Below are 47,714 nucleotides of genomic sequence, written 5' to 3' on the forward strand. Positions count from 1 at the left end.
GGTGCATGGGGCGTTCTCAGGGGCAGACCGGTCCTCTTCGCGGCGGCGGTCGCCGTAGCGATGCTTCCTCTGGTGTGGCTCATATACGCCCACAAGCTCTAAGGAAAGCCGCCCCCGTTTCTCAGGCCCAGCGCGCAGCCAAACAGGAATTGCGCACCACCCCGTTTTTGCCTCGCTTGTAAATCGCTGACGGCCGACACGAAAATCGACAAGTTTGCGCGTTGCCGTCAGCTTAACCACACCCGCCGAACTGCGTTCGGTCGATGAAACCGAATGCAGTTTGCCGCAGCACGCCGAGCGGCGGCGAGGCGCCGGCCCGATCGGCGACTTGCTGCCGGCAGTCCTCACCCGCTTGAACGTGAAGGACACCGTCGTCTCGACGACATCGTCGGAGGTCATCCCGCTGCCACGAGGCCGACCCGAAGAAGCCCGCTGTATGATCTCGCCGTCCAAAACGCTATACTAGGAGGCGCCGTCCCTGCATCCATCCTGCCGAGGAGTCGTCGCAATGACCTACACCGCAAACCGACGTCAGTGCCTTCAGACATCCGCCGCGGCCATCGTGGTATTGGCGCTAGCGGGAACGATGCAACTGGCTTCGCGCGCCGACGAAAAGGATCAGGGGCCGGTGCAGAAGAAGGTGGCAACGGAAGCGTCGACGAAGGATTCGGGGGAGCTGCGGAAGATGGCGATTAGCGTGCGGGATGAGCAGGGCCGGCCGCTGTCCGGGGTAAACGTGCATGCCAGCGTGTGGGAAATCGAACGGGGTAAGAATCGATTTCCCAACCGAGATTACACGACGAATGAAATGGGTGTGGCCGAGATCGAGATACCGCGCCGCTTATTGATTTTGCGAATTTGGCCTTCTAGAGACGGCTATGTTCCCCAGGTTATCGGCTTCGAACAGGGAACGCACGACGAAGGTCGACTGATTCCCGATGCGTACGATTTCACGCTCCAGGCAGGCCACCGCCTGAGCGGATTCGTGGTTGACCTGGACGGCAAGCCGATTGCCAACGCCCGAGTCCAAGTCGAAGTTGAAGTCGACGAGCGCTCTGGGGGTGCCAATCCCAAACCGATCATCAGCGGTTGGCTGGAGGACGCAGCCATCACTGGGGAGGATGGCCGCTGGGAAATCACGAACGCGCCGGCGCAAAGAGAGGGCACGGACTACGAATTTCGCCTGCAAGTGACCCATCCTGAATTCGCTGGCGATACGCGTTGGGGAGAGCTGCAAGAGGCACAGGGAATCACGACCGAGCAGCTTCGCGCCGGCACCGCGAAACTGATACTCGATCGCGGCGTGTCGTTTTCGGGAACGATCACGGGCCCCGACGGCAAGCCGGTGACGAAGGGGCTGGTAATTTGGAACGACCGCCCCTACTGGGCGCAGGGAGTGAATGAGACGCAAATCGACGAAGCGGGCCACTACGAGACCAAGCGGCTCGCGCCTGGTAAGTATCCCCTCACCGTATTGGCTCCTGGTTTCGCTCCAGAACGACGGATGATTCAGGCGAAGCAGTCGCAGGAGCATTTTGATTTCCAGCTCGATGCGGGCCATCCCATCAAGATCCAACTTGTAGACGCATCCGGTAAGCCGGTCCCCAAAGCCTATGTGCAAATTGGCGAGTGGCGCGGAACCGAAGCGATCTACAACCACAAACATTCGAACGTGCCCGACTCGGGCATCCCGCGCAGCGCCGACGAAGACGGCGTGTACACCTGGGACTGGGCGCCGGCCGATGCCGTGGCCTACCGCATCATCGCCCAAGGATATGACGTCAAAGAGGTGACCCTCGTCGCGAAAGACAAGCCGCACCGCGTCCAGCTCGCTTCCGCGATCACGATCTTTGGGAAGGTCGTCGATGCGGCATCTGGCGAGCCAGTCGAGCTCTTCCGGGTCATCCCCGTCAAGGCGTTCCGGCCCGACTTTTACTCGACCGATTTTCAGGCGGGAAGTGTCGCCGAGGGAAAGGACGGCCGGTACAGGATCGAGATAGACAGCTATGGGGAGACGGGCAACCGATATCGCGTGAGGATCGAGGCCGAGGGGTATCGGACGGTGCTGGGGCAGAAGTCGCTTGCTGTGGGCGATGCGCCGCTGGAAGAAGATTTCAAGCTGGAAAGGGCGACGGCCCTCGAAGGCACAGTGCTGGATCCGAACGGCGAACCCGGGGACGGGTTCACCGCGGCGGTTGGAACGCCGACCGTGGCAACTCAGTTTGGCCTCGAAGGTGCTGATACAAGCTTTGGCATCGGCTTCGACGTGCGGGGGAGCAACACATTCAAGCTGCCAGCCACGTTCGAACCAAGTCGCATTCGGGTCTTCAATCAATCGGGATTTGCCGAAGTCTTGCGCCAGCCCGATGAACCGATCGGAACCATCGCTTTACAACCTTGGGCATCCGTGTCGGGCCGTCTCGTGCAAGACGACAAACCGGTTCCGAACGAATGGATCTATTTCCATCCACTGGCAGAACGCGCATTGACGGAGGCCCGCTTCCAAGATTCATTTACGGCCAAGACCGACCTGGACGGACACTTCCATTTCGACCGCTTACCGCCCATGAGCGGCGCCGTCCACGCCTATCTCGGCCCGTGGCGGGATTCCGTGCTGACTTCGAGCAAATCGGTTCCCCTCGATTTGAAGCCGGGCGATCGCCAGGAAGCGACGTTGGGCGGCGGCGGCGCTACGATCGCCGGACGCGTCGTGGCTGCCGGCAGAAACAACGATACTTTGAGCAAGAACTGGTCGCTCAACTACCTCGTGAGCCGCACGAGCGGGGTCGACTATCCACGCGACGCCGAGCCGCTGAGCTTCGATGCCTCTGGTCCCTTACAGGAAAGTTGGCTGCGACAGCCCGATTTTGACGACTGGCGGGCGACGCGAGAAAACTACTTCGTGAAACTTGCCGAGGATGGCCGCCTGCGGATCGTCGGCGTTCGGCCCGGGGAATACGACCTTCTCATTCAACTCTATGAACAGCCGTCGGGCTGTCTCGTCGAGACGATCGGCGAGAAGGTCATTCCGGTAACGATCACCAAGGACCAGGCTTACGCCGGGGAAGTCGTGCTGGGAGATATCGAAGTTCCCTGCCGCACCGGTCCGCGCATCGGCTCCGATATGCGGGCCTTCAAATTCACCGATGCCGAGGGGCGCGTGCGACGGGTCGACGACATGAATGGTCGCCATGTGCTGTTTCACGTGTGGGCAAGCTGGTGCAAGCCGTGTCTGGCGGCAATGCCTGAATTGAAAGCGGCTGTGGATCAACACGCCGCGGATTCACTCACGGTCGTCGGTTTGAACATCGACAAAGACGCTTCCGCCGCCAGAGCGCTCTCGCAAAATGACGGGTGGAGCTGGGCGCAGAACTACCTCGGTGACGACTCAGACATGATGCGTCAGCTAGGGGTCAGTTCGGTGCCGGCATACTACCTGATTGGTCCGGATGGCAAGCTCATCGGTTCGTCCAACACGTGGGAAGAAACCGAAAAGCTCCTCAGCGACGAGCTCCGATAGGCCGTCGGCTTCATTCGGACGGTGTATCTTCGCGAGAAACACGCCAAGGCCGGACGGAACTTTTCAGCGAGGCACAGCGTCCAAACGAGAAGGGTACGCATTAGCACACTCCAAGTATTGATGGATAAGATCACGAAATGTCATTTTGTCCACGTTTGGAACAGCAATCGCTACACCTAGAGGGCAGGCGGGATTCCGGCCAAAATGGCGGGCGGATTTCGGTCGTTGGTCGCCCGTGGTCCGTTGTGCGTGGCCCGCGGCGGGCAAAGCTACGCGCGGGCCGCCTCAAATCAACCTTTATAATAGCGTGACCTTGCTTGGCAGCCTTCCAATTTGCGACCGGGAGGACCACAAGATGTTGTGGTTGGCCGCGGCCGGACCACAAGATGTGCCAAGATGGCCAACTGCCAACGTTGGCAACCTTCCAACTTGCTTGGCAACCTTCCAACTGCCCGCGTGCGGAAACACTCCAATAGCAAGTTGGCCATCTTCGAAGGTGGCCACACGGCGCTTGTATAAGCGGATGTTGATGCGTTCGGTCGCCGACGCGCAAGGCTCTCCCAGGCAAAAGGTTTCGGCACGCCGACTGCCCACAGCGCCCGATTCGCCACAAGCGCAGGCTTCCAACTGGGCGCCGCGCCCAGTAACCGTAAGGAGGGATCGTGGCTTTCGGTTCGGCGTCTTCCCTTGCTCAAGGACGCACGACGAGATATTGGTGCGTCGGTGCCATTCGGGGTTCAGGAACGAAAGCAGGTGCGCGCGGCGCGCACCTGACGGAAAGGAGTGGGCCCCCGTGGTGGCTGGTCGAGGTTGCGGCACAGTCTGGGTAAGGATCAATCTCGCCTTTCCGGCCAAGGGAGCACGTGGGCGCGGCGGGCCCAGGTTTCCCAGAGGGAAGCCATGCGGCTGACGCGTTCCGGTTCGCGGGCCGACAGGTCGTTCAGCTCCGTGCGATCGGCTTCCATGTCGTAGAGCTCCCAGCGGCCCTTTCTGCCTTTGGCGACCAGCTTCCACCTGTCCATCCGCACGGCGCGGTTCCCCTCGTGCTCCCAATACAGCGCCTGGCGATTGAGCGGCTGGCCCTCGAAGGCCGGCACGAGGCTCGTGCCTTCCGGGGGACAGATCGACTCGCCGTGGGCCTGGCGCGGATAGTTCGCGCCGGCCACGGCCGCACACGTGGCCATGATGTCGATCAAGTGAGCGGGCTGGTGCTCCAGCTCGCCGCCGCGAAAAATGCCGGCGGGCCAGTGGGCGATGAGCGGCGTCGAGATGCCGCCCTCGTACACCCAATGCTTGTATTCGCGAAACGGCGTGTTCGACACGTTCGCCCAGTTGCGGCCATAGGAAATGTAGGTGTCGGCCGGTCCCGGCATCACTCCCTCGCCCTGACGCACCGGAAACCCGTCGCGCGTCCGCTTGGGAATGACCGCCGCTTCGAGCGCGTCGGCGGGCAAAGGCGGCAGCGTCGGTGAAGGGGGCCGGGCGGCCGGCGGCGCGGCGGCCGAGCGGCCAATGGCCTCGGCACAGCCGCCGTTGTCTTGCATGAACAGAACCAGCGTGTTGTTGAGCCGGCTGGTCTCTTCGAGATGATCGACGATGCGGCCGACGCCCCGGTCCATACGGTCGATCATGGCCGCGTAGACTTCCATGGCCCGTGTTTCCCAGGGCTTGTCGCGCACTTTCTCCCAATCGCCGGCCTGGGGAGAAAGCTGCCAGAGAGGACTGATCAGCCCGGCTTGCTTCAATCGCGAGAGCCGCTCGCGCCGCAACGGGGCATAGCCGCCGTCGTACTGACCGCGATATTTGGCGATGTCGTCGGGCAGCGCGTGCAGCGGCCAATGGGCGGCCGTGAAAGCGACGTAGAGGAAGAACGGCTGGCCTTCGTGCGCGGTGCGGTGGTCGTCGAGAAAACGAACGGCGTGCTCGGCGATGGCGTCGGTGTAGTAATACTGCTGGGGTTGATAGAGCTTATCGGCGGCCGGCGAGATCATTGTGTTGTCGCGCACCAGCGTGGCCGGGTCGTAAAAGCTGCCGGCGCCGGTGATGGTGCCGTAGAAGCGGTCGAAGCCGCGTTGCAAGGGCCAATTGTGCTTCGGTCCGCTGGGCGCGGTGGCCTTGGTCACGTGCCATTTGCCGGTGGCATAGGTGGCGTAGCCGGCGGTCTTGAGCACTTGGGCAATCGTCAGGCAGTGCGAGTTGAGATCGCCGCGATAGCCGTCGAGTCCTTTATCTTCCATCATGTGGCCGATGCCCGCCTGGTGCGGATAGAGGCCGGTCAGCAGGCAGGCACGGGTGGGGCAGCACCGGCCGGTGTTATAGAACTGCGTGAACCGCAGCCCGCCGCCTCCCAGCCGATCGAGGTTCGGCGTATGGGTCTCGCCGCCGTAGCAGCCGATGTCGGAGAAGCCCATGTCGTCGGCGAGAATCACGACGATATTCGGTTTCGGCGGCCCGGCGATGGCGGCATTGGTTGCGGTCGCCAAGGCCAAGGCGGTTAAGGATGCTCGAATCGAAGTTAACATAGCTGCGCTCACAAGGCTCTCAATCATAATCGACGGGCACCCTCGACGCGACGACGCTTTCCGGATTCGTCGGCAAGCAGCAATCGGCGAGGCAAACGTCGGGGCACGGCGGCATCAGACCAAGGGTGCGCCGCGCACTGCCGGGCTCAAGCCGTTCGCGCGCCAGCTCGCGGACCATCTCGATGAAGCCCGGATGAACGCCGACGGTCGCGGCGCGGACGAAACCCAGCGCCAACCCGTCTGCCACCGCCTTGGCCTGCGTGTCGAGATCGTACACGACTTCCAGATGGTCGGAGATGAACCCGATGGGCACGACCACCACGTCGCGCACGTTCTCGGCCGCCAAGCGGCGCAGCTCGTCACAAATATCCGGCTCCAACCAGGGCTGCGAAGGCGGTCCGCTGCGGCTCTGATAGGCCAGGCGCCAGCGGTCGTGGCCAAGTGAATCGCTCACCAGACGACACGCCTCGGCAAGCTGTGCCTCGTACTGGCAGCGCTCGACCATTGCCTGCGGAATGCTGTGCGCGGTGTAGATCAAGGCAGCGGTTGCCCGGCGTTCAGGCGGCAAGCGGTCGAACGCTTCGCGCACCCGATCGCTCACGGCCGCAATGAAGCCCGGATGATTGAAGAACCCGCGCAACTTGTCGATTTGCGGAGCACGATCGCCGACGGCGCGCCAGGCATCGGCGATATTCTCCAGGTATTGCCGGCAGCCGGAATACGAGCTGAAGGCGGAGGTGACAAAGGCCAGGGCCCGGCGCACGCCGTCGTCGGCCATGCGCCGTAGCGTGTCGCTCAGCAGTGGGTGCCAATTGCGGTTGCCCCAGTAAACCGGCAGCTTGGGACCGGCCGCGGCGAAGCTTTCTTCCAACGCGCGAATCAATGCCCGGTTCTGCTCGTTGATGGGGCTCTTGCCGCCGAAGTGATCGTAGTGTCCGGCGACTTCCAGCATCCGCTCGCGCGGCACCGGCTTGCCGCGGAGCACGTTTTCAAGGAAGGGAATCACGTCCTCTTTGCGCTCCGGGCCACCGAAGGAAACGACGAGCAGCGCGTCGTAGGCAGGCTTTGCGGCGTTCTCCATACGAGCGACTATTGTCCCAGCCACGATCGAGAATACTGTTTATCTTCATACTCCAACGCTTGCCGCGCGACGCGCAGTGGCCGGAAGGCGTCGAGCATCACCGCCAGCTCGTCGGTCCGTTGCCGGCCCAGCGCCGCTTCGACACGGCCGGGCTGCGGACCGTGCGTCAGCCCTTCGGGGTGCAACGTCAGCGAAGCATATTCGATTCCTTTGCGGCTCATGAACTCGCTGTTGGCGTAGAACAGCACTTCGTCGCTCATCACGTTGGAGTGGTTGTACGGCACCGGAACCGCTTCCGGATGGAAATCGAACAGACGCGGCACGAACGAGCAGACAACGAAATTGTCGCCGGCGAACGTTTGGTGGACCGGCGGCGGCTGGTGCAGGCTGCCGACAATCGGCTCGAAGTCGTGGATCGACAGCGCCCAGGGATAATAATAACCGTCCCAGCCGACCACGTCGCAAGGATGATGGTCGAGGACCACTTCGGTGAGGGCGTTGGAGTGCTTGACGATCAGCTTGAACTCGCCCACTTCGTCGTGGACCGGCAAGGAATCGGGCCGGCGAATGTCGCGTTCGCAATACGGGCTGTGTTCCATGAACTGACCGCATTGGTTCACATAGCGGGCCGGCGGACGGATTTGTCCGGCGCTTTCGATCACCAGCAGGCGGGTTTCGCCCACGTCGGGCACCAGCCGATAAAAAATGCCGCGCGGGACAACCAGGTAGTCGCCCGAACGGAACGCCAGATTGCCAAGTTGCGATTCGAGCACGCCGCTGCCTTCGCTGACAAAGATCAGTTCATCCCCTTCGGCATTGCGATAGAAGTAATCGTCGGGATCGGCGGGCCGCACGATCGACAGCGCCACGTCGCGATTATAGAGGATGGGCGTGCGCGACAGCGTCGAGCCGGACGACGGCGGCACTTGGGCCAGTTGAAAGTGCCGCATGCGCAACAGCGGATCGGCGTCGGCGTGCCATTCGAGGCGTTTGAGCAGCTTCGTCATGACGATGCTGGTCGGCGGCCGCAGATGGTACAGCAGCGAGGCGATGCCGGAAAAGCCTTCGCTTCCCATCAGGTGCTCGTGATAGAGCTGCCCGTCGGGCCGCCGGAACTGCGTATGTCGCTTACGCGGGATTTCGCCGAGTCGGTGGTAGATCATCCAAGTGGTTAGTGGTTAGTGGTTAGTGGTTAGTGGTTAGATATTTGTGGCTGGTGGTCAGTTACGTGTGCTTCGTCGCCCCCACGCAGTTCATTATCCACTAACCACTATCCACTATCCACTAACCACTACAGGTTCCCCCTGGCTGCCTGGTCGCGCTCGATGGCCTCGAACAACGACTTGAAGTTCCCTTTGCCGAAGGCGTCGGAACCTTCGCGCTGAATGATTTCGAAAAACAGCGTCGGCCGGTCTTCGACAGGCCGCGTGAATATCTGCAGCAAGTAACCCTTCTCGTCGCGGTCGATCAGGATCTTCAGCCTCCGCAGCGACTCGTGGTCTTCCCGCACGTCGCCCACGCGGTCCCAGATCAGATCGTAGTAGGCGTCGGGCACGCCGAGGAACTCCACGCCGTTTTGTTGCAAAACCGAGACGGTATGAATGATGTCGCGTGTGCTCAGCGCGACGTGCTGCACGCCGGCACCGACGTTGTAGTCGAGATATTCTTGGATTTGGCTCTTGCGTTTGCCGGGCGCCGGCTCGTTGATGGGGAACTTGATCAGGTTGTCCGGGGCGGCCATCACCTGGCTGCGCAGGGCCGAAAACTCGGTGGAGATGTCTTTGTCGTCGAAGGTCATGAACTGGTGGAAGCCGAGCACCTTGTTGTAATAGGTGCCCCAGTCGTTCATGCGGCCTCCTTCGACGTTGCCCACGATATGGTCGATCCGCTCCAGTCCCGCGCCGGGCGCCGGCTGCCGGCGGACGCGATAGCCGGGCAAGAAAGGCCCGTTGTAATCGGCCATCGAAATGAAGGAGTGCAGCGTGTCGCCGTAGGCGCGGATTTTCGCCCGGCGGATGCGGCCATGTTCGTCGGCGCGGTCGTAGGGATCCAAGGCGATGTGGGCGCCCCGCGACACCGCTTCGTGGAACACCGCGTCGACGTCGTCGACGAGAAAGGCGATGTCCAGCACGCCGTCGCCGTGCAGTCGCAGGTGCTCGGTCATCGGATCGTCGGGGTGCAGCGGCGTGCTCAGCACCAGGCGAATCTGGCCCTGATAGAGCACGTAGGAGGCCTGTTCGCGGACGCCCGTTTCGGGACCGGCGAAGGCCAACTGCGAGAAGCCGAAGGCGTGCCGATAGTAATAGGCCGCCTGTTTGGCGTTGCCGACCAAAAGTTCGACATGATGGATTGCCTTCAGCGGCAGCGGTCCTGCGGACATGGTGCCTCCTTTCGCACCGGGCGAGTGTTGCGCGAATAGCCCTGCGCTTATTGTAGGCGCGCCGGCGAGTGACGGGGAGACTGCGTTATTTGGCCGCCGCGGTTTTACCGAAATGCCGGTCGGCGAAATCCCAAAACGCTTGCCAGTCGAGCAGCGTCATGGAGTGCTTGCCGGGACGGATGAAATAGCCGAGGCGTCCGCCGACCAGCTTTTCCAGCGGCGGCATGACGTCGGTGCCCAGCCCTTCGACGCCCAGGAAGCGATAGACCGGATCGGCCGCCTTGAGCACCTGGAATTGCCCGGCCGGATTGGCCCACTCGTCTTCGACCGCGTTGGCGAACAGCACCGGACGCGGGGCGACCAGTGCCACCAGCGAGTGCTGATCGAACGGCAGCCGATCGACTTGGTCGTTGAACTCTTTGAACGTGCCGCAAAACCAGTGCGGAAAGCGGTCGTTGATCTGCTTGACCGATTCGCCGACCTTGCCGCGGCTGGGAGCCGTGCCGCCGCAACCGGCTTGCAACGGAATGGCCAACGCAATCCGTTCATCCATCGCCGCCGCCAACAGGGCGGTCTTGCCCAGCCGCGAATGTCCCACGACCGCAACCCGCTGGCGATCGATATCGCTATCGGTCACCAGATAATCGACCGCCCGGCTGATGCCCCAGGCCCAAGCGGCGATGGTTCCCCACTCGTGCGGCCCCGGCTGCGTTTGCCCGGCCTTGAAATAGTGCGGATGGACGCCGTCGCTGAAGTCGGGCTTGTCGGGATCGACATCGCCGCAATAAAAGGTGGCCACCGCATAGCCGCGATCGACCGAGCCTTCCAGGTTCCAGACGCCGGTCTCCGTGCCCCGACCGGCATCGGTCGCGCGATGGTCTTCGGCGCCGGGCGTATTGTCGGGCATCCACGCTTCGGGCAGCGCCACGTTGCGATCGGTAACGAGCGCATGGTTGCCGTGAAAGTTCGGCCCCACGAAGACGGGCGCCGCTCGTACACGGTGGTTGGGCACCACCAGCAGCAGGTGAATCGCCGGAGTGCCTGACGGGCCGAACGAAATCGTCACTTCCTTCTTCGTCGCCTTGCCGCCGAAATAGTTGGCGTCGACGCGTTCGACTTTCGCCGAAACATTGTCGGGCGGTGCCGGTGCCCGACCATACATATAGAACTCGAACAGTTGCTTCAGCTCCGGCCGGCGCTTCGCGCGCCATTCTTCGGGCGTCGCCACACGCCGGCCGTCGAACATGACCAATGGGTCCGGCAACGCCGGTTGTGAGCGAAGCTCGCTGACCGGTGGAAACTCGGCGGAGGCGGAGGATACGGTCATCGCGGACAGAACGAGGCCAAGACAAACTAGAGAGCGGTGCATTATGTGACCTTTCGGCACGGGCGTGGTTGCATCGCTTTGCGATTCTCGCTGCCGCTCATGCCGACGTCAAGCGAATCATGCGGTCCGCGATTTCAGCAGGCGCGATCGGCGAAGCAGCTTGAGGGCCACGATCAATGGCACGCCGAGCGTCGCCAGCCACGGCAGCGCCTCCCGGTTAACAGGATTTGCATTCCCCATCAGTAGAGACGCGGCAATAGCGAAATAATTCCCCGCACCACTACAAGCTGCCCGGCGAAGGCCAGTTCTTGTACCGCCGCAAACAAGATGAATCAAAGCGGGGCACCATCAGCCTGGTCGAAATCGATCTGCTACGAGAGGGCCAGCGAGTCCTCTGCATTCCAGGACCGAGGAGCCCTCCGGCGGGCGGAATCGTTGAAAAACGCCGGCCCGGCGCTAAATTCGCATAGTGGTGCGAAATCTGTACAATAAGATAAACTGGGAAGTCCAGGCAGGATGGATGCTGCGTGCATTTGCACGTTGCCCAGTGCGGCAAGCGGCGTGAGGCCGAAGATTGCTTGCGTTTTCGAGCTTGCTGTCGGCTTGGGACAACACCCAAGTGACTTTACAACAAAGAGTTACGTCGGAGCGTCGCGTTAATGACAGTACGACCAGAGCAGGATTCGCGGATCAGGAACATCGTCGTTTTGGGTGGCGGCACGGCGGGCTGGATGGCCGCCTCCTATCTGGCAAGCCAACTCCAGGGCGGCGTGCGGATCGCGGTGCTTGAGGCCCCAGCCATCCCCCGAATCGGCGTCGGCGAGGCCACGGTTCCCAATCTGCAAAAGGTTTTTTTCGATCAGCTTGGCCTCGCCGAGCGCGACTGGATGCGCGAGTGCAATGCCAGCTTCAAGGTGGGCGTGAAGTTCACGAACTGGTGTACGGCCGGGCCCTCGCAGCCGACGCCCCGCCGGCTGCGGCACGGCAACGACCAGTTTTATCATCCCTTCGGCATCTTGCCCGACTGCGACCGCGTGCCGCTCTCGCACTACTGGTTCTTGAAGAAGCACCGCGGCGAGACCGACGAGCGGTTCGACTACGCCTGCTTCCGTGAACCGCCACTGCTGGATGCGAAACGGTCGCCGTGCTGGCTGGATGGCCGCCCGGCGACGCGCTATGCCTGGCATTTCGACGCCCAGCTCGTGGCCGCGTTTCTCCAGCGGCATGCCACCGGCAAGCTCGGCGTAGAGCACGTGCAAGACGTGCTCAAGGACGTTCGCTTCGACGAGCGCGGCCACATCGAAAGTTTGCTGACCGAAGGCGGACGGTGCCTCAAGGGCGATCTGTTCATCGACTGTTCCGGCTTTCGCGGCCTGTTGATCAACGGTGCGCTGGGCGAACCGTTCATCGACATGAACGACCACCTGCTGTGCGACAGCGCGGTGGCGACCCCCGTGCCGCACGACGATGCCCGGCATGGCGTCGAGCCTTACACCTCGGCCATTGCCATGCAGGCGGGCTGGACCTGGAAGACCCCCATGCTCTCGCGGTTCGGCACGGGCTACGTCTATTCCAGCCAGTTCGTCGGTGAAGACCAGGCCGTCGCAGAGTTTTGCCGGCTCTGGCGTCTCGACCCGGAGAACACCCCGTTGAACCGAATGCGCTTCCGGGTGGGGCGCAACCGCCGCTCGTGGGTGAAAAACTGCGTCAGCATCGGGCTGGCATCCTGTTTTCTCGAGCCGCTGGAATCGTCGGGCATCTACTTTATCTATGCGGCGCTTTACCAGTTGACGAAGCACTTCCCCGACAAGCATTTCGACCCCACGCTCGTCGATCGCTTCAATCGCGAGATCGAGCTGATGTTCGACGACACGCGCGACTTCATTCAGGCCCATTTCTATTTTTCGCCGCGCGTCGACACGCCGTTTTGGCGGGCGAACAAAGAGTTGCGGCTGGCCGACAACATTCGCGAGAAGATCGCCACCTACAAGGCAGGACTGGCCATCAATCCGCCGATCACCGACGAGAAAACGTATTACGGCAATTTCGACGCGGAGTTCCGGAATTTCTGGACCAACGGCAGCTATTACTCGATCTTCGCGGGCCTGGGATTTGTGCCCGAACACCCGTTGCCGTTGCTGCACTACCGGCCTCGGTCGGTTGAGAAAGCCGAGGCCCTGTTGGCCGACGTAAAACGGCAACAACAGGAACTACTCGGCACGCTGCCGAGCTGCTATGAATACCTGTGTCGCTTGCACGGACGTGAACCGGCCCAACAGGCCGCTGGTGCAGCGGAGAACGAATTGCCACCACTTGCGCCGGTCGAAACATCGGGTCTGGGCATTGAGGTGCCGGGCGCGCAGGTGTAGGGTGGGACCAGCGAGCTTGCGAGCGCCGGCCCACCGTCATCCACGTCGCCAACGGTGGGCCGGCGCTCGCAAGCTCGCTGGTCCCACCCTACGTTCGTTGCCAAACCCAGCCCTCTTCTCAGATCGATCTTCACCACGGCCGGCAAATCCAACGCCGCGCTGTTCCGCTTGCGGAGCAAGCGGGCTACGAGCGCGTTACACTGTCGGGCATGGAAATTCTCCTGCTTCTGCTGCCCATCGGCGTTGTGATGCTCGTGGCGCGGATCGGCAAATGGATCCTGAATCCGTTTGAGATCGTTGCCCGGCGTTACCGGCGCCCGACGCAATTTACGATCGCCGACTTTCTCAGCCTGATGTTTCTGCTGCAACTGCCCATGGACGCCGTTCACTCGCTGTTGCGTGGCGCCCCGCGCGACTTGAAAGTGCCCCTCGATCTAGCCGGGTGGGTTATCTGCGCATTGATGTGGTAAGCACGGTCACGGCTTTCTCCCTTCGAGTACGCCGCAGTGGACCAGCGTGTGTACGATGGGCTGCGGATCGAGACCCGACTCCACCAGCCACTCGCGATATTCGGCGGCGCTGTAGGCCCGGCCTTCGGTGATGCTGAACAGCGCGGCCGAATACAGGGCCACCGGCAAAGGGCCGCCGTGATTGTCGTCGAGAAAGACGTCGTGAATCAACAGCCGCCCGCCCGATGGCAACACTGCCGCGAAGCGGGCCACCAACCGCCGACATTCGGGCACGTCCCAGTCGTGCAGCACATTGGAGAGCAAGAGGCAATCGGCGTCATCGGGCACGGGATCGGAAAACATGTCGCCCGCCCGGCACTCCAGACGGTCGCTCACGCCATAAGCCTCGCCCAGTTCGCGGGCCACTTTGAGCACCTCGGCCCGGTCCCAGACGACGGCCCGCAACTTGGCAAACCGACGCAACAAGGCCACCGCATACATCCCGCTGCCGCCGCCCACGTCGACCAACAGCCGCGCGCCGGCCAGCGAGAGGCGCTCGGCCAACACCGGGGCCACGTTTTTCGCGCGCCCCGCCAGAGCGAGCGTGAGATGTCGGGCGGACGCCTCTTCGTCCATCGCCGAGCGGACGCCTTCGCGATAGAGGTACGCCACGCCCGACTCATTTTCGGCCGTGCCCGGCGGGCGGTTGGTGCGCAGCCGCTCGACCATGGCCAACACTCCGGGAGTTTCGGCCGCCAGTCCCACATAGGCGCCGACGTCGAACTCGGCGCCCGGCACCAGATGTTCGCGAGCGACGGGCGTCAGCACGAGTCGGTGTTGCTCGTCGGCGGCCAGCAGGCCCATGGCCCGCAGAGCGGTGAAGAGCACGGCGGCGGGCCTTGGTTCCAGGCCGAGCTCGCCGGCCAGCGCTGCGAGCGTCATCGGACGCTCAGCCAACCTTCCGAAGACGTTGAAATGAGCGACGGCCGCCGTCAGCAACTCGGTGCCGTAATTGCCGCGGAACGCTTCGAAGATCGGCGTTGGGTCGGTGGCGGGGACTGGAAGCGGCATTGTAAAGGCAGAAGGCAGAAGGCAGAAGCATCAAGCCAGAAACGGGCGACGGCAATCGTTTCTGCCTTCCGCCTTTTCTACAGCGGCTGCCGCGGCAGTTGTCGCGGATGCGGAGGCGGCTCGCTGGGCGGCAGCGGCTCGCCCGACGCGGCCCAGTGCTCGCGCTCTTCGTCCGTCGCGTAATACCGCAGCCAGACCTCCGGATCGCCGCCCGCATCGGCACAGTCCCAGTGCAGGTAGTGCTGCGATGAATGGATCTTCTTCTCCGGCGAAGGAAGAATGTCGCGGTAGATGACGCAGTAAAGCTGCCGGTCCGAAAGGTGATCCGTAAAGTCGAGCACGATCCGTTTGTCAAACAGCTTGTGCATGACGTTGGCCAGCGCGAGGTGCAGCGCTGCGTCGTCCAAAGAGTCGGGATGGGCGATATGCAGCTCCGGCTCGAACCACTCGGCGATGGGCACCACGGGCGCGCGTTCCCAGGCCAACATGCTGGCCAGGTACTCGTTCTCGACGGAGGTCGGCAAGTCTTGAATATTGAGCCGCGTAATCGACTCGTCGAAGTACGGCTCCAGTTCGTCGCGCAAGCGGGCGTTGAGCAGAAGATGATCGACGTCGTCAGAGCGGCTGAAGCGTGAATCGGACATGCGGGCCATTCCCAGAACGATTGCCAAACGGAGAGTACAAACTTCGACTGTACCAGCCCTGGCCCGGTCCACAAGCCACTTTGACCCCAGACTTTAAGAAATTCTCGTGTGGCCGCCGTTGCGGTCGTTACGATCGCGCATCTCAGCCACCGCGGCCTGAATCCATCTGAAGCAAGCTCAGCGTGATGGCCCGAAAGACCGCTTCCACTTCCTCCAACTCGCGGTCGTCGGTCTGCCAGAGGATAAGCAGCGTGCCGTCGGCGGTGCGGCAGCTTCGCACCACCGCCGTATTCGTCAGGTCGAGACAATAAAAGTTGATGTCGCAACCGACCAGTTCGACCTCGGCCACCGTCTCTGCCACGGCTTCCGCATCGAGATCGTCGTATTCCTGCTTCATCGCCGCCAAGACCGTGTCGACAAGGTCTTGCGGGGCCTGCGAAGTCGGATGGACCATCACCGACCAGAAGGCGCCGCCCGGACTGTAAACCGATACCGACCGCTCCCCTTCCAGCGCTTCGCCTTCATCCAGGGTCCACGTGTCGGGATATTGAAAGTTCAGCCCGAGTTTTTGATAGATGGCGGGCATACGGCGACCCCGGAATAGATTGACCCCGACGGGATTTGAACCCGTGTTGCAGGCGTGAAAGGCCTGTGTCCTAGACCAGGCTAGACGACGGGGCCGGGCAGTTGGCGCGCCGCACGCGCGCCAGTGGGGTGTATAATGGGCCGCGGTACGCGCCGTCAAGTGGCTGACGACAGAACGGCCAAAAGAAAGACACGGAAGCCGCGCCGATTTGCGGTTACCTGGAGGGGCGCGCTAACTCGACGACGGTTCGCTGGCCGTATCGGCCCCCGTGGGTGCATTGCCAGCGGCCGCATTGGCCGACGTGCCGTTGGAGCCGCTACTGGCGCGGTGGATGGCGTCGTAGACCTCACGGCGATGGACGGGCACCTCCTTCGGCGCTTCGACCCCCAAACGGACCTTGTCGCCGCGGATCTCAACCACGACAATCGTGATGTCGTTGTTGATTACGATGCTCTCATTTTTCTTACGGGATAAAACCAACATCGCCTGATTTCCTTCGCTTCGTGTCTTGGCCTTCCTTAGTCAGCCTTCCTTAGGGAGTGTCCTCCTTGGACCTCAAAAAGGGCGAACAACTGGTCCATCTCCATGGCACCCCGGTTTTGCCGTTAGCGGCACTACCGCGCCCCCGAGCGCGCAGGAACTTTCCTCATTTCACTTTACGTGCTGGCAACGGGGAGTCAAGCTAACTCGCGACGTTGCGGGTGCGTTTCGTGCGACTTTTTCCCGCGTTTGGCACGCAAACTGGCGCATTCGCCGCAGTCGATAGGCGTGGAATAGCTCGCAAGCGGCAGGGTTTTTGCAAGCATCTTCGATCGCAACCTGTTGCTGGTGAAAAGGATGCGTCAATCCGCTTATACCGGCGGCAGACCAGCTTGCAGCCCTTCACCCGGCGTCGGCCCCGCCCTAAATCGCTGAGGCGGCCGCGTTGCCTTCCTAGCACGTGTGCGATCGTTTTTTGGCCCGGAAGTGGACTTTGGCTGCCAAAAAGGGAAAAGCCAGCTCAGATTGTATTCAGATTGTATTCTACCGCGCGATCGCAGGCAGGGGGTTTTGAATCAGTTGCAAAGGCCGCACAAAGCCGGCGGTTGGGGCAGAGACTGGCCACACGACACGAAGCGCGAATCGTAGTTCAGCCAGAGGGAGCGCTTGGTCCTGGGTCGATTGATGGATCGATCGCAAAGGACCGGGCGGTGGCTGGGGTGCGGCCAAGCAATGCCCGGTTTTGACGCGCCGGGGCATCGCTTGGCCGCAGAGCGTCTCCTCAAACCAGGCTAGGTCTGGCCAATCTCTGCCCCCAGCCACCACCTGCCACCCATCAAGTCCCGCCGCGCCGCACCGCGTGCTTGCGAATCGTCGCAGAAGCGCGACACGAAAGCGCCATCGAACCGATTGTCGGCGCGAAACAACTTCGGATCGCTTGCGGCGGAGAATTGCCTGCCTATAATTCAGCGTACAGCGGCTCACACGTCCGCTGTGTTCCGCTTCTTTTCCTCTCGACGTTTCTGGGTTGCCCCTCATGCTTCAATGGCTTTCGGATATTTGGGTTGCGGTCAAAACGGTCGCACAGGGAATGCTGGTCACGCTGCGATACTGGCTGAAGACCTATGATCCGCAGCGCAAGACCTTCACCGAGCACTTCGAGTATCCCGAATTGCCGGTGCCCGTGGCGCCGCGATACCGGGGGTTCCACCGCTACGACCTGACGACGTGCATCGCCTGCGACCAGTGCGCCAAGGCCTGCCCGGTCGATTGCATCTACATCGGCAAAGAGCGGGTCACGCAGGGCAAAGGGTTTCGCGTGACGGGCTTCACCATCGACTATACGAAGTGCATGTTTTGCGCGTTGTGCGTGGAGCCGTGCCCGGTCGACTGCATCTTCATGGGCGCCACGCACGACCTGAGTTGTTACAGCCGCGACGGCTGCATTGTCGACTTTTCGCGTTTGCCGGTCGAGGTGGCCTGGGGCCGGGCGACTCTCAACCCAACGGTCGTGGCGAGCTCCAAGGTGATCGCGGAGCCGGTCCACGGCGGGCCGAATCAGTAGCCGTCCTCGGTTGGCGAGCAGGAACATCAGATAGGCGATTGCGAGGAATTGAGCGATGAGTGGCAACCCTTGGAAGAACCGCAAAGTCTTTACGGTCGAGCAGGCGAATACCGCTTTGCCCTTGGTGCGGGCCATTGCCGCCGACCTGGCGCAGCTCTCACGCGACGTCATCGAGCGACGCGAGCGTCTTTCGTTTTTGGCCGGTGGCCGAGAACGGGACAAACGCGACCTCTACGGCGAAGAGTTGGCGCATGTCGAGGAAGAGTTGCACCGAGACACCGAACGGTTGCAAGGGTATGTTGAAGAGTTGCGCGAGCTGGGTGTCGAACCGAAGAACGGGCCGGAGGGCCTGATCGACTTTCCGGCCGTGATGGACGGCCGCCCGGTCTATCTCTGCTGGAAGCTGGGCGAGCCGGAAGTGTTGCACTGGCACGATCTCGACGCAGGATTTCGCGGCCGTCAGCCGCTGACCGCCGATAGCGCCGCGGGCGCCGGCACTGCCACGGGCGAGGGCGGCGAAGGTTCAAGTTCGTTTGACAGTCTGGAGGACTGACTTAGCCGCCGAAGACCTACGCGAGAAAGCCGCTCCGCACAACATTCTGCCTGCAAAGCTCGTCGTTCAACGCATCGTCCAAGGCCAAAAGTTCCCGCAGCGCGGCCGGCAGATCGGCATCCAGCAACTGCTTTTGGTATTGCTGCTGGGGCTTGTCGCGGCGACAGTAAAAGGCGTGAACGGCCGTTCGTGGGCGGGAAGTCCGGTTCGCCATTCCGCCGTGCCAAAGATGAGCGTTCATGACGATCACCGATCCCGCCGCACCCGTGACGACGCACTGCCGCGGGTGGTCGGCCAGGGGATCTTCGAGCACATCTTGGGGCAGGCGGTTGAAGCGATGAGAGCCAGGCACGACGCGCAACGCGCCGTTGTCCTGCGTGAAGTCGTCCAGCATCCAAACGACATTCGAGACCCAGGCGCCGCGCCGATCGGGCAAAGCACCCATGTCGCAGTGCCACGGCTGCGGCTTGTCGCCGTGCGGGTTGGCCGATCGGGCATTCAAGCTGCTCAGCTTGACGCTCCCTTCGAGCACGTGCTCGACCAGCGGCAATACGACAGGATGCAGGACGATCTCGCGAAAGACGTCGCCTTTATTGACCAGGTTGGCCAGCCGTCGGGCGCCGGGTTCGGGTTTGAATTCGGATCCCGCGGCCGCGCCTTCCAACGCGAACAACTGCTCGACGCCGTCGCGCAGCCTGCTCTGCAGGTCGTGGCCCATCAGATTTGGCAGCAGCACGTAGCCCAAGTCATCCAACTGCCGGCACGCTTGCGTGTTGGTCATGATGCCTTATCCGCGTCCGAGCACCCAGAAACCGGGGTTTAATGCTTGTCGTCGCGGAACGGTTTTGTCGCAGCCTTCAACTGTTCTCGGGCCGCCTCGAGCTGGGTCTCCGCCTCGACGATGGAATCGACGAGTTTCTCGCGCTCTTCGCCAAGCGACTGAGCCTTGGCTTTGAGTTTTTCCAGCCGGTCGATGATTTCAGCAAGTTCGTTTTGCACGCCGAGGCCCCTCCTTCAAATTGGAGCCGGCAAATTGGCACGGACTGGCACTACACGGCCAGCGCAAAAACAGCATAACGCACTCGTTTTGTCTTATCAAGTGGCCCGATCGCTCCCAGCCGCGCATCGTAACTCTGGCTGCCGGGTCCGTCGCCAATCTGGTAGTCTCGCTCACCATTTCCATTATACTGCACGCGCTTCGTCCTCGCCGACGCAGCGCCGAACCCCTTTCCTCGCAGGTCGAAATCACGGACCTTGGATTGGCTCGCAAAAATGATACCAAAGGCAAGGGCAAGTTTCATGAACATGGTCAGTCATCAGCTTGTCGAGCAGTGGCGGACGCGGTTGGCGGCCTGGCAGCAGCGGCTCGATGAAGGTCGGCCGCGGCCCTGGCTGGCACGCGCCTACGTGCGCGTGTTGTCGTACCTTGCTAAGCCAATATGCGCCGTATGTCGCAGGCGACGAGCCGCTGGAAACGATCGCGTCGCCTTGACACCTCGCTGCGGCACCTTGACCAGCGCATCGCCTATTGCCGCATTTCCGTGCCGGATGGCCAGAACGCTTGGCTCTTGTGGCGGGCCGCGGCCGAAGCCGCAGTTGCAGTCGAGAGACCCGAACAAGACTGCGATGCGGAAAGCTGTTCATGCTCGCTGCTGCTGGTAGCACTTTGGTCGACGGGCTTGCTACTTCGCGACCTTCCCGTCTAGCCGGCGGCAGGCGGCTCGGCCGGCGCCAAGCCCAGCACCTCGCGCACACGAGGCTGCACCACTTCGCCGTCGCGGGTGACCAGCGTCTCGCGGACGATCGGATCGCTCAGGTCGAAGTTCAAGCTGCCGTCTTTGAGCAAATGGCAGAGCAGCGCGGCGACGTTGCGCGAATACATCTGGCTGGCGTGCAGCGGGACGGTCGAGGGCAGGTTCGTGGGGCCGAGAATGGTCACGCCGTTTTCCACCACGGTCTCGTCGGGCCGCGTCAGCTCACAGTTGCCGCCCCGCTCGGCAGCCAGGTCGACGATTACCGAACCGGGCGCCATGGCCCGCACCATCTCGGCCGTCACCAGCACCGGCGACTTCTTGCCGGGTATCGCCGCCGTGGTAATGATCGCGTCGCTGGCCGCCACCGCCTTGAGCATCAACTCACGTTGCTTCGCATAGACGCTTTCGTCGAGTTGCTTGGCATAGCCGCCCTGGTCCTGCGCGCCGGCCGTTTCCAGCGGCAACTCCAGGAACTTGGCCCCCAAGCTCTGCACCTGCTCCTTGACGGCCGGCCGGACGTCGTAGGCTTCAACCACCGCGCCCAGCCGCCGGGCCGTGGCGATGGCCTGCAAGCCCGCCACGCCGGCGCCCATCACAAATACTTTCGAGGGCGAAATCGTGCCGGCGGCCGTCATCATCATGGGCAACAGCTTGCCCAGCGTCGTCGCCGCCAGCAGCACGGCTTTGTAGCCCGCGATCGAAGCCATCGACGATAAGGCGTCCATGCTCTGAGCACGAGTGATCCGCGGTATCAGCTCCATGGCCAAAAGCGTGCCGCCCCGCGCCGCGATTTGCTGAGCGGCCGATGCGGCCACCAGCGGATCGGCAAAGCCGACGAGCACCTGTCCGTGCCGAATCAGCTCCAGGTCGGTGACGCCGGCCTCCAAATTGGCGCCCAACGTGCGGACCTGCGGTAGACAATCGGCGAGGCGAAACACCTCTGCCCGGTCGGCCGCCAGGCGGACGCCCTCGCGTTCATAGGCCGCGTCGCCGTAGCCGGCAGGGACGCCCGCGCCCGGTTCCATCACCACCTCGCAACCCAGCTTTCGCAGGGCGGCGACCGAACCGGGCACGAGCGCCACGCGCTTCTCGCCCGGATAGTTCTCTTTGACAATGCCGATCATCATGGCCATCAAGGTACGACGGACAGGCCGGTTTTGCAAACTGCTACCTGCGGCGGCGTTTGCCTGCGCCATTCCCACTGGCTTTCAATTCAATGTCCGTCACCAAGCTCGCTGGTCCCACCCTACACGCCCAGATACTCGGCGAGCGCTTCCTGCCAGGTCGGCATGGGCGGGCCGCCCAGGGCGTGATACTTGCCCGTGTCGAGCACGCTGTAGGATGGGCGTGGCGCTCGCGCGCCGTACTCGGCCGTGGTGATGCGTTCGATCGTCACCGTCAGCCCGGCCAGGCGAAAGATTTCACAGGCGAAATCGTGCCAATTCGTAGCGCCGCCGTTCACCACGTGATACGGGCCAAAGTGCCGGTTTTCCAGCAGGAACAGCACGGCCCGGGCCACGTGCGGTACATAGCTGGGCGTGCAATGTTGATCGGCCACCACGCGCAGGTGCTTTCCCTGCCGCGCCAGCCGGAGCATCGTCTCGACGAAGTTGCTGGCGGCCGTATTGGGACCGGGAAGAGCATACAGCCCGCACGTCCGCACGATGATGTGCTGTTGCCAACTCCGTGCCTGCTGTTCGCCTGCCAGCTTGCTTTGCGCATAGACGCCCTGCGGCGCGGGCGGGTCGTCCTCGCGATAGGGCGCCGTGCGGCCCACATTCTGCCCAAAAACATAGTCGGTGCTGATCTGGACCAGCGGCACCTGCAGCTCGCCGCACGCACGGGCAAGAAAGCCCACGCCCTCGGCGTTGGCCTTCCAACATTGCTCCGGCTGCTCTTCGGCGCGGTCGACCTGCGTGTAGGCCGCGGTGTTGATGACGGCCTCGGGCCGCAGTTTGGCAAGCGTCCGGCGCACCCGTTCGGCAGCGGTGATGTCGAGGTGCGACCGGTCGAGAGCCGTCGCCCGGTTGCCCAAAAGCCGACAAAGTTCGCGGCCTAATTGCCCGCCGGCTCCCGTTACGGCGATCGTCATGGATACCGCTCTACTCGCTGCGAAATCGCACTTGCTTGATTGCCGTCGGATCGCTTTTCGAGGGCGCGTGCCACTCGAGCGTCGAAACCTGTTCGCCGTCGTCGCCGGCTTGCTCTGCTTCGCTTTCGTCGGCAGCCTGCGGGCCCTCGTCGGAACCTGGCTGGTCCGCGTCCGGGGTCAGGCCGGCATCGGAATCCGGCGACAAGTCGTCCATCTCCAATCCCGGCCGAGGTTCTTCGTCGGGCGGGGGCGCCGGCGTCGGCTCAGGACCAGACTCGTCGGTTGCCGCACCCGGCTCGCCCGCGGGTTGTTCATCGGCCCGCTTCATGGCCGGGTCGCCGCCGAGCACCGAGTTCTTGCGGTACATAAAGTCACCGCCCTGTTCCGGCATCGGACCACAATAATCGTAGTTGCCTTGGCAAGATACGCAACCGGTGAAGACGCAAAAGCAAAGTGCCACGATCAACCAGCGTCGGCGGTACATCGAGATTTTCTCCCCTCCCGGCAGAAGCGATCTTGGGTAGAGACGAGCCGTAGCGATATATTCGTCCGAACAATCCGCCCAACCAGCATCTTTTTCCAGCGAAATTGATCGCCTCGGCAAATGATCGCGTCCGATTCCCTTCGCCAAATGCCGCAGAAATCCCCGACAAGCCAGATTGCGCCCTCGGCCCACCGCGCGCGGAAGTGGCTCAGCATTGCCGCACTGGTCTTATTGACCGTTTTGCTGCGAGTTCCGGGCATCCAGCGGCCTCTGGTGGGGCATTATGCCACCAAGAGCGCGATGTACGCCATGATGGCGCGCAATTGGGCCTTGGGCCGCGCCCCGTTCTGGCTGCCGACGACCGATTGCCTGGCCGGCGGCGAGCGAGGGTGGCACCTGCTGGAAATTCCGCTGGCAGCATACTTGGCCGGGGCGGGATGGGCGGTCTGCGGCGGCCCACTCGATCTATGGGGCCGGTCGGTCTCGATCGTATTCAGCGCCGGGGCAGCAGTGCTGTTGTATCTGTTGGTGCGTCGCTGGCACTCGGACCGGGCCGCCTCGGTCGCGGCGCTCGTGTTCACCTTTTCGCCGGCGTCGATCATCTTCGGCCAAAGCTTTATGCTGGAACCGTCGGTCGTGTTCCTCATGCTGGCCACGTTGTGGTGTATGGAGAACTGGCTGGAGGGCGTGCCGGAACGCCACGGAGCGCGTTCCCTAATCGGTTTTGCCGATCAACACGGGCAATGCATTGAGCGTAGGGTGGGACCAGCGAGCTTGCGAGCGCCGGCCCACCGATGGCGACGTCGATTACGGTGGGCCGGCGCTCGCAAGCTCGCTGGTCCCACCCTACATCGACTCGCGCCGACGTGTTGCTGCCCACGCCGCGCCACGTGGTTTGCGCTCGCTACGATGAGCCTGGCCATGCTGCTTTGTTCCAAGATTTACATGATTGTCATTCTGCTGCCGTTGGCGGCGAAGGCCGGGAGAAAGTGTACGGATTTGCCAGCGGCCCTGCGACGGCGATGGTCGTTTGCCTGTTTGGCGATGCTGGCGATCGGCATTCTGCCCGCCGTTGCCTGGTGCCTGTTGGTGCTGTGGCTGGCGTCGTCCGACCATGCCCTCAGCTCGCGGGTATTCGACTCGCTCCGTCACAGCGGCGCGGTGCATCACGTGCCCAGCGCGATGCTGGCCAGTCCCGATTTTTATTGGCGACTGCTCGGCAATCTGTGGGGCGTCGGCCTGACGCCGGTTGGCGCGGCGCTGGCCGGATTGGGCCTGTGCAGCCGGTCGTCGCGTCGGCACTTGAGCTGGCTGGCGGCCATGGCCCTCTTGGTGGCGCTATTGCCCGGCAAGTTTTTCGAGCTGCATTATTACACACTGATCCTCGTGCCGGCATTATCCGTGCTGGCCGGCATCGGCTGGGAAGAGTTGGCCGGCTGGATTTCCGGGCGAGTGGCTCGTGGCACGAGTCACAAAGCATTCGTTGCGTCGGCCTGCATGCTGGCTGGGATTGCGTGTTCGTTGCGGTTGGCCATCGGCCCGGCATTCGTCACGCCGCGGGAAGACCGCGCCGTAACCGTTGCCGCGGCCGCGGTGCGAGAGCTATCGGCCGAGGGCGAGCCCGTGGCGACGCTGCATGGTGCGGGACCGGATCTACTCTACTACTGCAATCGGCCGGGCTGGGCCTTATCGGCCAACGATCGCCGCTTGGAGCAAACCGTCGACCGCTGCCGACGGCAGGGCGCCCGTTGGCTCGTCGTCGCCGACTTGGCCCCGATCGAAGCGAATCCGGCCCTGAAGGCCGTCCTGGGGACTCTTCCGATGGTTCGCAATGGAGACGACTACCGCGTATATCGGCTGGCAGCAAGTCCGCAACGCTTGGCGCAGCAGCGCCCCTAAAAGCCACCCCCTGCGGGAACAGGGTTACGATGCTCTTAACGCCTCCAGGTATCTGACCACCGCCGCGCGAACGGCACGATTCGACGCGCCCATAAGCTGTTTCAGGGCACGGTCCGTCAATTCTCCGCGTCGGCGCAACAGCGCCGCGGCCTGGATGGCGGTCGCTTCGTCGTAGTCCGCAAGGAGCTTGGCGAGGCGATCGACGTCGCCCGCGGCCTGCCCAACGAGTTCGTGCGCATAGTCGCGGGGGCTCGTATATTCCGATGAGCCGTCCGCGTCGATATAGACCGCTCCTGTCGCGCCGAGCGTGTAGGGCTTCCATTCGGGCGAACCGGGCTGGTACGGCTTCGCCGTGGGCCAATAGGGCTTTGAAACGCCCGGACCGATGGCCACAACAACAAGCTGTACGTCGTGGTGCGGTCTCGGAATTGACCATGTCGATTCGTACTTGACGCCCGCTTGGCCGGTTTCCGGCAGCTTTTCACGGCGAGCTTCGCGGCCATTGACAAACAGCACCACTTCGTCGGCATTGCTCCACGACGGGCCAAGCACGCGGACACGAATGCTCAGCTCTGCGGACTTCGCCGCCGGCACGGTTTCGCCAGGCCCATACCGGCCGTTTACTTCCATGTCCGCCGCCAGACCGAAGCACACCAGTACCCGTCCGGCAAGCAAGCTCTCGACTGCCTCGGCGACGTCGATCTTGCCGGGTTGGTCATCGCGGCAACGGAGATAGGTGCGGGCCTGGCCGACGATCGATCGGGCCACGTCGTGCGAATCGCTGGAGCCGACCGGCGTCATGCGACGGCCGGCGTTCAGCAGCCCAAACCAGTCATGCACCAACCGCCAAGGGTCGGTTTGCAACGCGCCTGAGTTGACAAGTTCAATCGCGTTGGCTTGCAAATCCCATCCGTCGAGTTCTTCGCCCGACAGAGAAACGTGCCGCGCCGGGGCAAAGGGGCGAAAGCCGCCGTGCAAATCGCGTGGATGATTGAGCACGACCACACGACCTTTTTTTGGGTCGATCGCGTCGAAGACGGCCGGCCAGTTGGCGCCGCGAAAATCAATCACCGGACCGGTGGTATCGAGCGGGAAGACGTTGAAGTGGCCAACTCGCGTGGTGACCTCATTGCCAACGACCGGCGTCAAGAAGCCGCTCAAGCCGGTCGCCGCCAGCGCCGGCCGATAATCGATCTGCACGTTGTGGTCCGTGGCGATCGGCAATTCGAGGCCTTCGCCGGCGAGCGTCACCAGGCGTTCGTCGAGAGTCGCGTCGCCGTGCCCTGAGTAGGTCAAGGTGTGAACGTGCGTGTCGCAGCTTACGTAGCCCGGCATCGGCACTTCGCGGCGGATGGCCAACCGAACGGCATGCCGCCGGCCCGCGGCAAGCACGACCTGCTCGGCGTCCACGCCGTATTCGAAGCCGCGTCCCGCATAAACGGTATATTTTCCGGCGGGCAAACCAAATTCGGCCTCTCCATCGGCGGTGTAGATCACTCCCGGCCGCACAGCGAGACGCTTGCTGGACTCCGCACCGATCGACATCAGCGAGCCGTATTCATCGACGACGGTCACTCGCGACGGAATGGGCCGCCCGCTCTCGGCGTCGGCAACCACGACGCTTAGCGTAGCGGCGCGCAGCGCCTCTGCGCGGGACTGGTCGATGAGCCGCAGGTCGCCAACTTCGATGTCGTCGGAGGGCTGCCCGTTGCCTTCGATCGAAAGCTGATTCTGGCCGGGCAGCAGAGCCGAGGAAGGGATTTCCCAAAACGTCGTCATGCAGTTCTCGTCGGTAGGCAGCGAGCCGAGCTCGTGGTCGTTCAGGCGCAAACGCCAGTTTTGCTTCACGTCCCGCTGCCGCAGGCGAAGCGTGTACGGTGCGCGGGCCGGTTCGCCGGCAAAGGTCACTTTCCAGGTCTTGCCCTCCGCCTCTTCTGGAAACTCCGCCCATTCGCGTTCGTCGCCTGAACGGAGATGGTGCATCCGAGCGGCAAGTACCTGCTCGGTGGCCGCGCAAGGGGTCAGGCTGATCGCCAGACCGGAAAGAATCGCGGCGATGCCGCGAGGGACCAAAGCAGCAGGTGGTTTCATCCACGCTCCTATCGCGCCAAGGAAGTTGTTGCGGGCCCAATGATAACATGGGGCGTAAGGGGCGCGGATTGAATAACTTCGCAGTTTGCTCGTGCATCGCGGACGTAGGGGGCCTTCCTAGGCCGTCCAAACCGGGCGACGGCCTAGGAAGGCCGCCCCACGTCGCGTGCGATTGCGGAAGTCATTTAATCCTCGCCCCTAAACGGCCGGTATCGCGAGGCTTTGCGCAGAACCGGTGGCCAACGGCGATCTGGTAGCTTCGCTGGCAAGCTGGCGATAAAATGACGGAGGCATTCTGGGGCGTCGCGACCGGTGTATTCATGGCCCTTCAGTTCGACGGCTCCGCCTCGCTTTTCTACCGTACCCAGCGGCGTGAGTTGCTGCGGATCGGCGGCTTGTCGCTGTTGGGGCTGACCGCCGCGGAGCTCAGCCGCCTTCGCGCTGGTGCGGCGAACCATGCGACGCTCCAACGCCGGCGGAAAAACGCCTGCGTGTTCCTCTTCCTCTTCGGCGGCCCAAGCCATATCGACCTCTGGGATATGAAGACTGAGGCGCCGCTGGAAATTCGCGGCGCGTTCAGGCCGGCGTCGACCCGTGTGCCGGGCATCCAGCTTTGTGAACATTTGCCATTGCTGGCGGGCGAGATGGATAAAATCTGCCTGCTGCGATCGATGACCCATCGCATGAACGTACACGGCCCGGCATGCAGCGAGATCTTCACCGGACGCGAATACTTCGGGCCTCCCACCACCGACCAGGCCACCCGCGAGGATTGGCCCTCGCTCAGCGCCATGACGACGCGCTACGGCGGCACTCGGACCGGCCTGCCGCCCGCCGTCGTATTGCCGTGGTACTTGCAGTTTCCGGGGCAGCCGAAGCGAATTGCCGGCCAGACCGGCGGCCGCATGGGGGAGCAACACAACGCGTTTCTCGTCGAAGGCGACTTTGCTCGCGCGGACTTTCAGATCGAGGGCCTGCAGTTGACTGGCGACGTGCCCTGGCCGCGCATCGCCGGCCGGCGCGAGCTGCTGCGCACTCTGAGATCGTCTGCGGCGTCGGCGGCCGACCCAAGTTCGACGGAAGCCGCGTTCGACCTGAACCGAAACGCCGTTTACTCGCTGCTGGAAACCAACACCAGCGAGGCGCTCGATCTGACGCGCGAGCCGCCCGCCGTGCGCGAGCGATACGGTCCGACGACCGCGGGGCAGAGCCTGCTCATGGCCCGGCGATTGATCGAAGCCGGTGTCTCCTTGGTGACCGTCAATTGGCAGGACGAGACGAAGATCGACGGCGTCAATACTTGCTGGGACACGCATCAAAACAACTTTCCAAAATTGAAGAACCTGCTGTGCCCGATCTTCGATCGCGCCTTTTCGGCCTTTGTTTCCGATTTGGACGGCCGGGGCCTGCTGGAGACGACCTTGGTGGTGGCGGTGGGCGAATTCGGCCGTACGCCGAAGATCGGGCAATTCACTCAAAGCAGCAACACGAAATCGACCGGCCGCGACCATTGGCCCCACGCCTTCACCGCCTTGTTGGCGGGAGGTGGAGTGCGCGGAGGGCAAGTCTACGGTGAGACCACGCGCAACGGCGGCTATGTGGCCGACAAGCCCGTGACTCCGGCCGATCTCAGCGCCACCCTCCTGCATCACCTGGGGATCGACTTCGGCGTCAAGTATGAAGATGACTTCCAGCGTCTGCGACACCGGCTCAGCGACGGTCGCGTGATACAGGAACTGTTCGGCTAGTTTGCCGCCGACGGTCCCGTTGATTATGCTATCAGCCTGACACCAAGCGCGGCCATCAACCGGAGTCTTAACTGTATGGCGAAGGCCAAATCAATCGAGGGCACGACGAAGAGCGACCTTGTTCGCGAGTACCTGCGTTCAAATCCGCCTGCCACGGCCAACCAGATCGTGGCCGATTTGAGGCCCTACGGAGTCTCGCTGGCATTGGCGAAGAAAGTCAAATCCAAGGAAGGTCGCAAACGCCGCGAAGCCGGCCGCAAGCCCGGCCGCGCCACATCAGCGCCCGCGGCCAGACACCAGGCCGGCACCAAGACCGAAGCGATCCGTCAGGCTGCGGAAGGCATGCCCAAGCCCGTTCGGCCGCGTGACGTGGTGGCCGCCCTCGCCGAGCAGGGCATCGAGGTGGCCCGTCGCCACGTGGGCCAGGTACTCAAGAGCATGGGATTGCGACGGCGACGGCGAGGCCGGACGGCAACCGCTTCCGGCACGGCGACGGTCGGCCGACCGGCGACCGTGGCCGCCTCGGCGACTCTGTCGCTCGAAGCGCTGTTGGCGGCCAAGAAACTTGCCGATCAGCTCGGCGTCGACGCCGCCAAGCAGGCTGTGGATGCGCTTGCCAGGCTGAGCTGAAGGCTGCAAGAGGCGAAACAAAAAAGCCTTGCGATTTCTCGCAAGGCTTTCTTCAGTGGAGGCGGCGGGGAGCGGCAAATCCAGCCGCTCACTCGTTGCTTATCCTTTCATGGCAGTGCTTTACGGCGGCTACCTAGCTGGGTCGTGGAAATACTCTCCTTATTGGAACGCAGCGACATCCCGACCCAATGGGATTTCGACGTCTCGTCCGTCAAGTCGCCCGACGCCGCGCTAGGTTTAATTCAATTGTCGGTGCTCCTCTGCCCCGACGACGATTCGGCGGTTTCCGGGCGGGGAGACCTGAGTTATGTGGTCAATGGCGGCTTCGGCTGGACGCGACCGTCCGATTGTCCGGTCGCGGTGCTGGCGGGAATGCATACGGTTCCATTCGACCTGAATGGGAACGGCGTCACCTGCCCGACCGGTCCACAATCGGACGGCGGCCCCACAGACCGGGCGATCTACTTCCAGACGGGGCTGTTCTTCGTCGAGAACTGGCCCGTGGCCTCACAAACTCCCGCATCATTGAACGCTGCGTCAGCCGCCTGCAAGCTGGCGCCCTATGCCGGCGCGGCGGGATTCCTGCGGCTGCCTGCGCCGAGATCCGGCTTAGTCAGCCGGTCCCGGCGGGGACCGCTGGAGGTGTCCCTGACGCATGTTAGCGGCACCACCTGCGGAGACCGTCGATGGGTTGCACCGACACGCATGCCGCGCCTCGCCAGCCGCTCGCTGGATTCGCGGCGTAGCCGCACTGCTGGCAGCCACGCATGCGTTGTTGCTCGGGTGCTTGGCCGTGGTCGCGGCGCCAACGTGCGACGAGCCGTTTCACCTCGCGGCGGGCGTTCGGCGGCTCGAGTCAGCAACGTTCGGTCTCGACTTGGGCAATCCGCCTTTGGTTGGCACGATTGCCGCGCTGCCGCTGCTCTTCACCGAATTGCGGCCTCATCGCTAACGCGACCGCGGCTTGGCGTCTTGACGGGCGCAGCGCTGCTTTGGTCGATCGTTAGCGCCTTGGCCGCGTATCCACACTGTCTATCGTACTGTAACGAGTTGGCCGGCCGGTCCGGCGAGGGTTGGTACGCAATCAGCGTCAACCTCCTGCACGGACTTCCGTGCAGCGCGGCAGACGGAAAAGGGGGGTGGAAAGGAATAACAGCGGGCCAGTATTCTTACTTCCGGGCGTGGCGGCCGGCGGCGCGCGCCGGTTACTCCATCCGTATTTATCACCGCCCGCCCTCGCCATAACCAGTCCGACGCGCCGGATGCGTGCCACGTTCGCGGCCTTACCCGGTAGAACTTGTCGCATTCTTCTTCTTCATTCGGGCCCACTGCCAAGTCCAGACGACCGTCACCGAGAGACTGAGCGCCGCAAAATAGGGGGCCCTCTCGTCACCTTCCAGCGCGAACCAACCTTCCACCGCGGCCGCCACCAAACCCATCAGGGCGACCATCGCCTTGCCCATCAGCGACCAGTACACCATCCGCTGCTGGTGTTTGTCGAGCGCGGAGCGCGCATTGAGGTTGGCGATTTCGCGCATGGCCGACAGATCGGCCGACAGCTCCGGCGCAGGGGCGCGGCGCACCATCTCGCTCGGATCGCGCAGCTTTACGGGCGGCAAAGCTTCGGCCTCCGGTTCCACCGCGGTCTCGGCCACCGTGTCCGCCAGCGACTCTTCGACGGCCGGACGCGGTCGGGGCGCATCCTCCGGGACTGCCGCGTAGCCCGGCTTGCCCAAGCGCGCCATGAGTTGGGCCATATAGGCGTCGATCGAATCCTCTTCGTCCTCGTGGCCCGCGGTCCTCGGCCGGGCCTCGCAAGCGTTTTGCGCGTCGGAGCTTTCTCCCCCCGCCTCGGGCGGTGAGGGCGCATTTCGCTCGCGGTCGTCTTGCTCGTCCGTGTCCGACGACAGGCCGAAGCGGCTGAGAAGATCGGCCGTGCTCACAGAAGCGTCCGGCGAGGGGGCTTCGAAGGCGACTTCAGCCGCGTCGGGCTGGCTGGGCGCCGCAGCCGTATCCGCCGGCGCCAAGAAGCTCTCGACGATCTCGCCCAAGGGCGAAGCCGGCGGATTATTCACCTCGCGTTCCGCCGTCTCCGCCGGCGCTTCCGCTTGCGTGTCGGGTTCTTGCGGTTGCCGCTGCCGAAACTCGTCCCATTGCCGGCGCTCTTCCTCGAACCGGCTTTGGGCCGCCTGCAGCTCATTGGTCAGTTCCACCAACTGCAACTGATCTCTCCGGACCGCCGCTCGCTCTTCCTCGACGGCGCGCTGTGCCGTAGCCGCCTCTTGTTCCAGTTCGATGAGACGGGCCTGCAGCGATTGTGCTCGGTCGTGCCAAGCACCGCGCTCGCTCCCGATATGATGTTGAGCATCGGCCAGCTTCGTTTGGGTGCGTGACAGAGCTTCGGCGTGCCTGGCGGTCTCAGCTTCAAGCTCGACGAGACGCAGTTGAAGCGACTGCTCGCGGGTCTGTCCGGCGGCCTGCTCGTCGGCCAGAAGCTTTTGCGTGTTTGCCAGTTCGGCTTGCGTTCGCAACAGCGCCTCGGTCGTCTCCGCGTCTTGGGCTGTTGCGGCTTCCAGCTCGGCCATACGGGCTTGTAGCGATTCCTGTCGGGCCTGCGACGCGGAACGCTCGTCGGCCAGAAGCGTTTGAGTGTTCGCCAGTTCGGCTTGCGCTTGCGATAGCGCCTCGGCGGTCTCCGCGTGCTGGGCCCTTTCGGCTTCCAGCTCAACGACACGGCTTTGCAGCGACTCCTGGCGGGCCTGCCACGCGTAACGCTCATCGGCCAGAAGCGTTTGGGTGTTCGCCAGTTCGGCTTGCGCTTGCGACAGTGCCTCGGCGGTCTCTACGTTTTTGGCCGTTTGGGCTTCCAACTCAACGACACGGCCTTGCAGCGACTCCTGGCGGGCCTGCGCGGCAGACCGCTCGTTGGCCAGAAGCTGTTGCGTGCTCGCCAGCTCGGCTTGCGCGCGCGATAGCGCCTCGGCCGTCTCCGCGCTTTTGGCGGCTTCGGCTTCCAACTCGACGACGCGGCCTTGCAGCAACTCCTCGCGGGCCTGCCTCGCGGAACGCTCATCCGCCAGAAGCGTTTGGGTGTTCGCCAGTTCGGCTTGCGCTTGCGACAGTGCCTCGGCGGTCTCCGCATGTTGGGCCGTTTCGGCTTCCAACTCAACGACGCGGCCTTGCAGCGACTCCTGGCGGGCCTGCCCGGCAGACTGCTCGTTGGCCAGAAGCTGTTGCGTGCTCGCCAGCTCGGCTTGCGCGCGCGACAGTGCCTCGGCGGTCTCCGCGTGTTGGGCCGTTTCGGCTTCCAACTCAACGACACGGCCTTGCAGCGACTCCTGTCGGGCCTGCCACGCGGAACGCTCGTCGGTCAGTAGCTTCTCCGTGTTTGCTAACTCGGCTTGCGTTCGCGACAGCGCCTCGGCGGTCTCCGCGTGTTTGGCCGTTTCGGCTTCCAACTCGACTATGCGGCCTTGCAGCGATTCCTGTTGGGCCTGCCACGCGGAACGCTCGTCGGTCAGTAGTTTTTGGATATTCGCCAGTTCGGCTTGCACTTGCGACAGGACCTCCGCCGTCTTCGCATGCCTGGTAGTCTCAGCTTCCAGTTCGACGAGGCAGGCTTGCAGCGTTTGTTCACGCGTCTGCCCAGCGGTCTGCTCGTCGGCCAGTAGCTTTTGCGTAGTCGCGAGCTCGGCTTGTGTTCGCGAGAGCGCCTCGGCCGTCTCCACGTTTTTGGCCGTTTCGGCTTCCAACTCAATGACGCGGCCATGCAGCAATTCCTCACGGGCCTGCCACGCAGACCGCTCGCCGGCCAAGATCGTGTCTTGACGCGCCAACTCAACCTGCGAGCGGGATAAGGCTTGCGCCGTCTCGGCATACAGGACCGAGTCTGCCGCCAGTTCCACCACGTGCGCTTCGAAAGATTGCTCGCGGTCTTGCCAGGCCGCCCGTTCTCCGGCCAAGACCTGTTGTAGCTCTTCCAAGTCGGCCTGCGATCGTGCCAAGGCACCCGCCGTCTCCGCGTACAGCACCGAGTCGGCGGCCAGCTCGACGGTCCGTGCTTGCAAGGTTTGCTCGCGCTTTTGCCAGGCAGCTTGCTTCTCGTCGAGAAGACCCTGCACGTTGGCCAGATTTGCGCGCAGCCGGACAACCTCATCACGCGCCTCGGCCAGCTCCGCTTCCGCCACCTCTCGTTCAGCCAGCCTCGCTGCGGCGAATTGCTGGCGCTCTTCGGCGAGGCATCGCTCAACGCCGGCCAATTCGGCCACCAGCCGGGCATTCTGCTCGTGGGCCTGGGCCATCTCTCGGCCACCTAGTTGCCGCTCCGCCTCCAGAAGCCGCCGCACGTCGGCCAGTTGGCCTCCGAGACGGGCTAGCTCGGCCGTCGTTTCCGCCTGGCGGGTCTCGGCTTCCCGCTGTCGGCGCTGCCAGTCTGACCGCTCCGCCTCGTGGTCCGAGATCGTGCGCTGCAATTCCGCTTGCAGACGGCCGATCGCCTCCTCTGCGGCCCTTTGGCGATGGGCGGCCTGGGCGGTGCTGCCACTCGGCAAACCGCTTCGCTCGGCCGGTGGCCTCGATGGCAACACTTCGAAGGACAATGGACCCATCTGCAAAACATCGCCAGGCCGCAGAACCGCATCGTCGAATTCGCGGCCGTTCAGACGTGTCTGGGCTGCCAAGCGTCGCACCACAGTTCGGCGAGCGCCGCGCAGAATAAGGCAGTGCCAGGGCTCGATTCCCTGGCGGTCGAGCCGGACCGTGCAGCGCGGATCGGTGCCGAACGTACACTTCGCGAATTCGACATCGACGATTCGACCGGCCCCCCCGTCGTCGATCATGCGCAACTTGAGCGTATCTGAGGAGCGACCGAGCAGTCCCTGCGGTGGCGAGAGCGTTGTGAGCATCATGGCATAGGCGGTTGACTTGAGAAGCCGACGGCGTTGGGTCGGGGGGACAGCAGGTAACGATTCCGGGCCGGGCACAGCGCGCAGTGCAAGTGCATTGGCTAAGGGCATTTAGCTTACCGGGACCAAGAGGCAAGTTTTGCCGTTGGATCGCCTTCCATCGGCAAAAACTGCAAATTCGGCTGCACATTGGTGACGGGTTTGCCGATTATCGGATAGCGTTTTGCGGCCTGCGGCAGGCGGCTCCAACGCGCCCCAAGTGTCCGGTGAAAAAAATGTTGGGTGGCTCCACGAGGGGCCGCGCCTGGCCGGGACTTGTGACCATAAACCATTGACGGACCGGCATTTATGCGTTTCCAAGCGGGCGGAGTGCTCCGCCCGCCTGGGCAATTTTTTTCCGACCCGATATGGCTTGCTTGCGTAGTATATTGTGGTTGCGGTCGAGCGGGTTCAAAACGGCGGAACCCGTGTGGCGGCAACCTTATGGGAACGGGATCGAGGTGTTTTTCTAGTTGCCGTCGATAGGTCGGGCGAAGAGCGAAGGGGGGCCGAACCCTCGTTGCCGCCCGGCATCGATCGGTCGAAGGTAATCTACATGGCACGCAAAGATGCGATTCACAAGATGCGCGAGATTTTGGTGGTCCGGCGCGACGCACTGCGCAAGGCCCTCGCGGGAGATTTGAGCCTGTTGAAAGAGCTGCGCGAGCAAAGCGCCGGCGACGTGGTCGATTTCGCCCTCGATTCAGCCCAACACGAAATCAATTCGCAGTTGGCGGAGGTCGAAAGCCGGGAGTTGGCCAGCATCGAGAACGCCCTGGAGCGCATGCGCACCGGGCATTTTGGCGTTTGCGAGCAGTGCTCCGTCAGGATTCCCATGGCCCGACTGAATGCCCTGCCCTATGCCACGCTGTGCATCGAATGCCAGCGCGACGCCGAGCGGCAGGGCACGGTGGGCGGGTCGGAAGCCGACTGGGGCCGGCTGATGGACAGTTCGGGCGACGTGGAATTGTCGATCAACGACATTGAAATTGACGTTTCTTGATTCTATTTCGAGACTCAGTCAGAATACGTGGCATGATCAGCCGACGTAATTTGCTCGCGGTGGTTTTGTTTACATGCGGACTCTCCGCGGGCGCGGTCCTGGTGTATGCCGTGGGCCGCGGCCCGGATGAGGATCCGCTGTCGCTGGAACAACGCGCCGAGCTTTTTCAGTCGCTCAACCGGCAAGTCGACTCGCTGGAAGCGCAGTTCAACGTGGTCAAAAGCGTGGTCAAGCTGGTCAGCCCCACGGTCGTGCATATCAAGGCCGAAAAGCCCGACCAATCGACGCGACGCACGCAGCGCGAGTTGATCGAAGAGGCCGGTTCGGGCGTGATCATCGAATACAAAGGCCGCACGCTCGTGCTGACCAACCGGCACGTCATCAAGAACGCCCCGCTCGACAAAATCCAGATCGGCCTGTCCGACGGCCGCGAGTTGCACCCGCTCAAGGTATGGAGCGATGTCGGTACCGACGTGGCCCTGATGGCGGTCTCGGCCACCGCCTTGATTCCTGCCCGGCTGGGCGATTCGTCGATGGTGGAAATCGGCGACTTCGTGCTGGCCGTGGGTAGCCCGTTCGGTCTCAGCCATTCGGTCACCTACGGCATCATCAGCGCCAAGGGCCGGCGCGATCTGGAACTGGGCGACGACGTGGAATTGCAGGACTTCATGCAGACCGACGCCGCCATCAACCCCGGAAACAGCGGCGGCCCGCTGATCAATCTGCGGGGCGAGGTGATCGGCATCAACACGGCCATCGCCAGCAATTCGGGCGGCAACGAGGGGATCGGCTTCAGCATTCCGATCGACGGAGTGATGCACATTGTGCGTCAGTTTGTGGAGCGCGGGCGGGTGGTGCGGGCGTTTCTGGGCGTGAAGCTCGACCAGCGTTTCACCAGCACGGTGGCGGCCAAGATGGGGCTGGCCCGCCGTCAGGGCGCTCACGTGACGGTGGTCACGCCCGGCGGCCCGGCCGAGGCGGCCCGGCTGCAACGCGGCGACGTGATTTTGCGGTTCAACGGCGTCCGCATCGAGAACGACACGCACCTGATCTACGTCGTCAGCCTGACCGACGTGGGCAAGGAGGTGCCGGTCGAGGTCTATCGCAACGGGCAGTTGATGCACGTGACCGTGAAGGTCGGCAACAAGAGCGACTTCCCGCGCTGACCAATCGCCGCGTGCCTGCGGGAATGCGGTCTGCGCGTCAGGCGACACGTTTGTCGCGTCAGCGCGTTGCCAGCGGGCAGGAAACTGCGCGACGCCGGCGCCCGCCGATGCCGCGCGGTGCCGCCGCCGAGCGACCCCGACGTGATCGAAGCGGCGGCCGACCGGCAGATGTCGCACCTGCGCAGCTACGCCGGCGGGTTTCCTCAAGCCGCGATTTGCACTAGAATGCTTTTCGTTCTTTCTTGCTCACGTTGCATACCCATGCGACCTTCGCTTTGCCTAACGGTTCTCGTCTTCCTTGCCTCGCCGGCCATGGGCCAGGTCGTTTCGGAGGGGCCAAAAGACAATGGCCCGCAGCTTTCGCCGGAAAAGTCGGTCGAACAGTGGAAGACCGGGTTTATCGTAGCCGCCAAGTCCGGACCCTGTGGTGACATGCTGGGCAGCTTTACCTTGCCGGTCGATTGGCCCGAGCAGGATGTGCGAATCGTCAAGGAGGATTATTCGCCGCTGGCCCGTGTGAACGAACGGATGATCGCAACGGTGAAGCAAATGGTGGTCACGATCGACCAGCTTCCCGCAGGCGACGAGGCGGCGGTGCTGGCCACCGTCGAAGTCACGCGACATCCGCTGCTGCCGCCCGCTCAGCCTTCCGCCCTGGTAAAAGCAAACCCAAAAAAGTTGCCGAAGGACCTGCGAATGTATCTCGGGCCCAGTCCGAGCATCGAAACCCAGCACGGCAAGATCAAGGCCCTGGCCAAGCGGATCGTCGAGGACGCATCGGGCGGGAGCGACTGGCAGAAAGTCGAGGCCACGTTCGATTGGGTGCGAAACAACATTAAAGTCCGTGAAGAACAGCCGCAGCCCAGCGCTTACCAAGCCCTGCGCGACAAGGTGAGCAACCATGAGGGACTCTGTTGGCTGTTCATCGCGCTCTGCCGGGCCAGCGAAATTCCTGCCCGCACCGTGTGGGTGCCCAAGTATTGCTATCCCGAGTTTTATCTGGCCGCAGCCGACGGAGAGGGCTACTGGTTTCCCTGCCGCGTGGCGGGCGTCCGCGAATTCGGCGGCATCGACGAGCGGCGTCCGATTTGGCAAAAAGGCGACAACTTCCGGGTGCCCGAGCGGCCGCGCCAAGCCCTGCACTATCTGCCGCTCAATCTAAGCGGCAAAGGCGGCAATCCCTCGGTGATTTTCGTCTGCGACCCGTTGGCGAAGTAGGGTGCCCTTCACGGGGTGGACTTTTCGCGGGCTGCGTGGTGCAATGATGTTCCAGGGACATGCGCATTGAAAAACGGCTGGTAGGTAAGGGTGTTGGCCATGCGGCTGAGTTTGCTGATCGGCGGTTTGATCGCGTTGGGTGCGGCGTCGGCTCTCGCCGCCGAAAGCGCGACGGCCACGCCCGCCATCGATTTTAATGGCCAAATCAGGCCGATACTCTCCAACCATTGCTTCCAGTGCCACGGACCGGATGTGGCGCAACGCAAGGCCGGACTGCGGCTCGATCTGCGCGACGAAGCGTTTCGGGCAACCGAGTCGGGCGTGGTGGCGATCGTGCCGCGGAAGCCGGCTGAGAGCGAACTGGTGCGTCGCATCTTTGCCGCCGACGACGAACGGATGCCACCGGCAGACAGTAACAAACGCCTGACCGAGGCGGAAAAATCGCTGTTGAAGGAATGGGTCGCCGCCGGCGCCCCATGGCAGGACCATTGGTCGTTCATCGCGCCCGTGCGCCCCGCGTTGCCGACCGTCTCGCACGCCGGTTGGTCACGCAACGCGATCGACGACTTCATCCTCTCGAGGCTTGACCAGGAGCGGCTGGCGCCCTCGCCGCAAGCCAATCGGCCGACGCTCATTCGCCGGCTGTCGCTCGACTTGACGGGTCTTCCGCCGACGCCGGAGGAAGTCGACCGCTTCGTCAACGACGCGGCCGGCGACGCCTATGAAGAACTGGTGGCGCGGCTGTTGGCATCGCCGCGCTACGGCGAGCGAATGGCCCAAGAATGGCTCGACGCCGCGCGCTTCGCCGACACTCACGGCTACCACATCGACGCCGGCCGCGACATGTCGCGCTGGCGCGACTGGGTGATCGGCAGCTATAACCGTAACCTGCCCTTCGACCAATTCACCATCGAGCAGCTTGCCGGCGATTTGCTGCCGAATCCGACGCTCGACCAGCTTATCGCCAGCGGATTCAATCGCAACCACATGATCAATTTCGAAGGCGGGGCGGTCCCTGAAGAATATCACACCGCGTACATCGTCGATCGCGTGAACACGACGAGCACGGTGTGGTTGGGCCTCACGGTCGCCTGCACGCAATGCCACGACCACAAGTACGATCCGCTGACTCAACGGGAGTTCTATGAACTCTATGCCTTCTTTCATAATGTGCCTGAGAACGGCCTCGACGGACGCAAGGGCAACGCCGAACCGATGGTCAAGGCGCCGTCGCGCGAAGAGCGGCAGAAGCTCGACGAGTTGTCGCGGGCCATCGCCGAGCTGGACCGCGAGCTGGATGCCCCCATCGCCGCGGTCGACGCCGCGCAAGCGGCTTGGGAAAAGGATGCGCTGGAAGTCGGCGGAACCGATGGAAACATTCTCGATCAGAAGACGTTGTCGCAAGACGTGCATGCCGCCTTGGCGGTTCCCTCGGAATCGCGCAATGAGGATCAGCGCTCGGCGGTGCGGAAGTATTTTCGCCGACACGTCAGCAACGAATTGAAGCCGCGGTTCGACGTACTGGCGGGGCTGCGCGCTCGGCAAGCGGATCTCGACAAGGCCATTCCCACCGTCATGGTGATGCGCGAAATGCCTCAACCACGAGACACATACCTGCTCGTTCGCGGGCAGTACGACAAGCACGGCGAAAAAGTGCTGCCGGGCGTGCCCGCCTGTCTGCCTCCACTCGCCGATGGTGCGCCTGCCAATCGGCTGGGCCTGGCCCGCTGGCTGGTCGGTCCGGCACATCCGCTGACGGCGCGAGTGGTCATCAACCGCTTTTGGCAGATGCTCTTCGGCACGGGCCTGGTCAAGACGGCCGAAGATTTCGGCTCGCAAGGCGAACGCCCCAGTCATTCGGAGTTGCTCGATTGGCTGGCCGTCGAGTTTCGCGAGAGCGGCTGGGACGTCAAGCACATGCTGCGGTTGATGGTCAGCTCGGCGACGTACCGACAATCGTCCGTCGCCGCGGCGGAGTTCATGGCCAAAGACCCGGAGAACCGGCTGCTGGCCCGCATGAGCCGATTGCGGCTGCCGGCTGAAGCGATTCGCGATCAGGCGTTGGCGGCCGGCGGACTTTTGGATGGGCGGATCGGCGGAGCGAGCGTCTCGCCTTATCAGCCGCCCGGCTTGTGGGAAGAGCTGATGTCGCGTGAGGACGGAGCGAATTGGACGGCCCAGACGTACGTGCAGAGCCACGGCGCCGATCTCTATCGCCGCACGATGTACACGTTTTGGAAGCGCACCAGTCCGCCGCCGACGCTTTCGACCTTCGACGCGCCCGACCGCGAAGTCTGCACCGTTCGCCGGGCGCGTACCAATACTCCCTTGCAAGCATTGATTCTTCTCAACGACCCGACCTACGTCGAAGCCGCCCGCAAGCTGGCCGAGCGCGTGCTGCGCGAGGCCGGATCGACCGAGGATCGCATGGAGCGAATGTTCCAGCTCGTTCTTGCTCGCCGGCCCAGCGGTCGTGAAGCGGCCGTTTTGCGGAGTATCGTTGAGGAGCAACTGGCGAAGTTTCGTGTGGATCATGAAGCGGCCGTCAAGCTTCTTTCCGTCGGCGAATCGCCGCGCGATGAGCGGTTCGAGCCGGCGGAGCTGGCCGCCTGGTCGGCGGCGGCCAGCGTGGTTTTGAATCTGGATGAAGCGGTAACGAGAAATTAAGCCTCAATCGAAGAAAGCGAATAATGGCAACGTTGTCGCGACGCGCTGTTTTTCCGGAAGGACTGTTGCGTGCCCCGGCGCTGCTCGCGAGCGGTGATCGCCTGTCACAAGCGGAGTTTCACAGAAGATACCTGCAATATCCCGACGACATCAAGTTCGAGTTGATCGATGGCACTGTCTATCTTGCTCCGCCCACGCGTCTGCGGCACGGAAAATGCGCGAGCATGCTGGGAGCCATCCTTGGGCTGTATGAAATGCAAACTCCCGGCGTGGAAGCTGCCCTAAACGCCACGCTTATTCTCGGCCCTGAGAGCGAGCCGCAACCCGACCTTGTGCTGCGCGTTCTACCGAGGTACGGGGGGCGGACGTGGACCGACGAACTTTTCTTAGCCGGCCCACCGGAACTCGTCATGGAGATTGCCTACAATGCCGTGGCGATCGACCTACACGACAAAAAGGACGACTACGAGCGTTGCGGCGTGGAGGAATATGTGGTCGTTTGTCTGGAAGAAGGCCGCGTCCTTTGGTTCGATCTGCCTGGCCGGGAAACGAGGAAGGTGCCAGCCGACGGCATTCTGTGCAGTACGATGTTTCCGGGCCTGCGGATTGATACAGAATCACTGTTTCGGGGCGAGATGAAACGGCCTTTTGACGTGCTCAAGGAAGGACTGTCGTCGCTAGAGCACGCACGTTTTGCGCGGCGTCTTGAGAAAGCGACTCATCCGCGAAAAGCGACGAGGAAGACACGACCTACCCTAAGCAAACGAAGAAGTGGTTGAAGCGCGAGCTGATTGACTGAGGACATTCACGTGCAATTACAAAAGCTGTCGTTCACCGATCACCAGTCAGGCTGGCACTTGTCGGCGACCGAGTTTTTTCCCGACCTGACATTGCTGGTAGGCGTTTCGGGCGTCGGGAAGACCCGTATCTTGCAAGCGATCCGCATGTTGCGTGGGGTTGCCGATGGAAGCGAACGGCAGACCCACTGGGGTCTTGGCTTTGACGTGGATTTCTCCGATGGCCGAAACCTATACTCGTGGGCGTGCCAGTTTGAGACGAGGCCGGCTGGCAACGGTGAGACGTTATTGGACGATGGCCCGATTTTGGCCGACCACATGAAGGGCCCTGTTGCCCGCTCTCGCGTCCTGCGAGAGACTTTAACAGAAAACGGGGACGTGTTGATCGAGCGAGACGCAGGCGGAATTCGCCTACGCGGCCAACCCACACCGAAGCTCTCTCCACACGACAGTGCATTGAAGATGCTCAGCCACGAAGAACGGATCTCGGCGGCGCACCATTGTTTTCAGCAGATTCTGGCAGTTGACCAAAGCGAAGACACGGATGCGTCCAGCGGTATTTTCATTAGCGGCATCGGTGGACACCTCGATCAGTATCCGACCGTCGAGGAGCTTCGCGAAAGCAGACTCAAGACCCTGGTGAAGCTGGCGATTGCTCAGGAGCGGCATCCAAGGTTCTTCGAGAGTATCGCCGCCCAGTTCATGGAGGTGTTCCCACAAGTCGAAGCCGTCCGCGTCAACCGCTTGCGCCTCGTTGAGCCTCAGGAAATACTTTCTCTAGCGATTAAGGAGCGAGGCGTGCGTAAATGGATTCATGAACCATTCATTGCGTCCGGTATGATGCGGACAATCATGCATCTGGCACGGATCGCATTATGGCCTGCCGGCACGCTGATTCTAATCGATGAATTCGAGAATAGTTTGGGGGTTAATTGCATCGACTTTGTGACGAAAAGCCTGGTGGAGCAAAGCCGCCGGATGCAGTTTATCATCACCAGCCATCATCCTTACATCATCAACAATATCAGCCCGGCCCATTGGAAAATCGTCAGCCGCAGAGGTTCTGAAGTCACAACCCAAAACGCCTCTGACCTGGGACTGGAGCAATCGAGCCACCAGGCATTTATCAAGTTGTTGAACTCCGAGGCGTATCAAGAGGGCATAGCGGCGGGATGAACGTTTACTTTCTTGTCGAGGGGAAACGCACGGAGCGGAAAGTCTATCCGGCATGGCTTGGGCATTTGCTTCCTGAACTTCGTCAGGTCGCACAGCCGCAAGATGCGGTAGAGAACAATTACTTTATTATTAGCGGTTTTGGTTATCCGTCGATGCTGCACGATCACTTGCCAAACGCCGTAGCTGACGTCAACAAGTTTGATCGCTACTCGCATCTGGTTGTTTGCCTCGATGCGGAGGAGTTGACCATCAACGATCGCCGTACCGAAGTCATCGAATTCAGCAAGCAACGCCGTTGCCGTCTGCTTCGCGCGGAGCTTCTCGTGATCGTTCAAAATCGCTGCCTTGAAACCTGGTTTCTCGGCAATCGAAAAATCGTGTCCCGATCGCCGCAAAATCAGGCCCTTGGCCGGTATCTCGCCTTCTTTGATGTAACCCGTGACGACCCGGAGCAAATGGGCGTCTACCGGGCTTTATCAGCCATGCCAGTTTTCACGGCAGATACCTTGAAGAGATTTTCGCCGAGCGCGGCATCCGTTACAGCAAAACACGCCCTGGACACGTGATGGAAAAGCACTACCTCGACGAATTGGTTCACCGCGTTCAGGAACGCAGTCGTGACCTATCCAGTTTTCAGTATTTCCTTGAGGTTTGCGAATTGCTTCGAGCGAGACTCTGGATACAGTAGAATCAGGCCGCGGTAGTTTGCTCCTTTAATAATTGAGCGAAGGAAAGAGTTTGTATGACGTTGAATGCCAACCTTGCCCAACTTCTCACTCGCCGCGCCTTCTTCGGCCGCGCGGCCAGCGGCATCGGCACCGCCGCTCTTGCCTCGCTTCTCAACGAGCGGCTGTTCGCGGCGGAAAACGGTCCGTCGCCAAAGCGGCATGGCGCGCTCGACGCGATTCACTTCACGCCCAAGGCGAAACACGTCATCTACCTGTTCATGTCAGGTGGACCGTCGCACATCGACTTGTTCGATTACAAGCCGGCGCTGAAGCAGCATCACGGCGAGGAGTTGCCCGCATCGGTGCGCATGGGACAGCGTGTGACCGGTATGACGGCCGGGCAAAAGTCGTTTCCCTGCGTGGCGCCGATGTTCGAGTTTTCGCAGCATGGGCAGTGCGGGGCCTGGGTCAGCGAGCTGTTGCCAAACGTGGCCCATATCGTCGACGACATCGCCATCGTCAAATCGCTGAACACGGAGGCCATCAATCACGATCCGGCCACCACCTATATCATGACGGGCGCTCAGCAGCCCGGCCGGCCCAGCCTGGGCGGCTGGTTGAGCTATGGCATCGGCAGCGAGAACGACAATTTGCCCGCTTTCATCGTCATGATCTCGCAGGGCAGCGGCAACAAGACCGACCAGCCGATCTTCTCGCGCCTCTGGGGAAGCGGCTTCCTGCCGACGCGGCACCAGGGAGTGCGCCTGCACTCGGGAAACGATCCGGTGCTGTACCTTTCCGACCCGCCGGGTATCGATCGCGCCATGCGCCGTCGCATGCTCGACGGCGTCGAAGTGCTCAACCGACTGGCGGTCGAGTCGTTCGGCGATCCCGAAATCGAGACCCGCATCGCCCAATATGAAATGGCCTATCGCATGCAGGCGTCGGTGCCCGACCTGACCGACCTGTCCGCGGAAACGCAAGACACGCTGGAGGCCTACGGCATCGACGGCGGCGGTATCGACGGCGGCGGCAGCGACGGCGGCTTTGCGCGGAATTGCTTGTTGGCCCGGCGGATGGTCGAGCGCGGCGTGCGTTTCGTGCAGTTGATGCATCGCGGTTGGGACCAGCACGGCAACCTGCCGAAACAGATTCGCGGGCAGTGCCGCGACGTCGACCGGCCCAGCGCCGCACTCGTGGCCGACCTCAAGGCCCGCGGGCTGCTCGACGAGACGTTGGTGATTTGGGGCGGCGAATTCGGCCGCACCGTTTACAGCCAAGGGCAATTGACCGCGGAGAACTATGGCCGAGATCATCACGGCCGCTGTTTCAGCATGTGGCTGGCCGGCGGCGGAATCAAGCCGGGCATCAGCTACGGCGAAACCGACGATTTCTGTTACAACATCGTTCGGGACGGCATGCATCTGCACGACCTGAACGCCACGCTGCTCGAGTGTCTGGGCATCGATCACACGCGGCTCACCTTCCGCTTCCAAGGGCGCGACTTCCGCTTGACCGACGTTCATGGCAACGTCGTCAAGCCGTTGTTGGCGTGAAAGATATGCCATTATGAACCCAATCGCCTTCTTTATTTCGCTGTTCGTGGCCGTGGCGGCAAGCGGCATGGCGGCCGCCGCGGAGCCGTTGGTCGTCGATCTCTGGCCGGGGAAACCGCCGGGCGACGTCGGCATCGAGAGGCAGGAGAGCACCCGCATGTACGAGTCGGCGTTGCTCGACAAGCCGACCAAGCTGATTACGAACGTCAGCCGGCCGACGCTGACCATCTATCCCGCGGCGAAAAACGCGAACACCCGCGCCGCCATGATCATCTGTCCGGGCGGCGGATACCACGACTTGTTTTGGGAACTGGAAGGCGAGGAGGTGGCGGCGTGGCTCAATTCCCAGGGCATGACCGGCATCATTCTCAAATATCGCGTGCCGCGGCGAGCGGGCGACGCGAAGGGCGAGCCGCCGCTCGGCCCGCTTTGCGACGCCCAGCGCGCCGTCAGCCTGGTCCGCAGCCGCTGTGCCGAGTGGGGGACCGATCCCCACCGCATCGGCATCGTTGGCTTCTCGGCGGGCGGCCACCTCGCCCTTGCCACGGCCGCGAATTTCGACAAGCGGACCTACGATCCCGTCGACGCCGTCGATGAATCAAGCTGCCGGCCCGATTTCGCCGTGGCGTGCTATTCGGGCTACTTGAAGGCGAAAGACCAGGACGAACTTTCTCCGAGCATTCACATCTCTCGCGTCCCGGCCGGCATGCCGCCCGTCCTGCTCGCTCACTGCTCCGACGACAAGATCAGCGACGCGGAGCACAGCGTCATCATGTATCTGGCTCTGAAACGCGCCGGCGTTCCCGCCGAGCTTCACGTTTTTGCCAGTGGCAACCATGATTTCGGCGTGCGGCAGAACGAAAAGCTCCCCTCGATCTGGACCGAGCTTTGCGTTCGGTGGCTGCGCAGCTTGAAGTTGTTGCCGCCGCGCGGCGGCCGGTGATGCAGTGAGGTCGTTGAGCGCCTCGATCGCTCGCCGCAAAGGAACCGGCGCGCAAAACAAAAGCGCCGCGCGCGAGGCGCATTTGCGGGGCGCGCCGCATCCAAAACCGGGCCAAAACGAGTCGCCTGCGCAAAACAAAAGCGACACGCGCGTGTCGCTTTTGTTTGCGCGCGGCGGCCCATCAGGGCACTGCGCCCAAACAAAAGCGCCGCGCGCGCGGCGCTTTTGTTTGCGCGCCGTGGCCACGCGGCAGGGTACACTCTCCGTAACACATTGACATATATGGAGTTATGAATTCCATCCAGAAACGGGAGTCGATGTTATCTTTCGTTCCGCGCACGAACGCCCTATCGCGGAGCGGAAGGCGACAATGAATGAATCACCTGGGCTACTCGATGCGGTAGCCGCGCGCTTCAGTGTCGGTGGCCAACATGGCAAACTCTCCGGTCTCGGCGTTGGCCACAGCCCGCTGTGCGATTCGACAGGTTTTACGACATCGCCACGACGAGCGACTCACGCGCCTGCTGGATGAGGACGATAAGTTCGGCGACCATCGTTGATGACGGATCGGATACTTCTCCCGTCAGCAAATGCCATTCGGTCGCAAAGTGATTCGCCCAGCTACGGTGGATGTTCTCGATCAGCAGGTCTTCTTGCCGACCAACTTCGTAGTGAACCTCGTTCGTTTCCGGCAGCGGTGGCAATGGACCTGCGAGGCGATCCTGGCACAGCCGAGACTTGTGGAGAAGGCAGACGATGCCTGCCATTGACTGTGGGTTCATCTCTTGATCGCCCCCCATTCTGATAGTCGATCGCCGGTGAAGCAATCCCTTTGGGCGCGTCGGTCCGACACGCCCAAGCGCGTTCAGCAGCGGAGGGCGATGCCACCGCCGCAGGTTGCCGGCGCTGGCAAACCCAAGATCGCGCAACTCGCATCGGTCGATGAAACCGATGCAAGTTGCGGAAGCGCCGCAAACCAACGACCCACGACTGGATGTCGCTTGTCGCGGTCGGTGCGGTTGGCTGCCGAGGGTGATGTCTAGGGTTGAAGCTCAGACCGGTGAAACGATCCGTTCCTGGATCACGCAAGTGCTCAGCAGGACCATCAGCGGCATGTCGTAGGCGGTCCGGAAGCCGTCGTCCATGCTGGGAAGCTGATCGAGCAGCGCCACGACTCGCGATCGGTCGAAGAACGGCAGCGCGTCCAGGGTCGGCCCGCGCAGCGTATCCTGGATGAGCTGGTAGAGCCGGCCGTCGGTGTTCAGCGCAGCCGGGGGGGTCGTGACCGGGTGCTTTTGCCGGGCGTACACGGTCGCCGACAGGACCGGACGCGCGGCCTCGCGCAGCACGTATTTCTCGACCGTCCGGCGGATCTTCTGGTCAAGCGACAGGTCGCGGGCCAGCTCCACGACGTGGTGGTCCAGAAACGGCAGCCGACCCTCGATGGAGTGCGCCATCTCCATGCGGTCGCCCAGGAACGCCAACACATAATTCGGCAGCACCACTTTCGCCCACAAGTAAAGCGACTGATTCAAGGCAGCACGGCCGGCGAGCTGCCCGGCTACGTCCAGGCCCTCGACCAGCTCGCGGTAGGCATCGCGTCCGGCGAACTCGGCGTCGAAGTCGGGCGAGAACAGGGCGCGGAGCTTGTGGGCCTGGGTGGCGCCGGTCTCCAGCCACGACGGCGCGAACCCCAGCACGGCGCGGAGGCCCTCCAGCGATGCCCCCTCGCCGTCGGGCAGCAGGAGACCGCGCGAGACCAGGTTGCGCGCTTCAAGCTGCCCGAGGAGCGTCTCGACGGCACCCGCATCTCCCTCGCCGGCCCCGTGGTCATAGAGCCAGAGATCGCGGCGGAAATGCGGATAGCCAGCCAGGATCTCGTCGGATCCTTCCCCAGTGAGAACCACCTTGTAACCGGCATCCCGCACGGCGCGGCTGAGCAGATACTTGGCCACCCCGTGCGCGTTGATGGCGATCGTCTCGGCGTGCGCAACCGCCTCGGCGAAGTGGTCGGCCAGCTCCGTTTGCGTGATCGGTATCGGGTGGAACTCGGCATTCGCCAGTTCGGCCATCTCCCGCGCGATCGCCGTCTCGTCGTACTCCGGCCGGTCGAAGCTGAGGGTGAACGCTCGGACCGGATCGGAGCGCTGCCTCGCCGCCAATCCCAGCACGGCGCACGAGTCGAGCCCGCCGCTGAGGTAGCAGCCGACGGGCACATCGGCGCGGAGCCGGAGGCGGACCGCCTCATCGAGCGCCCGCCTGAACTCTTCGACGTGCTCGGCATCCGGCCGCCGCGGTCCGGCCCGGTCGGTCGTCGGATAGTCGAAATCCCA

Annotated in this window: 36 protein-coding genes and 1 tRNA gene; 17 read left to right on the forward strand and 20 right to left on the reverse strand. The window is 62.8% G+C overall.

All coding sequences use genetic code 11. The features are described from left to right. Positions 1 to 508: 508 nt before the first annotated feature. Complete coding sequence (locus VNH11_08160; GenBank protein HVA46332.1) at positions 509 to 3,520, forward strand: carboxypeptidase regulatory-like domain-containing protein; 3,012 nt, start codon at positions 509 to 511, stop codon at positions 3,518 to 3,520. Positions 3,521 to 4,353: 833 nt separating this feature from the next. On the opposite strand, the gene VNH11_08165 is transcribed toward VNH11_08160, so the two are convergent. The 5 genes from VNH11_08165 to VNH11_08185 all read right to left on the reverse strand — a co-directional run bounded on the left by VNH11_08165 (position 4,354) and on the right by VNH11_08185 (position 10,830). Further along, entirely contained in the window at positions 4,354 to 6,042 is a 1,689-nt protein-coding gene (locus VNH11_08165; protein ID HVA46333.1) for an arylsulfatase, read from the reverse strand. A gap of 19 nt (positions 6,043 to 6,061) precedes the next feature. Then, on the reverse strand, positions 6,062 to 7,123 hold the full coding sequence (locus tag VNH11_08170) for a ferrochelatase (GenBank protein ID HVA46334.1): 1,062 nt from the start codon (positions 7,121 to 7,123) through the stop codon (positions 6,062 to 6,064). Positions 7,124 to 7,131: 8 nt separating this feature from the next. Next, on the reverse strand, positions 7,132 to 8,286 hold the full coding sequence (locus VNH11_08175) for a homogentisate 1,2-dioxygenase (protein ID HVA46335.1): 1,155 nt from the start codon (positions 8,284 to 8,286) through the stop codon (positions 7,132 to 7,134). Positions 8,287 to 8,414: 128 nt separating this feature from the next. After that, positions 8,415 to 9,503, reverse strand: coding sequence for a 4-hydroxyphenylpyruvate dioxygenase (gene hppD / locus VNH11_08180; protein HVA46336.1), 1,089 nt, complete (start codon positions 9,501 to 9,503; stop codon positions 8,415 to 8,417). An 85-nt stretch (positions 9,504 to 9,588) separates the two neighbouring features. Then, the gene (locus VNH11_08185; protein HVA46337.1) at positions 9,589 to 10,830 is read right to left on the reverse strand and encodes an acetylxylan esterase; all 1,242 of its coding nucleotides are present in this window, start codon (positions 10,828 to 10,830) and stop codon (positions 9,589 to 9,591) included. Between the two features lie 659 nt (positions 10,831 to 11,489). Here VNH11_08185 and VNH11_08190 point away from each other — a divergent pair. Then, on the forward strand, positions 11,490 to 13,199 hold the full coding sequence (locus VNH11_08190; protein HVA46338.1) for a tryptophan halogenase family protein: 1,710 nt from the start codon (positions 11,490 to 11,492) through the stop codon (positions 13,197 to 13,199). 209 nt (positions 13,200 to 13,408) lie between these two features. Then, positions 13,409 to 13,669 (forward strand): hypothetical protein, encoded by a 261-nt coding sequence (locus VNH11_08195; GenBank protein ID HVA46339.1) that lies wholly within the window; start codon positions 13,409 to 13,411, stop codon positions 13,667 to 13,669. A gap of 6 nt (positions 13,670 to 13,675) precedes the next feature. Here the strand turns inward: VNH11_08195 and VNH11_08200 are convergent, their stop codons facing one another. From VNH11_08200 to csrA, 5 genes are all read right to left on the reverse strand, one after another. Further along, the gene (locus tag VNH11_08200) at positions 13,676 to 14,719 is read right to left on the reverse strand and encodes a methyltransferase (protein HVA46340.1); all 1,044 of its coding nucleotides are present in this window, start codon (positions 14,717 to 14,719) and stop codon (positions 13,676 to 13,678) included. A gap of 77 nt (positions 14,720 to 14,796) precedes the next feature. Continuing rightward, a complete protein-coding gene (locus VNH11_08205; protein ID HVA46341.1) occupies positions 14,797 to 15,363 on the reverse strand; it encodes a hypothetical protein in 567 nt (188 codons plus the stop codon). 142 nt (positions 15,364 to 15,505) lie between these two features. Further along, a complete protein-coding gene (locus tag VNH11_08210; protein ID HVA46342.1) occupies positions 15,506 to 15,949 on the reverse strand; it encodes a hypothetical protein in 444 nt (147 codons plus the stop codon). A gap of 20 nt (positions 15,950 to 15,969) precedes the next feature. After that, positions 15,970 to 16,044 (reverse strand) — tRNA-Glu (locus tag VNH11_08215). A gap of 136 nt (positions 16,045 to 16,180) precedes the next feature. Further along, a complete protein-coding gene (csrA, locus tag VNH11_08220) occupies positions 16,181 to 16,432 on the reverse strand; it encodes a carbon storage regulator CsrA (GenBank protein HVA46343.1) in 252 nt (83 codons plus the stop codon). A gap of 1,033 nt (positions 16,433 to 17,465) precedes the next feature. Between csrA and VNH11_08225 the strand changes: the two genes are divergently transcribed. Together VNH11_08225 and VNH11_08230 are read left to right on the forward strand one after the other, a co-directional pair. Beyond that, positions 17,466 to 17,993 carry an NADH-quinone oxidoreductase subunit I gene (locus VNH11_08225; GenBank protein ID HVA46344.1) on the forward strand — a complete coding sequence of 176 codons (528 nt, stop codon included), beginning with the start codon at positions 17,466 to 17,468 and terminating at the stop codon, positions 17,991 to 17,993. 55 nt (positions 17,994 to 18,048) lie between these two features. After that, positions 18,049 to 18,546, forward strand: coding sequence for a DUF2203 domain-containing protein (locus VNH11_08230; GenBank protein HVA46345.1), 498 nt, complete (start codon positions 18,049 to 18,051; stop codon positions 18,544 to 18,546). A 16-nt stretch (positions 18,547 to 18,562) separates the two neighbouring features. On the opposite strand, the gene VNH11_08235 is transcribed toward VNH11_08230, so the two are convergent. From VNH11_08235 to VNH11_08260, 6 genes are all read right to left on the reverse strand, one after another. Continuing rightward, positions 18,563 to 19,327, reverse strand: coding sequence for a phytanoyl-CoA dioxygenase family protein (locus VNH11_08235; protein ID HVA46346.1), 765 nt, complete (start codon positions 19,325 to 19,327; stop codon positions 18,563 to 18,565). A 38-nt stretch (positions 19,328 to 19,365) separates the two neighbouring features. Continuing rightward, the gene (locus VNH11_08240; protein ID HVA46347.1) at positions 19,366 to 19,545 is read right to left on the reverse strand and encodes a hypothetical protein; all 180 of its coding nucleotides are present in this window, start codon (positions 19,543 to 19,545) and stop codon (positions 19,366 to 19,368) included. 50 nt (positions 19,546 to 19,595) lie between these two features. After that, positions 19,596 to 19,853 carry a hypothetical protein gene (locus tag VNH11_08245; GenBank protein ID HVA46348.1) on the reverse strand — a complete coding sequence of 86 codons (258 nt, stop codon included), beginning with the start codon at positions 19,851 to 19,853 and terminating at the stop codon, positions 19,596 to 19,598. 395 nt (positions 19,854 to 20,248) lie between these two features. Further along, positions 20,249 to 21,427: a Re/Si-specific NAD(P)(+) transhydrogenase subunit alpha gene (locus tag VNH11_08250; protein ID HVA46349.1), complete on the reverse strand. Its 1,179-nt coding sequence runs from the start codon at positions 21,425 to 21,427 to the stop codon at positions 20,249 to 20,251. 119 nt (positions 21,428 to 21,546) lie between these two features. Next, entirely contained in the window at positions 21,547 to 22,392 is an 846-nt protein-coding gene (gene rfbD / locus VNH11_08255; protein HVA46350.1) for a dTDP-4-dehydrorhamnose reductase, read from the reverse strand. 10 nt (positions 22,393 to 22,402) lie between these two features. Next, positions 22,403 to 22,876, reverse strand: a complete 474-nt coding sequence (locus VNH11_08260; GenBank protein HVA46351.1) for a hypothetical protein — start codon at positions 22,874 to 22,876, stop codon at positions 22,403 to 22,405. A gap of 147 nt (positions 22,877 to 23,023) precedes the next feature. Between VNH11_08260 and VNH11_08265 the strand changes: the two genes are divergently transcribed. Then, complete coding sequence (locus VNH11_08265) at positions 23,024 to 24,775, forward strand: glycosyltransferase family 39 protein (protein ID HVA46352.1); 1,752 nt, start codon at positions 23,024 to 23,026, stop codon at positions 24,773 to 24,775. A gap of 24 nt (positions 24,776 to 24,799) precedes the next feature. On the opposite strand, the gene VNH11_08270 is transcribed toward VNH11_08265, so the two are convergent. After that, entirely contained in the window at positions 24,800 to 26,866 is a 2,067-nt protein-coding gene (locus tag VNH11_08270; protein ID HVA46353.1) for a CehA/McbA family metallohydrolase, read from the reverse strand. Between the two features lie 281 nt (positions 26,867 to 27,147). Between VNH11_08270 and VNH11_08275 the strand changes: the two genes are divergently transcribed. Both VNH11_08275 and VNH11_08280 read left to right on the forward strand, forming a co-directional pair. After that, complete coding sequence (locus VNH11_08275; GenBank protein HVA46354.1) at positions 27,148 to 28,614, forward strand: DUF1501 domain-containing protein; 1,467 nt, start codon at positions 27,148 to 27,150, stop codon at positions 28,612 to 28,614. Positions 28,615 to 28,689: 75 nt separating this feature from the next. Then, the gene (locus tag VNH11_08280; GenBank protein HVA46355.1) at positions 28,690 to 29,244 is read left to right on the forward strand and encodes a hypothetical protein; all 555 of its coding nucleotides are present in this window, start codon (positions 28,690 to 28,692) and stop codon (positions 29,242 to 29,244) included. A 1,283-nt stretch (positions 29,245 to 30,527) separates the two neighbouring features. On the opposite strand, the gene VNH11_08285 is transcribed toward VNH11_08280, so the two are convergent. After that, positions 30,528 to 34,151 carry an FHA domain-containing protein gene (locus tag VNH11_08285; protein ID HVA46356.1) on the reverse strand — a complete coding sequence of 1,208 codons (3,624 nt, stop codon included), beginning with the start codon at positions 34,149 to 34,151 and terminating at the stop codon, positions 30,528 to 30,530. A gap of 592 nt (positions 34,152 to 34,743) precedes the next feature. Here VNH11_08285 and VNH11_08290 point away from each other — a divergent pair. The 9 genes from VNH11_08290 to VNH11_08330 all read left to right on the forward strand — a co-directional run bounded on the left by VNH11_08290 (position 34,744) and on the right by VNH11_08330 (position 45,381). Continuing rightward, on the forward strand, positions 34,744 to 35,190 hold the full coding sequence (locus tag VNH11_08290) for a TraR/DksA family transcriptional regulator (GenBank protein HVA46357.1): 447 nt from the start codon (positions 34,744 to 34,746) through the stop codon (positions 35,188 to 35,190). 32 nt (positions 35,191 to 35,222) lie between these two features. After that, positions 35,223 to 36,356, forward strand: a complete 1,134-nt coding sequence (locus VNH11_08295; GenBank protein ID HVA46358.1) for a trypsin-like peptidase domain-containing protein — start codon at positions 35,223 to 35,225, stop codon at positions 36,354 to 36,356. A gap of 261 nt (positions 36,357 to 36,617) precedes the next feature. Next, the gene (locus tag VNH11_08300; GenBank protein ID HVA46359.1) at positions 36,618 to 37,574 is read left to right on the forward strand and encodes a transglutaminase-like domain-containing protein; all 957 of its coding nucleotides are present in this window, start codon (positions 36,618 to 36,620) and stop codon (positions 37,572 to 37,574) included. A 99-nt stretch (positions 37,575 to 37,673) separates the two neighbouring features. Continuing rightward, positions 37,674 to 40,241, forward strand: coding sequence for a PSD1 and planctomycete cytochrome C domain-containing protein (locus VNH11_08305; protein ID HVA46360.1), 2,568 nt, complete (start codon positions 37,674 to 37,676; stop codon positions 40,239 to 40,241). 65 nt (positions 40,242 to 40,306) lie between these two features. Next, positions 40,307 to 41,020, forward strand: coding sequence for a Uma2 family endonuclease (locus VNH11_08310; protein ID HVA46361.1), 714 nt, complete (start codon positions 40,307 to 40,309; stop codon positions 41,018 to 41,020). A 30-nt stretch (positions 41,021 to 41,050) separates the two neighbouring features. After that, positions 41,051 to 42,214 (forward strand): hypothetical protein, encoded by a 1,164-nt coding sequence (locus VNH11_08315; GenBank protein ID HVA46362.1) that lies wholly within the window; start codon positions 41,051 to 41,053, stop codon positions 42,212 to 42,214. Beyond that, on the forward strand, positions 42,211 to 42,780 hold the full coding sequence (locus tag VNH11_08320; protein ID HVA46363.1) for a hypothetical protein: 570 nt from the start codon (positions 42,211 to 42,213) through the stop codon (positions 42,778 to 42,780). The genes VNH11_08315 and VNH11_08320 overlap by 4 nt, the downstream gene beginning before the upstream one ends. Positions 42,781 to 42,956: 176 nt before the next feature. Further along, positions 42,957 to 44,438 (forward strand): DUF1501 domain-containing protein, encoded by a 1,482-nt coding sequence (locus tag VNH11_08325; GenBank protein HVA46364.1) that lies wholly within the window; start codon positions 42,957 to 42,959, stop codon positions 44,436 to 44,438. Positions 44,439 to 44,451: 13 nt separating this feature from the next. Then, on the forward strand, positions 44,452 to 45,381 hold the full coding sequence (locus VNH11_08330) for an alpha/beta hydrolase (GenBank protein ID HVA46365.1): 930 nt from the start codon (positions 44,452 to 44,454) through the stop codon (positions 45,379 to 45,381). A 488-nt stretch (positions 45,382 to 45,869) separates the two neighbouring features. Here the strand turns inward: VNH11_08330 and VNH11_08335 are convergent, their stop codons facing one another. Together VNH11_08335 and VNH11_08340 are read right to left on the reverse strand one after the other, a co-directional pair. Further along, a complete protein-coding gene (locus VNH11_08335; protein ID HVA46366.1) occupies positions 45,870 to 46,148 on the reverse strand; it encodes a hypothetical protein in 279 nt (92 codons plus the stop codon). A gap of 285 nt (positions 46,149 to 46,433) precedes the next feature. Continuing rightward, positions 46,434 to 47,714: asparagine synthase C-terminal domain-containing protein (locus VNH11_08340; GenBank protein HVA46367.1), on the reverse strand; the 1,281-nt coding region annotated here is incomplete at its 5' end.

The organism is Pirellulales bacterium, assembly GCA_035533075.1.
GTDB lineage: Bacteria > Planctomycetota > Planctomycetia > Pirellulales > JAICIG01 > DASSFG01.

Bases quoted from the DNA above. Each gene is read 5' to 3' on its own strand.
- VNH11_08250 (HVA46349.1), bottom strand. From the start codon at position 21,427: ATGATGATCGGCATTGTCAAAGAGAACTATCCGGGCGAGAAGCGCGTG.
- VNH11_08225 (HVA46344.1), top strand. From the start codon at position 17,466: ATGCTTCAATGGCTTTCGGATATTTGGGTTGCGGTCAAAACGGTCGCA.
- VNH11_08300 (HVA46359.1), top strand. From the start codon at position 36,618: ATGCGACCTTCGCTTTGCCTAACGGTTCTCGTCTTCCTTGCCTCGCCG.
- VNH11_08235 (HVA46346.1), bottom strand. From the start codon at position 19,327: ATGACCAACACGCAAGCGTGCCGGCAGTTGGATGACTTGGGCTACGTG.
- VNH11_08210 (HVA46342.1), bottom strand. From the start codon at position 15,949: ATGCCCGCCATCTATCAAAAACTCGGGCTGAACTTTCAATATCCCGAC.
- VNH11_08270 (HVA46353.1), bottom strand. From the start codon at position 26,866: ATGAAACCACCTGCTGCTTTGGTCCCTCGCGGCATCGCCGCGATTCTT.
- VNH11_08295 (HVA46358.1), top strand. From the start codon at position 35,223: ATGATCAGCCGACGTAATTTGCTCGCGGTGGTTTTGTTTACATGCGGA.
- rfbD (HVA46350.1), bottom strand. From the start codon at position 22,392: ATGACGATCGCCGTAACGGGAGCCGGCGGGCAATTAGGCCGCGAACTT.
- VNH11_08260 (HVA46351.1), bottom strand. From the start codon at position 22,876: ATGTACCGCCGACGCTGGTTGATCGTGGCACTTTGCTTTTGCGTCTTC.
- VNH11_08275 (HVA46354.1), top strand. From the start codon at position 27,148: ATGACGGAGGCATTCTGGGGCGTCGCGACCGGTGTATTCATGGCCCTT.
- VNH11_08285 (HVA46356.1), bottom strand. From the start codon at position 34,151: ATGATGCTCACAACGCTCTCGCCACCGCAGGGACTGCTCGGTCGCTCC.
- VNH11_08175 (HVA46335.1), bottom strand. From the start codon at position 8,286: ATGATCTACCACCGACTCGGCGAAATCCCGCGTAAGCGACATACGCAG.
- VNH11_08230 (HVA46345.1), top strand. From the start codon at position 18,049: ATGAGTGGCAACCCTTGGAAGAACCGCAAAGTCTTTACGGTCGAGCAG.
- VNH11_08335 (HVA46366.1), bottom strand. From the start codon at position 46,148: ATGGCAGGCATCGTCTGCCTTCTCCACAAGTCTCGGCTGTGCCAGGAT.
- hppD (HVA46336.1), bottom strand. From the start codon at position 9,503: ATGTCCGCAGGACCGCTGCCGCTGAAGGCAATCCATCATGTCGAACTT.
- csrA (HVA46343.1), bottom strand. From the start codon at position 16,432: ATGTTGGTTTTATCCCGTAAGAAAAATGAGAGCATCGTAATCAACAAC.
- VNH11_08165 (HVA46333.1), bottom strand. From the start codon at position 6,042: ATGTTAACTTCGATTCGAGCATCCTTAACCGCCTTGGCCTTGGCGACC.
- VNH11_08265 (HVA46352.1), top strand. From the start codon at position 23,024: ATGCCGCAGAAATCCCCGACAAGCCAGATTGCGCCCTCGGCCCACCGC.
- VNH11_08195 (HVA46339.1), top strand. From the start codon at position 13,409: ATGGAAATTCTCCTGCTTCTGCTGCCCATCGGCGTTGTGATGCTCGTG.
- VNH11_08160 (HVA46332.1), top strand. From the start codon at position 509: ATGACCTACACCGCAAACCGACGTCAGTGCCTTCAGACATCCGCCGCG.
- VNH11_08325 (HVA46364.1), top strand. From the start codon at position 42,957: ATGACGTTGAATGCCAACCTTGCCCAACTTCTCACTCGCCGCGCCTTC.
- VNH11_08280 (HVA46355.1), top strand. From the start codon at position 28,690: ATGGCGAAGGCCAAATCAATCGAGGGCACGACGAAGAGCGACCTTGTT.
- VNH11_08205 (HVA46341.1), bottom strand. From the start codon at position 15,363: ATGTCCGATTCACGCTTCAGCCGCTCTGACGACGTCGATCATCTTCTG.
- VNH11_08320 (HVA46363.1), top strand. From the start codon at position 42,211: ATGAACGTTTACTTTCTTGTCGAGGGGAAACGCACGGAGCGGAAAGTC.
- VNH11_08170 (HVA46334.1), bottom strand. From the start codon at position 7,123: ATGGAGAACGCCGCAAAGCCTGCCTACGACGCGCTGCTCGTCGTTTCC.
- VNH11_08305 (HVA46360.1), top strand. From the start codon at position 37,674: ATGCGGCTGAGTTTGCTGATCGGCGGTTTGATCGCGTTGGGTGCGGCG.
- VNH11_08200 (HVA46340.1), bottom strand. From the start codon at position 14,719: ATGCCGCTTCCAGTCCCCGCCACCGACCCAACGCCGATCTTCGAAGCG.
- VNH11_08245 (HVA46348.1), bottom strand. From the start codon at position 19,853: ATGTTCATGAAACTTGCCCTTGCCTTTGGTATCATTTTTGCGAGCCAA.
- VNH11_08330 (HVA46365.1), top strand. From the start codon at position 44,452: ATGAACCCAATCGCCTTCTTTATTTCGCTGTTCGTGGCCGTGGCGGCA.
- VNH11_08185 (HVA46337.1), bottom strand. From the start codon at position 10,830: ATGACCGTATCCTCCGCCTCCGCCGAGTTTCCACCGGTCAGCGAGCTT.
- VNH11_08290 (HVA46357.1), top strand. From the start codon at position 34,744: ATGGCACGCAAAGATGCGATTCACAAGATGCGCGAGATTTTGGTGGTC.
- VNH11_08190 (HVA46338.1), top strand. From the start codon at position 11,490: ATGACAGTACGACCAGAGCAGGATTCGCGGATCAGGAACATCGTCGTT.